The organism is Serratia silvae (genome assembly GCF_023282985.1).
GTDB lineage: Bacteria > Pseudomonadota > Gammaproteobacteria > Enterobacterales > Enterobacteriaceae > Chania > Chania silvae.
Genome location: NZ_JAGQDC010000019.1, coordinates 1 through 56,543 on the forward strand (window position 1 = coordinate 1; position 56,543 = coordinate 56,543).

The window sequence follows — 56,543 nt, forward strand, 5'->3', positions numbered from 1 at the left end:
GGATTCGTAGGCCAAAATGGCCGCAACCTCCGTGTTGCCCGATCGAATACGCAGCTCACAAAGTTTGCTGCGCGTTAGCCATACCAGCAAAATAACGGTGGTACAGATAACGACCAGTTTGACGATGTTTCCTTTATTCAACATTGCGTTTCCTTCTCCTTGCCTCTCGGCAGGTAAGAAGCTAACCTAACGTTGTGTGGCGTTAGAGTTGGCCTCGGGTTGATGTTATCGACTCGGGGCTTTTCTCTTTGTATCCATCACCTTGGCTTTGGGCTCCAGATACAAAGATCCAGAGCACCCACGCGTAGTATATTCATCACACCCGTCTGTCTAGTGTCTGTTTTATTCCCAAATACCAACTCTGCGCAGCGTTACGCAATGCTCTGCAACGGCCTGAAAAACCAACTCTTCACCGTTGCAGATTTTAGCCAGGCAATTAGCAATGAACCATACAGCCCTGCTGGATTAGCGGTTCAAGCACCGCTGGATAATGATCGAAGTCATTCCAACGCAGGTCCAGTCGCCGTAGGTTTTTCATTTGCGCCATGCTTGTCGGTAATTCACTTAATCGGTTTGCACGCAAGTCTAATGAAACCAGTGAACTCAATGCCCCAAAGTCATCAGGCAGCCGGGATAACTGGTTGAAACGCAGATTGAGGGTGCTCAGCTTGGGCAATAGGCAGAATTGATCGGGTAAGTACGCAATGGCGTTGTTTTCCAAATCCATCACCTGTAACTCTGACAGTTGAGCGATCTCGCAGGGCAGGGTAGTGAGACGATTTTTCATCAGGTGCAATTCACGCAACTGGCCCAACAAACCGATTTCGGACGGTAATGCAGTGATGGCGTTATTGTAGAGACGCAACTCTTGTAATGCCGCTAGGGCGCATAACGCCGATGGGAGTTCCACTAGTTGATTATCGGTCAGATTCAGATAGCGCAATGCCTGCAATTGGCGGAGCGTATCGGGTAGCTGACTAAAGCCGTTATCACTCAAGTACAAATACTTTAATTCACACAATTCCCCGATTTCGGCGGGAATTGATGCTGCCTGGTTATGACCAAAATCGAACATTTGCAGTTGGTGTAATAAACCAATCTCAACAGGGAGTTGAGTAATCTGGTTGCATGAAATATTTAGCACCTTCAGGTTGCGATGGTTAAGGATACCTGTGGGGAAGGTGGCTAGACGGTTATTGTACAGGCTGATTTTTTGCAGTGAGGCGCCGCTCAGGCTTGCTTCGCTCAGGCTGTCCAGTTGTTGGTTATCAAGGTCCAGCGAATCCTGAGTATGTTGCTGTTGCTGTTGCTGTTGCTGTTGATGCAGCATGAATGATGCTCCAAAACATTGGGGATATCGACAGAGGGTACGCAAGTGGGGAAGGTAGGGGAATACAAATCTGGCGGAGCTGACCCCGAGAGCTAAATGCCCCCGAGGTTTTGGTGAAGCTTATGGTTTAAAAGTTTGAATGGAAACCAACTCCGGCACCCGTGGCATTGCCATCCCAGCTAACCTGAACGGTGACGGCACTGTCTTGTGACGTACGGAACTGCATACCGCCAGCGATGGAGGCTTCACTATCATATTCCCCGGCGGCAACGGCGTAGCCTGATTCATTGCGGTTGTAATGCAGCGAGCTTACCGCCTGAGCCATGGCACCTACACGCTTGATATCTTTGCTATTCTCATCAATATCTTTGCGGTTGGCCGCAATATCACGCGAGTTCTGATTGATCGCGGCACTGTTGCTGGCAATACGTGCGCGGTTAAGGGCAACGTTGGCGCTGTTTTGTTGAATGTAAGTACCCTGTGCGGCCTGTTCGTTACGTACACCGCGCAGAGCAACGACATTGGCGTTAACCAGCGTCATATCTGCATCTTTGCCGTTAGCCCCTTTCTTACCCGTGATGGATTGTCCGTCTTTACCATCGGCACCGTTCTTACCGTCAATACCGTTATGGGGAGCGGTATTAGCTTCGGCATATTTCTCTGCGGTCAATACGCGCTGCTCGCTTTGGCGGGGACCGGCCGAAGTTAACGTTTGAGCGACATTGTGCTGTCCATCTAGATGGGTGGCAGGGTCAGTCTGGTGAGTCGGATTACCTTCTGGATTGTTGTGCTGGTAGGCAGCATAGCGAGCGGCATTACGCTCGGCATCGGTGACGTTGCTGTCGAGATGAGCAGTGCGATCAATCACCGGTGCATCGAGATGTGGGGTGGCTGCGTCCTGATGAGTGCCATCCAGATGGGTAGCCGGACCGGTCTGATGCGTTGGCGTGCCTTCTGGATTGTTGTGCTGGTAGGCAGCATAGCGAGCGGCATTACGCTCGGCATCGGTGACGTTGCTGTCGAGATGAGCAGTGCGATCAATCACCGGTGCATCAAGGTGCGGGGTTGTCGTGGCCTGATGAGTGCCATCCAGATGGGTAGCCGGACCGGTCTGGTGAGTCGGATTACCTTCTGGATTATTGTGCTGGTAGGCAACCAATTCGTTAGCCGCCTGTTCCTGGAACTCTTCTTTCTTGACGCGCAGATCGTGTTTTTTGGCTAGGTTAGCGTAATGTTGTTCAGCCGCCTGTTGGCGCAACGTGGTCGCATCACCGTGAGTACCATCAAGATGTGGTGTGATTTGAGGCGTCTCAGGAACGTAGTGGGCCAATGGGAAGTCTGATAACGCGTTTTCAATACTGGTTCCTTCAGGAGCCCGCTCAATGAAACGCTCAATCTTTTGGTTTATTTCAGCCTGGCTCATGCCTGCCGTGATCGCTCTGAGCTCCGAGATCGCTCCGTCCAGACTATCGGCGTGGGCCATACCACTCAGTGTGGCCAGAGTGATTAAAGAAGCAAGCAGTGTTTTCTTGATGGTCATTTTACTACCTATATTAAGTCATTAAGGTTTGAGTGTTGACTGATGCGACCATCCGTAGTCTTTCTTGCTTCTTTAGACTTTTGCGAGATAATAAAAGTCATAATCCATTGTCTGTTAATAGTCTTTAATTTGGCTATTCTATGTATTTTAAAAGACTGATTTTTGACTTTGATCAACTATGACTTATTTATTACTTAATGTAGTGATAGGTATCAAGGTGCGACTTTCAATTGAAGGTTGAAATCATTGCAGGTGATGACGTAGTTAGTTGATAGGGGGCGAAAATTAGATTTTGGGGGACGGCGAATGGTAACAGGTCACGGAATTAGTGATTAAGTGACTGGTAGGAGCGGTCGTTGCGCTGCTATGGGCCGTTACAAATCGACACGCAGCGCAACTAACTATTTTATGAGTTATTGGTAATGAAAATCAAAGTCTGCGATGGTGCAGTCGCCGGCCTGTGCGATCGCCGTTGATAATTCGGCATAGTAGGCATCAAGTCCAATAGCTTCAACCGCGTCAATCGCCGGTTTGATCCGCAGGCAGTAGAGCTCTGGGTAACCTTTTTCTATGACCTTGTTGTTGGGGATCTGTTCGCTACACACCGCTTTATAGTAGGTTCTAACGGCCTGTTTGACACTGGTCGGGGCCTGATTGACCGAAACCTGCTCGCCAAGATCCATCAGTTTTTGCAGGGTGGGGAAGGTGTCTGTCGTTACGCATTCGTGCAGTCTGGCGAAGAAGTTAAGGAAATACTCCACCGAACCCAAGTCCGAAATCTTGGGTTTGGTGGATTTACCATTGCGGTTTCCTGCGGTTGATCTTGCACCCACTGAGGGTATCAGCTTGTCGAGGTCAAGATTAAATAGATTGTCGGCAATCACGCGCCGCTCTTTTAGCGGTATTTCCAGCATTTTGGCTATCAGTGCCTTAGCGGGTGCATCGAGCAGACCATGATTGGTGAGCCATTGTGTGCGAGAATATTCATTCTTGGTACGAGCCCAGTCCGGTGGGTTATCTGGGCCGTATTGTGTGGATTTGCCTTTGCTATCAAAGGCGATATAAGTGCCATCGGCAAACTGGAAACGGGTGTTTTTAAAGCTGCTAATGGTGTTGGTAATCACCATTGCGTCTTTGACGAATTTGGCGACCTCCGGGGTCATTACAAAACTGGTTGAGTTATCGCTATTGATGACTTCTTTCAGTTTACTGACGTCAGTTACCTTGGCTGGCAGCAAGGGAAACTCAAAAAATGCATGTATCATTTGTCTATTTTTCCTTTGATTAACCTTTGTCTAATCCAATACTTAATAAAGTTTACCACCTCTTTAAGCTGTCTGTTGCTACTAATTGTGACAGATAACCCAATTGCAGTATTAAATGAGGGTTAAATCTACTTGTTTAAGTCAGCTGTTACTCATGGTTAAAAGTCTTTTTTGAGTTTTATTTTAGTCTGTTGAGTGGGTGGAAGAACGGAAAATTAGGCATTAAAAAAGCCAGCCGGTAGAGTGGCCGGCTGGCTTTACTGCGGGTCGAAATGATTAAATCAGTCTACGCGCAGGATACGGTTGGTATTGGTGGTTCCAACGGTGCCCATAACGTCACCTTGGGTGACCAGCACCAGATCGCCAGATACCAGATAGCCTTTATCACGTAGGCGGGCTATCGCGTCATTAGCGGCGACTACACCATCACTGTGGCTACCGAAGTAGACCGGAGTGACACCGCGATACAGCGCCGTCAGGTTCAGCGTGTGCTCATGGCGTGACATGGCGAAGATCGGTAAACCTGAGCTGATACGCGACATCATCAGCGCGGTGCGGCCAGATTCGGTCATGGCGATGATGGCGGTAACCCCTTTAAGGTGGTTAGCGGCATACATGGTCGACATGGCGATGGCTTCTTCGATATTGTCGAACTGCACGTCCAGACGGTGCTTGGACACGTTGATGCTTGGGATTTTCTCTGCGCCGAGGCAAACACGCGCCATGGCGGCTACCGTTTCGGCAGGGTATTGGCCTGCAGCGGTTTCGGCAGACAGCATGACCGCATCGGTACCATCCAACACGGCGTTCGCCACGTCCATGACTTCGGCACGGGTCGGCATCGGGTTGGTGATCATCGATTCCATCATCTGCGTGGCGGTGATCACCGCACGGTTCAGCGTACGGGCGCGACGGATCAGTTTCTTCTGGATACCCACCAGTTCCGGATCGCCGATTTCGACGCCCAGATCGCCACGGGCAACCATGACTACATCGGAAGCCAGGATGATGTCATCCATCGCTTCGTCACTGCATACGGCTTCGGCACGTTCTACTTTTGACACGATTTTGGCGTTGCAGCCTGCATCACGCGCCAAGCGGCGAGCATAGTTCAGGTCTTCGCCGGTGCGTGGGAAGGAGACGGCCAGATAGTCGACGCCAATTTTGGCGGCGATCAGAATATCGGCTTTGTCTTTCTCGGTCAGGGCTTCGGCAGAGAGGCCACCGCCCAGTTTGTTGATGCCTTTATTGTTCGACAGCGGGCCACCCACGGTGACTTCGGTGAACACTTTCATGCCCTGAACTTCCAGCACTTTCAGTTGTACGCGGCCATCGTCCAACAGTAGTACATCACCAGGAACCACGTCCGCAGGCAGGCCTTTATAGTCGATACCGACTTTTTCTTTATCGCCTTCACCCTTGGTCAGGTTGGCATCCAGCAGGAATTTATCGCCGATGTTAAGGAAAATCTTGCCTTCCTTAAAGGTGGAAACGCGGATTTTTGGCCCTTGAAGATCGCCCAGGATAGCGACATGACGCCCCAGTTTGGCCGCAATCTCACGCACTTTATCTGCCCGTGCCTGATGGTCTTCTGCATTGCCGTGGGAAAAGTTAAGCCGAACTACGTTCGCACCAGCAGCAATAATCTTTTCCAGATTATTGTCGCGGTCGGTAGCCGGACCCAGTGTGGTAACGATTTTGGTTCTTCTGAGCCGTCTGGTCATGTATTACTCCGTTGACTTGTGACGCAAGTATTGGTGTTGCTGAACGTCAGATAACGAAACCGGATGAGGGGGCCGACGCTTTTCGCCTACCCAATTTTCATCCGGTTTATCTGTGTGAACGAACTATCAGGGTACAACTATAATCCCGTGGGTCAACTTGTGATCTGACCGGCGGTTTTTAAATCCGTTTTCAGTCGAAATTGTTAGGGACGATCCCTTTATCAAAGCGCGATTCTTTCAACGCTTCCTTGACCCGCTTCAAGTTATCTCTGAATTTAGCCCCTCGGCGCAAGGTAAATCCAGTGGCTAGCACGTCAATGAGGGTTAACTGCGCAATTCGGGACACCATCGGCATATAAACGTCAGTATCTTCCGGCACGTCCAGCAGTAGGGAGAGGGTCGCAACCTGGGCCAGCGGCGTATCTTTCGAGGTGATGGCGATGACCGTTGCATCATTTTCCCGTGCCAGATGTGCCATCTCTACCAGATTCTTGGTGCGCCCGGTATGGGAGATCAGTACCACAACATCGCCCTCGGTGGAGTTCATGCAGCTCATGCGCTGCATGACGATATCGTCAAAATAGACCACCGGAATATTAAAGCGGAAAAATTTATTCATAGCGTCATGCGCCACGGCGGCAGAGGCCCCCAGGCCAAAGAACGAGATTTTTTTCGCCTGGGTAAGCAGATCGACCGCACGATTGATTGCGGTAATGTCGAGATTTGCCTTTACTGTATCCAGGTTGGCCATCACCGATTCAAAGATTTTGCTGGTATATGCGGCAACGGTGTCGTTTTCTTCAACATTACGGTTTACATAGGGCGTGCCGTTGGCCAGACTTTGTGCCAGATGCAGTTTGAAATCGGGGAACCCTTTGGTTTCAAGGCGGCGGCAAAAGCGGTTAACGGTCGGCTCACTGACATCGGCCAATTTGGCCAACCGGGCGATGCTGGAGTGAATAGCGGTTTGTGGGGAGGCCAGGATCACCTCGGCGACTTTCCTTTCCGACTTGCTCAGGAGCTCCAGATGGCTCTGGATTTTTTCCAGCGTATTCATATAACGAGAGTCACTCATGGTTTATACCTGCCGGGCACCGGCTATCGCTGGTGATCCATCGGGTATGTCGATTTCAATCAAAGGAGAAATCAATCCGGTTTAATGAAAATATACTACGTGCTGGTAAGCGTTGGCAGTGTCGACAAGGGATAACCTGGCTTTTTTCACCAGAACATGACCTGTGTCTAACTTTCATAATGGTAAAAGAGCGTCAAAAAAGATAGAAAATTACAGTTTTCCCTGTTACCCGCTGCGTTAGCGCTACGTCAGGGATAACGCCGTAGTTTTTGGGGCTTTTTTTTCTGCTTTTGATCTGGGTTTACTGGCCGTAGCGAAAGAGAGTACATTAGTAATGTAAGAAAATTACAAATATCCTGCATCGAGGAGATGAACATGGCGGTAACCTCTACAGCCCAGGCCTGTGACCTGGTTATTTTCGGCGCAAAAGGCGATCTGGCGCGTCGTAAACTGCTGCCTTCCCTGTACCAGTTAGAGAAAGCCGGTCACATCCACCCGGATACCCGTATCATCGGGGTAGGCCGTGCCGAGTGGGATAAAGAAGCTTATACCAAGGTAGTCAAGGAAGCCCTGGGCACCTTTATGAAAGAAAAGCTGGACGATGAGCTTTGGGCCACGCTGAGCGCACGCCTGGACTTCTGCAATCTGGACGTCAACGACAGCAAGCATTTCGCCGAACTGGGCAAGATGCTGGACCAGAAACATCGTACCACCATCAACTATTTCGCCATGCCGCCAAGCACCTTTGGCGCCATCTGCAAAGGTCTGGGCGAGGCCAAGCTGAATAAAGAACCAGCGCGCGTGGTGATGGAAAAACCACTTGGCACTGACTTGGCATCCTCACGGGTGATCAACGATCAGGTTGCCGAGTACTTTAACGAATCCCAGGTTTACCGCATCGACCACTATCTGGGCAAAGAGACGGTACTGAACCTGCTGGCATTGCGCTTCGCCAACTCCCTGTTTGCTTCCAACTGGGATAACCGCACCATCGATCACGTGCAGATCACCGTGGCGGAAGAGGTGGGTATTGAAGGGCGCTGGGGTTACTTCGATCAGGCCGGGCAGATGCGTGACATGATCCAGAACCACCTGTTGCAGATCCTGACCATGATCGCCATGTCACCACCGGCAGATCTGACCACTGACCGTATCCGTGATGAGAAAGTGAAAGTGCTGCGCTCGCTGCGCCGTATCGATCAGACCAATGTCCGGGAAACCACCGTGCGTGGTCAGTACACCGCAGGCTTCGTGCAGGGTAAAAAAGTGCCGGGTTACCTGGAAGAGGAAGGGGCAAACAAAAGCAGCAACACCGAGACTTTTGTGTCCATCCGCGTCGATATCGACAACTGGCAATGGGCCGGCGTGCCGTTCTATCTGCGTACCGGTAAGCGTTTACCGACCAAATGTTCAGAAGTGGTGGTGTACTTTAAAAACCCACCGCTGAACCTGTTCAGTGACTCCTATCAACAACTGCCACAGAACAAACTGACCATTCGCCTGCAGCCGGATGAAGGGATCGAAATCCAGGTACTGAACAAGGTGCCGGGGTTGGATCACAAACATCGTCTGCAAACCACCAAACTGGATCTGAGCTTCTCGGAAACCTTCAATCAGGAACACGTGGCCGACGCCTATGAGCGCCTGCTGCTGGAAACCATGCGTGGCATCCAGGCGCTGTTCGTGCGCCGTGACGAAGTGGAGGAAGCCTGGAAGTGGGTTGACTCAATCATGGATGCCTGGAAAGCGGACAACGAAGCGCCTAAGCCATATCAGTCTGGGACTTGGGGGCCGGTGGCTTCGGTCGCGATGATCACTCGCGATGGCCGTTCGTGGAACGAATTTGAATAAGCAGTATTAACCTGTTACCTAACCCTCCCAAAGGGAGAGGGTTAGGGTGAGGGGGATCATATTTAGCGGTACGATCGGAATCTGCAGCATTGCGGAGCCCTGTGGCAGGGGCGTGCCATACACCAACCGAAAGTAATGGAGAGAATGACGATGAAAAACTGGAAAACCAGTGCAGAACAGATCCTGACGGCAGGCCCCGTAGTTCCGGTTATTGTGATTAACAAACTGGAACACGCCGTGCCGTTGGCGAAAGCACTGGTTGCGGGTGGCGTGCGCGTGCTGGAAGTGACGCTGCGTACCGCCTGTGCGATGGACGCGATTCGTGCGATCGCCAAAGAAGTTCCTGATGCCATCATTGGTGCTGGCACGGTGATCAATCCACAACAACTGCAGGAAGTGACCGAGGCTGGCGCTCAGTTTGCCATCAGCCCTGGCTTGACCGCCGATCTGCTGAAAGCCGCCACCGCAAGCAGCATTCCGTTGATCCCAGGTATCAGCACCGTTTCCGAGTTGATGTTGGGGATGGATTATGGCCTGCGCGAGTTTAAATTCTTCCCTGCGGAAGCCAACGGCGGCGTCAAGGCGTTGCAAGCCATTGCCGGGCCGTTCTCACAGGTACGCTTCTGCCCAACCGGTGGCATCACGCCGAACAACTACCGTGACTATCTGGCACTGAAAAGCGTGCTGTGCATCGGCGGTTCATGGTTAGTGCCTGCGGATGCGCTGGAAAGCGGCGACTATGCTCGTATCACCGAATTGGCGCGTGAAGCCGTCAAGGGTGCTACCGCCTAAACCCGCGTTCGCTCCTGCTGATGCCAATCCTCTGTGATTGGCATTTTTTTGCCTGCAAATGCCACAAATCCCATTTTGCGGTGGTTGCTATCTACTTACCGGATGGATTTCCTAAGAAGACGGGATCTGCGGGCTTGGGTAAGATCACAGTTCCATCATCGATCCACAAAGCGGAGAGACCCATGCCGAAGAGGTCGTGTCGCTGCTGGAAGGCATCAAACAGATCCTGCACTAAGGCGCGCGGCGCTTGAATCTGCCGCACTTACAGGTTGCCGAAATTCTCGCAAGGCTCAGGTGAAAATCCGTGCCTTTTTTAATTTTTAAAAACATTAACGTTCTTATTTATAACCCATTTTTTTTCGCTAAATGTGAAAACGGTGGTTTGCTTTCTGATTTTTGCTGTGGTAAAACTAATGCAGTTGAAAATTTTACATTCATGAGGATATTGGGCAAATCGCACGGTGTGCGGCTGAAGATAGAGAATAATTATGATGAAACTTAATGGAATGCCTCTCAGAACATCTTGTTGCCAACTTTTCCTTTCTGCCATCCTTGCCAGTGAGCATCACTGGTGCAGCGAGCTATAGCGTCTTTCTCCTTTAACCGGTGCTGATGACAGGGTTCACTTCTCGTCGTTTGGCGTTGCCGGGCAAACTTCTTTAATACGTTTGGGTAGGTTTATCCCCAGAGATTTCTATATCTCAAGCGCCGCTGTGCGCCTGTTTGATGAGATAGATTGGGATAAATACGCCTTAGCGTGCGTGATTCGCCGTTTGGGAGAAAAATTATGATTTACTGGATCTTTTTAGGCTTTGCCATCACCGCCGAAATTATTGGCACCTTGTCCATGAAATACGCTAGCGTCAGCGGTGGTATGACCGGACACATCGTGATGTACGTGATGATCACCTTGTCTTATATCATGTTGTCATTAGCGGTAAAACGCGTGGCCTTGGGTGTTGCTTACGCCTTATGGGAAGGGATCGGCATCCTGTTTATTACCCTGTTCAGCGTGATGCTGTTTGATGAGCCAATCTCTGCGCTGAAAGTGCTGGGTCTGGCGGCGTTGATTGCCGGGATCCTGCTGGTGAAATCCGGCACCCGCAAGCCACGAAAACAGGTCAGCCCGCGAGGTAACAACCATGCAACAGCTTGAGTTGTACCACATTGGGTTTCTGGCCTTGGCCATCGTACTGGAGATTGTGGCCAACATCTTTCTGAAGATGTCTAACGGTTTTAGCCGAGTTTGGCTGGGGCTGTTGTCTCTGGTATCGGTATTAGGGGCGTTCAGCGCGCTGGCGCAGGCGGTGAAGGGGATCGATCTTTCGGTGGCTTATGCGCTGTGGGGCGGTTTCGGTATTGCGGCCACCATCGCTGCCGGTTGGATTTTGTTCGGTCAACGGCTCAATGCCAAAGGCTGGATGGGGCTGGCCCTGTTGCTGACGGGGATGGTCATTATCAAACTGGCGTAACGGCCAGCCAAATAAAAGCCGCAGGTATGTACTCTTGAATTAAGAGTATGGCCTGCGGTTTTTTGTTTTATAGCGCCGCGATGATCTTGATTTCAACTTTGAATTTCGGATTCATCAGGCGAGCCTCTACGGTACAACGCACCGGCGCACTGCCAGCAACAACCCAGGCATCCCAGGCGGCATTCATGGCGGCAAAATCGTCGCCATTGGCCAGGAAAATGGTGGCGTCTAAAATCCGGCTCTTGTCCGAACCCACGCGGGCCAACAGTACATCGATAGCAGCCAGGGTATTGGCGGTTTGCGCCGTAGCGTCATCGTCCAGATTTTCCGGGACACTGGTGTAATAAACGGTGTCATTGTGGATCACCGCTTCAGACCAGCGCTGTGCCGGATCAATTCGTTCGATATTCATGCAATTATCTCCTTATCATCAACGTCATAAGCGTATCACAGCCGCGAGCGGATGTGTGCGCGGATAAAGTCGGTGGTAGCGGCGTGGCAGGCTTGGCATAATCACCGCTGAATGATACCGGCAGAGAGATAGCGTGGCAGACGATTTCGCACCAGAAGGCGCACTAGCGCAGGCAATTAAAGGGTTCAAACCCCGTGAACCGCAAAGATTGATGGCAGAGGCGGTAACGGAAGCCATCAATTTCAAACAGGAGCTGGTCGTCGAGGCTGGAACCGGCACCGGTAAAACCTACGCCTATCTGGCACCGGCGCTGCGTTCAAAGCGCAAGGTGATTATTTCCACCGGCTCCAAGGCCTTGCAGGATCAGCTTTACGCCCGCGATCTGCCCACCGTGGCCAAGGCATTAAAATATAAAGGCAAATTGGCGCTGCTGAAGGGGCGTTCCAACTACCTGTGTCTGGAACGTCTGGAGCAGCAGTCTATGGCCGGTGGCGAACTGGCTGGCCAGACGCTGATCGATCTGGTGCGGTTGCGTAGCTGGTCTACCCTGACGGAAGAAGGGGATATCAGCTCCTGTAGCGATGTGGCGGAAGACAGTTTTGTCTGGCCGCTAGTGACCAGCACCAACGATAACTGCCTGGGCAGCGACTGCCCGCTGTATAAAGAGTGTTTCGTGGTCAAGGCACGACGCCGGGCGATGGACGCCGACGTGGTGGTGGTTAACCATCATCTGTTTCTAGCGGATATGGTGGTCAAGGAGGGCGGCTTTGCCGAACTGATCCCGGAAGCGGACGTGATGATCTTCGACGAAGCGCATCAGATCCCTGATATCGCCAGCCAATATTTCGGCAAGCAGCTCACCAGCCGCCAACTGATGGATCTGGCCAAAGACATCACCATTGCCTACCGCACCGAAGTGCGCGACAGCGCACAGTTGCAAAAGAGCGCCGATCGCCTCAGCCAGAGCACGCAGGATTTCCGTTTAGCGCTGGGGGAACCGGGTTTTCGCGGTAACCTTCGTGAGGTGCTAACTCAGCCTAACGTCCAGCGCGCCTTGCTGTTGCTCGATGATGCTTTGGAACTGTGTTACGACGTGGTCAAGCTTTCCCTGGGCCGTTCGGCGTTGCTGGATGCTGCCTTTGAACGAGCGACGCAGTTCCGCGCTCGCCTTAAACGGCTCAAAGAGGTCAACGAACCCGGTTTCAGCTATTGGTATGAATGCAACTCACGCAGTTTTGTATTGGCGCTCACGCCATTGACGGTATCAGACCGCTTCCGCGAGATGCTGGATGAAAAACCGGGCAGTTGGATTTTCACCTCGGCAACGCTGTCGGTGAATGAGCAAATGGGTCATTTTACCGATCGATTGGGGCTGAATAAGGCCAAAACTCTACTGCTACCCAGCCCGTTTGACTATGCCAATCAGGCGCTGCTCTGCGTGCCACGTTTCCTGCCTTCGCCGAATCAACCCGGTGGGGCACGACAACTGGCCCGAATGCTGCGGCCAATGATTGAGGCTAACCAGGGCCGCTGTTTCTTCCTGTGCACCTCGCATCAGATGATGCGTGAGCTGGCCGAAGAGTTCCGCGCCACCTTGACGCTGCCGGTGCTGTTGCAAGGGGAAACCAGCAAGGGCCAACTGCTGGCGCAGTTTGTCGAAGCGGGCAATGCGTTACTGGTGGCAACCAGCAGCTTCTGGGAAGGGGTTGACGTGCGCGGTGATGCGCTCTCTTGCGTGATTATCGATAAGCTGCCGTTTACCTCGCCGGACGATCCGTTGCTGAAGGCGCGCATTGAAGATTGCCGTTTACGCGGCGGTGACCCGTTCAAGGATGTGCAACTGCCCGATGCTGTGATTACGCTCAAGCAGGGGGTTGGTCGTCTGATCCGCGATACCGATGATCGGGGCGTGCTGGTGATTTGTGATAACCGCCTGGTGATGCGCCCTTATGGTGAAGTGTTCCTCAACAGCCTGCCGCCGACGCCGCGTACCCGCGATCTGGCACAGGCTATTGCCTTCCTCAAGGGCGAATAGGCGCGACTTCCGGGGTGTGCTACAATGCGCGCCCTGTATGAAACCACTGATATTTCCTGCCTGAGGTTTGGCATGTCCACGCGAATTTTAGCGATCGATACGGCGACGGAAGCATGTTCTGTCGCTATCTGGAATCAAGGCGAAGTCCACGCCCTGTTTGAACTGTGCCCGCGCGAGCACACTCAACGCATTTTGCCGCTGGTGCAGCAGGTGTTGGCCGAATCCGGATTATCCCTTTCACAACTCGATGCCTTGGCCTTTGGCCGTGGCCCAGGGAGCTTTACCGGCGTGCGTATCGGCATTGGTATTGCCCAAGGGCTGGCGCTCGGCGCCGAACTGCCGATGATCGGGATCTCCACGCTGCAAACCATGGCGCAAGGTGCCTGGCGCATGACCGGCGCACAACGGGTATTGGCGGCAATCGATGCCCGGATGGGCGAGGTCTATTGGGGCCAGTTTGAACGCCAGCTTGATGGCCAGTGGCTGGAAAGCGCAGGTGAAGCGGTGCTGTCTCCACAGCAGGCTCTGGAGCGTGCGCAGCATTTGCAAGGCGACTGGGCCCATGTGGGTACGGGTTGGCAAACCTATCCAGATTTGGTTGCTGGTTCCTCACTGAACGTTACCGACGGGCAAATGCTGTTGCCGCAGGCTGAAGATATGCTGCCTCTGGCACTACAGGCCTGGCAACAAGGTCTGGCTGTCAGCGTGGAAAATGCTGAGCCGACCTATTTGCGTAACGAAGTCACCTGGAAGAAGCTACCGGGACGCGAATAGTTTCCTATAGTTAATCTAAAGTTGCCGCCGATAGAAAACAGCTCCGCCTGCAACTTGCACTGATGAACGTTGTCGAAGTTACAGCTAATTCAGGAGATTGCGATGATGTTAACCTGTACTGTGAGTAAAAAGCTGTTAACGCTGGCAATCGCAAGCAGCGTGTTGGCGCTCTCTGGCTGTGTGACCATTCCGGATGCCATCCAAGGCACCAGCCCCACGCCGGTCGCTCAACTGTCGATGGTGCAAAACGCGCCGAAACAGTTTACCGGTGCGGAGGCGCGCTTTGGCGGTACCGTGGTCGCGGTTGCTAATGAACGTGGGCGTACCATTCTGGAGATTGCGGCGGTGCCGCTGGATTCTGGCGCTCGCCCGATATTGGGGGAACCTTCGCAAGGCCGTTTGCTGGCTTCGGTTAACGGTTTCCTCGACCCGGTCGACTTCAGAGGGCAACTGGTCACCGTGGTTGGGCCGATCACTGGCCTACGGGATGGTAAGATTGGCATGACGCCTTACCGCTTTGTCACCATGGATGCGACCGGCTTCAAGCGTTGGCGCATCGCTCAGCAGATTGTGATGCCGCCACAGCCGATGGGGCCGTGGGGCTGGCATAATGGCCCATGGGGCCCAGGTTGGGGCGGGGGTTATGGCTGGTATAATCCAGGTCCGGCGCAGGTGCAAACTTTCGTTACGGAGTAAGGACGCAGATCTGAGGCTTCGGCAAGTAGGATAGTTTTTATACTTTAGGGCGGCTTAATGGCCGCCTTAACTTTTTTTGTTGTGCGGTTGCGTCGGCAATTAGTGACGCACATCGCAACCTGAATATTGTTTAAAACCCAAACTGGTACGCTGAGTTAAAATATTGTTAAAGTTTGGCTGCAATTTTGGGGGCTACGATGATAATTAGTAATGATTTCAGGAGTAATAGCTTGGAAAAGGTCTGGTTAAAACGTTACCCGGCGGATGTTCCGGCAGAAATCGATGCCGATCAATACTCATCCCTGATCGAAATGTTTGAGAATGCGGTTGCCCGTTACGCGGATCAACCCGCCTTTATCAACATGGGTGAGGTGATGACCTTCCGCAAGCTGGAAGAGCGCAGCCGAGCGTTTGCCGCCTACCTGCAAAACGAGTTGGGGCTGAAAAAAGGCGACCGTGTGGCGCTGATGATGCCTAACCTGTTGCAATACCCGATCGCCCTGTTCGGTATTTTGCGGGCGGGGATGGTGGTGGTTAACGTCAACCCGCTGTATACCCCTCGTGAGTTGGAACATCAACTGAACGACAGCGGTGCCAGCGCGATTGTCATCGTTTCCAATTTTGCCCACACCTTGGAAAAGGTGGTGTTCAAAACCCAGGTTAAACACGTTATCCTGACCCGCATGGGCGACCAGCTCTCCGCAGCCAAAGGCACGTTGGTCAACTTTGTGGTGAAGTACATCAAGCGGCTGGTGCCCAAGTACGACCTGCCGGACGCTATCTCGTTTCGCAGCGCGTTGCAGCGTGGACGCCGCCTGCAATACGTGAAGCCAGATATTATCAATACCGATCTGGCGTTCCTGCAATATACCGGTGGCACCACCGGTGTGGCAAAAGGGGCGATGCTGACCCACCGCAACATGCAGGCCAACCTGGTACAAGCCAAGGCGGCCTATGCTCCGTTGCTGCGTGATGGGCAAGAGCTGGTGGTCACTGCCTTGCCGCTGTATCACATCTTTGCGTTGACGGTGAACTGCCTACTATTTATCGAGTTGGGCGGCCGTAGCCTGCTGATCACCAACCCACGTGATATTCCGGGCTTGGTGAAGGAGCTGGCAAAATACCCGTTCAGTGCCATGACCGGGGTAAATACCCTGTTTAATGCGCTATTGAACAATGAAGATTTCCAGAAGCTCGACTTCTCCACGCTGCGGCTTTCGGTTGGCGGTGGGATGTCGGTACAGAGATCGGTGGCGGAAAAGTGGGAAAAGCTGACCGGCCATCATTTGCTGGAAGGCTACGGGCTGACGGAGTGCTCTCCGCTGGTCTCTGGCAACCCGCATGATTTGAAACACTACAGCGGCAGCATCGGCCTGCCGGTGCCCTCTACCGATATCCGGCTGGTGGATGATGACGGCAAAGATGTGCCGGTCGGTCAACCCGGTGAACTTTGGGTTAAAGGGCCGCAAGTTATGTTAGGCTATTGGCAACGCCCTGAGGCAACGGACGAAGTGTTGCGCGATGGCTGGCTGGCGACCGGGGATGTCGTTACCGTGGATGAGGAGGGCTTTATCCGCATCGTTGACCGTAAGAAAGATATGATCCTGGTTTCTGGTTTTAACGTCTATCCAAACGAGATCGAAGAGGTTGTCAGCCAGCATCCGAAAGTGCTGGAATGTGCGGCCATCGGGGTACCCAGCGATGCTTCGGGTGAAGCGGTGAAGATTTGTGTGGTGAAGAAAGATCAGACACTCACCAAAGAAGAGTTGCTAACCCATTGCCGTCGGCACCTGACAGGGTATAAAGTGCCAAAAATTGTTGAGTTCCGTGACGAGTTGCCGAAGTCGAACGTCGGCAAGATCTTACGACGGGAACTGCGTGACGAACAGAAAAAGCCCAAGGCTGACGATGCCGCCTAGGCCAATCGTTGCTCCCCTTTTCAACAGCGCCGGTGAATAGCCGGCGTTGTTGTGTTTGAATCCTAAAAATGACCAAGAGAATGATGTTTTGAATTATCAGTTGATCACTACCGACGCCGGATTGCAGCAGGTCTGCGAGCAGGCAAGAAGCTACGCCCAGGTGGCGCTGGATACCGAGTTCGTCCGCACGCGCACCTATTATCCGCAGTTAGGCCTGATCCAGTTATATGATGGTGAACAACTTTCCCTGATCGATCCGCTCCCCATCAAGCAGTGGCAACCTTTTATCGACCTGCTGGCCGATACCGCCGTCGTGAAATTCCTGCACGCTGGTAGCGAAGATCTGGAGGTGTTTCTGAACGCCTTCAAGACACTGCCGACACCGATGGTCGACACCCAAATCCTGGCGGCCTTCAGCGGCCATACGCTGTCCTGTGGCTTTGCCAAGCTGGTGACGGAGTATATGCAGGTCGATCTCGATAAGAGTGAATCGCGTACCGACTGGCTGGCGCGGCCATTGACCGAGCGCCAATGCGTTTATGCCGCGGCTGATGTGTTCTATCTGTTGCCGATGGCCAAGCAACTGGTGCAGGAGACTGAGGAAGCGGGTTGGACCGCTGCAGCCGATAACGAGTGCCGCTTGCTCTGCCAACGGCGCAGTGAGGCGCTGGCGCCGGAATTGGCCTATCGCGAAATCACTAATGCCTGGCAACTACGTCCGCGCCAGTTGGGTTGCCTGCAAATACTGGCCGAATGGCGTTTACGTCAGGCGCGCGAACGCGATCTGGCGGTGAACTTTGTGGTGCGTGAAGAGAACCTGTGGGCCGTGGCGCGCTATATGCCGGGATCGCTTGGTGAACTGGAGGCGCTAGGGCTTAGTGGTCCGGAGATCCGCTATCATGGCAAAACCCTTGTGGCGCTGGTGGCGCAAGCGAATGCCTTGGACGAATCAGCCTTGCCAGCGCCATTGAGCAACCTGGTCGATCATCCTGGTTACAAGAAAGTGTTCAAGGATATTAAGGCCACCATTACGCTGGTGAGTGAGCAGAGTGGCCTTAGTGCCGAACTGCTGGCTTCGCGGCGGCAGATTAACCAGTTGCTGAATTGGCACTGGAAATTGAAAGAAAGCGAGTCGTTGCCCGAGTTAATCAGTGGCTGGCGTGGTGAGCTATTGGCCGCGCCGTTGCAGGCGATCCTACAGGATTATTAATCGTTAAAGATCGGGCGGGGCAGTTTAAATCAAACTGTTCCGTTTTATCGCTAAAAATAAGGCGAAGAAAATCTTAACCGCCAGCATTCACCATAAAGAAAGTGGTGTCAAAAAGAACTGAGAGTAGTCTCAATAGCGCGGAGTTTTTATTTTTGCGCGCGCGTTTATAACTGGACGAATATACAGCTTCCCCCTGTATATAAATATACAGGGGGCACTCATTGCATCGCAATCATTTAGGTGTTTCTTCCGATTCCGGTAGCGTCACGTTAAGTTCAAGTACCGAAATATCGTCCCCTTTCTGCTCGAATTGCACGTGCAGCATTTCGGGGTCGATCTGAATGTATTTACAAATTACCGCTAGAATATCGCGCTTTAAATCAGGCAGATAGTGGGGTTCGCTGTCCCCACGACGACGTTCTGCGACGATAATCTGCAGCCGTTCCTTGGCTACACTGGCTGTTGATTTTTTGCGGGACAGAAAGAAGTCTAACAGAGCCATGGTTTATCCCCCAAAAAGGCGTTTCAGGAAGCCCTTTTTCTCTTCTTCGATGAAGCGGAACGGGCGTTCTTCCCCTAACAGGCGGTGAACGGTATCGTCATAGGCCTTACCGGCATCGGACTCATTATCAAGAATAACAGGTTCACCCTGGTTAGAGGCACGTAATACCGACTGATCTTCCGGGATCACGCCAAGTAGCGGGATACGCAGGATTTCCAGTACGTCTTCCATGCTCAACATGTCGCCACGGCTGACGCGGCCCGGGTTGTAACGGGTTAGCAGCAGATGTTCCTTGATCGGGGATTCCCCTCTCTCGGCACGGCGCGATTTGGAAGCCAGAATGCCCAGGATACGGTCGGAGTCACGTACTGAAGACACTTCTGGGTTGGTGGTGATGATGGCTTCATCGGCAAAATACAGCGCCATCAAGGCACCGGATTCGATCCCTGCGGGGGAGTCACAAACCACAAATTCGAAGGCCATCTCGTCAAGATCGCCGAGGATTTTTTCCACGCCTTCACGGGTCAGCGCGTCTTTGTCACGGGTTTGCGAAGCGGGCAGAATGTAGAGGTTGTCGGTGCGCTTGTCTTTGATTAACGCCTGGTTCAGCGTGGCGTCACCTTGGATAACGTTCACGAAATCGTAAACTACCCGGCGCTCACACCCCATGATGAGGTCAAGATTACGCAGACCGATATCAAAGTCGATCACCACGGTTTTCTTGCCTTTCTGGGCCAAGCCGGTCGCAATGGCCGCACTTGATGTGGTCTTGCCAACGCCCCCTTTACCCGATGTAACAACAATAATGCGTGCCATGAAATGGATTCCTTGTCAAAAGGGCTTAATTTAAAGGTTGTATGGTTAAAGCATTATCCAACAGGCTGAGCCTTGCTGCCTGCCCGAGATACTCGGACGGGATCTGATCGCTCAACCAGTACTGCCCTGCGATAGAGACTAGCTCAGCACCCAGGTGCGTGCAAAAAATCTGACACTGGGTATCGCCAGAGGCGCCAGCCAGTGCGCGGCCACGCATGCTACCGTAAATATGAATATTGCCGTCGGCAATCAGTTCGGCACCGGCACTGACGCTGCTGGTGACGATCAAATCGCTGTTACGGGCGTAAATCTGTTGACCTGAACGGACAGGGGTACTGATGATGCGCGTTTTGGCTGGGGCATTATCAGGTGCTGGCGCGATCACCGGAGCCTGCGGGGTCGCCTTCTGGCCTTTGCCTTCATTGAGCAGCGGCAAACCGGCGCGGGCGATCAACCGCTTCTGCCGCTCATCTTTGCAACCGCTGATGCCGACCACGCGCAGCCCAGCCGCAGTGACAGCCCGTTGAATTTCTTTCCAGTCTGCGTCGCCGTTCAGCGTAGCAACATTAATAACAACAGGGGCATTTTTGAGAAAAGCTGGCGCTTGTTCCACCTTTTCTTGCAGTGCCTGGCGTATTACCTCGGGGTCGCAATTATGTAAATGAACCACCGATAGGGTAAAACTGCTGCCTTTTAGCTCAATTGGCGATTGTGACATCTATCCTGACTCAGTCTCAGCAACTTAAATCCCCGGAATACCACTCGGGGTGCGATATTCCGAAGTACTATAAGCATGTTATAGTCAGAGTTATATCCAGGCAAGACGCTGCCTCAATTAAATAGAGTTTTAATAATGTTTTGTGTCATCTATAGAAGTGCCAAGCGCGATCAGACTTATCTTTATGTCGAAAAAAAAGACGATTTTTCTCGGGTGCCGGAAGATCTGATGAAAAGTTTTGGTACTCCGCAGTATGCCATGATGCTGTCGCTAGACGGACGTAAGAAATTGGCCTCAGCGGATATCGAAAAGGTGAAAGAAGCCCTAAAACAGGAAGGGTTTTATCTGCAGTTCCCACCGCCGGTGGAAAACCTATTAAACCTTCATTTGTCTGACGCCAAAAAATAACCGGGTGTCGATTTTCAACCCTGTGTTAACGCCAGCGGTGTAGCGTCGTTTGCAACTGGCGGCAGGTTGTCACAGGTAGGGAAAATCATGAAGAAAATGTCGATGATGCTAACGCTGCTGCTTTTGGCTGGCAGCGTTAAACCGGTGGGGGCGGCTCCAGCGCCAACGGTACAGCCTGCCGGGAGTACGCTGGCGGAAACCGGGCGCGATCCGGTGGAATTTCCGGCTTATGTGGAACAACTGAAGCGGCGGGCCATCAAGCAAGGTATCCCAGCGGCTACCGTTGAGAACGCTTTTGCTAACGCTCATTTTGTCGATCGGGTGATTAATGCCGATCGCAACCAGTTGGAAAAGAAAATCACGCTGGATGACTATCTTGGCCGCGTGTTGCCTGCGTGGAAGATCCAGCGGGGCCGCGAGATGCGCCAGCAATATCAACCAAGGCTGGCGCGAGTGACGGCGCGTTATGGCGTTCCGGAACAATACATTGTCGCGCTATGGGGTATGGAAAGCGCCTTTGGCAAGATACAGGGTAAGGAAGATGTTGTTTCTGCGTTGGCGACGCTGGCGTTCGAAGGCCGGCGCGAAGCGTTCTTTACCAAACAGTTGATGGCGGCCTTACAGATTATTGAGCAGGGTCATGTTGATGCGGGCAACCTGAAAGGGTCTTGGGCGGGGGCGATGGGGCAGAGCCAGTTTATGCCAACCTCGTTTTTGACCTATGCCGCAGATGGGGATGGCGACGGTAAAATCGATATCTGGAATAATCTCGACGATGTGTTTGCCTCTACGGCCAACTATTTGGCTACCGAGGGCTGGCAATCTGGGGTTGGCTGGGGCCGTGAGGTCAAACTGCCCGCGCAATTCAATGTTGACCAACTGGGGCTGAAAGACGCCCAGGGGCATCGCGAGGAACGATGGGCGGCCAAAGGAGTGGTGTTAGCGGATGGTTCACCCTTACCGGCCTCTGGCTTGCGTAGTTGGGTGATCGCTCCAGATGATATGCAAGGACGCACATTCTTGGTTTATGATAACTTCCGTACTCTCATGCACTGGAATCGTTCGTATTATTTCGCGATCAGCGTGGGAATGATGGCCGACGGTATCGGTCAATAGGTCGGTAACTACCCGGTGCCTGGAATGGCACCCCGTACGTATCATGGGCTGAGGTTATCTGGCCCCTACACTGTGGTTGGGAGAGGCGGTATGTATCAACATAGAGACTGGCAAGGAGCGTTGCTTGATTTCCCGGTAAGCAAAGTGGTTTGCGTAGGCAGTAACTACAGCGATCACATCAAGGAGATGGGGAGTGTCACCCCGCCTGAGCCGGTGTTGTTTATCAAACCTGAAACAGCATTGTGTGATATTCGTCAACCGGTAGCGATCCCCAAGGGGCTGGGGTCGATTCATCATGAAGTCGAGTTGGCGGTGCTGATTGGTACCCCGTTAAAGCAGGCCAATGAAGATCGCGTGGCCCGTGCCATTGCGGGTTATGGTGTGGCACTGGATTTGACCTTGCGCGATCTGCAGGCCGGGTTCAAGAAGGCGGGGCAACCTTGGGAAAAAGCCAAGGCATTTGATGGCTCTTGCCCGATCTCCGGCTTTATTCCGGTGGCTGAATTTGGCGATCCGCAAAATGCCGAGCTGTCTTTGTCGATCAATGACGAACTGCGCCAGCAAGGCAATACCCGCGATATGATCAACCCCATTTTGCCGCTGATTGCCTATATGAGCCGTTTCTTTACGCTGCGTGCGGGCGACATCATTCTGACCGGTACTCCTCAAGGGGTCGGGCCAATGGTTTCCGGCGATATGCTGAAAATCTCGCTTAACGGTAAGACCCTCAGTACCCGAGTGATTTAATCCCGCTCTGTCTTTCTGCCTGCCGGGCCTTCCGGGTGTTGCAGGCAGAAACCTCTTTGGTAACTTACACTGTTATTATCCACGTTGGATGTCGTTGCGGCAGGCACGGGCAGCCGGGGAAACGTTTCCTTTTGCGCTGAGTGTCTATATAGTGTGCCCCCTTGAACCTGCTTGCAGGTGGTTTGTTCATTTACCTATTTTCGGAAGTCGATATGTCACAACTCCCTTTTTGGCAACAGAAGACGCTGGACGAAATGTCTGAGGCAGAGTGGGAATCGCTGTGCGACGGATGTGGGCAATGCTGTCTGAACAAGCTGATCGATGAAGATACCGATGAGATTTACTTCACCAACGTGGCCTGCGATCAGCTCAATATCAAATCTTGCCAGTGCCGCAACTACGAGCGCCGCTTTGAGTTGGAAGAAGACTGCATCAAGCTGACGCGCGAAAACCTCACCACGTTCGACTGGCTGCCGCCAACTTGCGCCTATCGCCTGATCGGTGAGGGTAAACCACTATTCGACTGGCACCCGTTGGTCAGCGGCTCAAAAGCGGCGATGCATGGTGAGCGCATTACCGTACGCCATATCGCGGTGCGCGAAAGCGAAGTCGTAGATTGGCAGGATCACATTTTAAACAAACCTAGTTGGGCTAGATGAGTGGCTGGTTTTCCACTGTAAATAATAAAAGCAGTGCCTAAGTAGCTGTACGTCAAAGTACTACAGGCGGAAGTCATGCAGAACGCCGACACGCCGTAAACCCGTCCATGGGGGCTCGCACATCCATGCGCTCAACGGTCGGCTAACCTGCAATGACTCCCACCTGCCTCAAGCTTAAGGTGTCGCGGTATTAAAGGCAGCCGCCGATAGCAGGCTTAGCGCACCACCAAGACCGAGGTTTTGGCATACCTGACGACCTTGATGTTTCTTTCCGACATAGTGATCCCTTGCTCAAAATACTCTGTCTATCTTATTGGCTGCGACTGTTCATTGGTTGAGAGCAAGAGCCGAAATAGCGTGCTAGCCGGGCGGTCAGGTTAAACAAAAGTTAAACGAGGGGGTAAATAAATCAGGGCGGATAAGGGGAGTGGCTTATATACGTCATCATTTTATTAATGTTCCTCCCTGAAGTATTAATACTGTGAATGAATAACGACCGAACTGTGATTAAGTATAGCCAACATATCTATGCTTGGGAGAGGGAGGATGCCAAAGATGAGGCGATATATCGGCTAGGGGACGCAACAAAACTTAATGTTATGTAAATTACGCCGTAATCGCCTGGTGGTCGCTTCTTTTTAAACAAAATCTTAGGTAGCTTGTCGGCACCTCCGCCTGTGATGAGAATGTGATGATGAAGATGGTGCGCCTGTTTGCCGTGGCCGGAGTACTGATCGTGCTCGTGTATTACTTTACCCATACTTGACGTCGTTCAACTGAACCCGATGCAATAAAAACGGCGCCCTCAGGCGCCGTTTTTGCAATGTATACCGTTAGCGGCCAAACAGATCGCGTTTACGTTGGCGAACAAATTGGCTGAGCAGAACCACAATTCCGATCAGCAAATAGGCAGCAAAAATCCCCACCAACCACTGTGGCATTTCCAACGACAGGAACTCCCATTGACGTACCGAGCAGTCACCTGAAGCGTGGAACACCGCAGGCATCCATTTGTCTAGCGGCAGCCAGGAAGGGAAGCTGACAAAGAAATCACAGGTATTAAACGGCGATGGATGCAGCTGGATCATCGTGTGTTTCCAGGCTAACTGCAGGCCTTCCCAGGCGCTGTAAATCCACAGCAGGATCGCCACATAGCGTAGCGGTGACGTCGGTGCCAATGCACCAAGCAGCGACGCTCCCAAGATCCCGAACAGCGCGACGCGTTCGTAGATACACATTACGCAAGGCTGTAGCAGCATCACGTGCTGAAAATAGAGGGCCGTCAACTCCAATAACAACACAGTCAGAGCCATCAACAGCCAAGCACCGCGCCCCTGCGAGCAGCGGTTAAAGAATTGCAACATATCTATATTCTTCCATGCAGTAAGCAATTGAACCGGCAGTGTAAACCAATTCATCCCCGCTGCCAGCTATCTAACGACGATTCAGTGAAAAATATCGTCGTTTGCAGGGACGGTTATGGCGGCTAATGTGCAGCGATTGGGGCCGTTGCGTCAAGTGGTAGCGGCATTAACCACTGCCATTGGGTAAACAGGTCCGTTACCGGTGCCAGAGTATGCTGCACACACAGCAGGCCAACCAAGGTCAGCACCACCGTGTAAGGCAATGCCATCCAGACCATACGGCCATAAGACAGGCGTACCAACGGTGCCAGGGCAGAGGTCAGCAGGAACAGGAAAGCAGCCTGCCCGTTGGGTGTAGCCACCGAAGGCAGATTGGTACCGGTGTTAATCGCTACCGCCAACAGTTCGAACTGTTGCAGTGAAATTGCTCCGTCCGCCAGTGCCGCCCGCGCTTCGTTAATGTAAACCGTACCGACAAAAACGTTATCTGAAACGGAAGAGAGCAGACCGTTGAACAGATAAAACAGGGAAAGTTGTGAGCTTGGCGGTGCCTGTAACACATAGTGGATCACCGGAGAAAACAGCTGCTGTTCAATGATCACCGCCACGACGGTGAAGAATACCGTCAACAATGCAGTAAAGGGTAGTGCCTCCTGGAAAGCTTTGCCGATCGCGTGCTCATCGGTAATGCCGCATAGCGAGGTCGCCAAAATGATCACTGAGAGGCCAATCAGGCCAACTTCCGCCAGGTGGAAGGCCAGCGCGATCACCAGCCAGAGGCCGATTAACGCCTGTATCACCAGTTTCATCTTTTCCTGGCGGCTACGCTTGGCGGTGGCCTGGCGATCGAACTCTTTTAGTACGCTACGCACCTGTTCCGGCAATTTGGTGCCGTAGCCAAATACCGCAAAACGTTCAACCAGCAGGCAAACCAACAAACCGCAAACGAACACCGGCAGCGTGACGGGAGTCATGCGCAGGAAAAATTCGCCAAAGCCCCACCCGGCGCTTTTGGCGATGATCAGATTCTGCGGCTCTCCCACCATGGTCATTACTCCGCCAAGAGCCGTACCGACACCTGCATGCATCAGCAGGCTGCGCAGAAAGCCGCGGAACTGTTCCAGCGTCTGCTTATGGTCGCTATTATCCAGGTGGCTGTCATCATTGATATCGCTCGCTTGATTAGAGGCGACGTTATGATAGATCGAGTAAAAACCGGTGCCGACGCTGATCACCACCGCCACCACGGTCAGGGCATCCAGGAATGCCGAGAGCAGTGCCGCAGCAACGCAGAAGGACAGCGACAACAGCATCTTTGAGCGGATGTTCAGCAGCAGTTTGGTAAACACAAACAGCAGCAACTGCTTCATAAAGTAGATGCCTGCCACCATAAACACCAGCAGCAATAACACCTCAAGGTTACTGGCAATTTCAGCACTGACGTGTGCGGGGCTGGTCATGCCGATCAATACTGCTTCAATGGCGAGTAGCCCGCCGGGCTGCAACGGGTAGCATTTCAGCGCCATCGCCAGCGTAAAGATAAACTCGATAACCAGTAACCAGCCGGCCACGAAAGGGCTGACCAGGAAAAACACCAAGGGATTGATCACCAGAAAGCTGATGATGGCCAGTTTGTACCAGTCGGGGGATGCCCCGAGAAAGTTCTTTACCAATGCCGAGCGTATTGTCATATCCATGCTTGTTTTGCGAAACCTTAAAGTGAGTTGGCTCGTCATACCCTAACAACGGCAGTGGGCCTGATGCAAATGACGAAGCTCTAATAGTTTGAAATTTCGGCGAAGTGGTTTTTTTTACCTTTTTGCCAGCTTATGCACACTTTCGTTTATTGTTTTTTGCTCACGCTATGTGATGCTCCGGCGATCTGGTATGATCTGCCGATTACAATTACTGATTATCGTCGTTACGGAACATCAAACACATGGTTATAAAGGCGCAGAGTCCTGCCGGTTTCGCGGAAGAGTATATTATTGAAAGTATTTGGAATAACCGCTTCCCTCCCGGCTCTATTTTGCCCGCGGAACGTGAGCTTTCAGAACTGATTGGCGTCACGCGCACCACATTACGTGAGGTTCTACAGCGATTGGCCCGTGATGGCTGGCTGACTATTCAGCACGGCAAGCCGACCAAGGTGAATGATTTTTGGGAAACCTCTGGTCTTAATATCCTGGAAACCCTGGCTCGACTCGATCATAACAGCGTACCGCAGCTGATCGATAATCTGCTGTCGGTGCGTACCAATATTGCCTCGATCTTTATCCGTGCGGCGGTGCGTAACCACCCGGAGCAGGCGCAGGAAGTGCTGGCGAAAGCGGCACTGGTTGACGATCAGGCGGATGCCTTCAACCAACTCGACTATGAAATTTTCCGTGGCTTGGCTTTTGCCTCGGGCAACCCGATTTATGGCCTGATCCTCAATGGCTTGAAAGGGCTGTATACCCGCGTTGGCCGTTATTACTTCTCCAACCCGGAAGCGCGCAAACTCGCACTGACCTTCTATAACAAGCTGTCTAGCCTGTGCCATGAGAAGATGTACGATCAGGTGATGGATTGCGTGCGTAACTACGGTAAAGAAAGCGGGGCCATTTGGCAGAGCATGCAGGGCACTATGCCAAGCGATCTGACCGAAGCGCGTCGTTAATTCGCGTCATTGCTATAAATCAGCTAGTTGAAGGGGCGCTGCGTGCGCCCCTTTGTCATATTTCCGCTTTATATCGCGTTGGGTCTCGGTGGGCAGCGATCCAGCAATTCTACGCTGCCATCCTCGTTTTGCTGCTCCAGAATAATGTCGAATCCCCACAGGCGATGCAGGTGTTTCATCACCTCGCGGCGGCTTTTATCCAGAGGCGCCCGGTCTTGCGGAATGTAACGTAGCGTTAATGAGCGATCGCCACGCAGATCCACATTCCAGATCTGAATATTGGGCTCGTGGTTGCTCAGGTTGTACTGAGCCGACAACTCCTGTCGTATTGCCCGGTAGCCCGCTTCGTTGTGGATCGCTGAAATCTCCAGGTAATTGTTGTGGTCGTCATCCAGCACGGTAAACAATCGGAAGTCACGCATCACTTTCGGTGACAGGAACTGGCTGATAAAGCTCTCATCCTTGAAGTCACGCATAGCAAAGTGCAGGGTATCCAACCAGTCTTTGCCAGCGATATCCGGGAACCAGTAGCGATCTTCTTCGGTCGGCGATTGACAGATCCGTTTGATGTCCTGGAACATGGCAAAGCCTAGCGCGTACGGGTTGATGCCATTGTAGTATTGGCTGTTGTACGGTGGCTGGTAGACCACATTGGTATGGCTGTGCAAGAACTCGAGCATAAAGCGATCCGTCACGCGCCCTTCGTCATACAGATGGTTAAGGATGCTGTAGTGCCAAAAGGTGGCCCAGCCTTCGTTCATCACCTGCGTCTGCTTCTGCGGGTAGAAATATTGGCTCACCTTACGCACTATGCGCAACACTTCACGCTGCCAGGATTCCAGCAACGGGGCGTTTTTCTCCATAAAGTAGAGAATATTTTCCTGTGGCTCCCGTGGAAAACGCGCAGCCTGCTCCGGTAGGGCTTCGCGATCGACTCGCGGCAGGGTTTTCCACAGTGAGTTGACCTGGCTTTGCAGATACTCCTCACGGCTCTTTTGGCGGGCTTTTTCTTCCACCAGCGAGATTTTTTGTGGCCGTTTGTAGCGATCGACCCCGTAATTCATCAGCGCATGACAGGAGTCCAGTAACTTTTCTACTTCTTCCACGCCATAGCGTTCCTCACACTCACTGATGTAATGGCGGGCAAACAGCAAATAATCGACGATCGAACTGGCGTCGGTCCAACTGCGGAATAAATAGTTATTTTTGAAAAACGAGTTGTGCCCATAACAGGCATGGGCCATCACCAGCGCTTGCATGGTGATGGTGTTTTCTTCCATCAGATAGGCAATACACGGATTGGAGTTGATCACGATCTCATAGGCCAACCCCTGTTGGCCATGCTTGTAGCGCTGCTCGGTTTCGATGAACTTCTTGCCGAATGACCAGTGGGTATAGTTGATCGGCATCCCGACGCTGGAATAGGCATCCATCATCTGCTCGGAGGTAATGACCTCGATCTGATGCGGGTAGGTGTCGAGCCGGTAATGCTTGGCAACCCGATCGATCTGCTCCAGATAAACCTGCAACAGGTCGAATGTCCAATCCGGTCCATCGCTCAGACGTTTATCTTCCTTAACCTTTTTCTGTGTCGAAGTAGTCATCAGCGCACCCTCGTTATGAACGGCGTCGGCTCTTTTGGCAGACCCTTTAACAATGATAGTCCAAGTCGTAATAAATCGTTTGAAATCATCCGTGCTGCATATTGATAACCGCTTGCGGTAACCTCGCTCAAACTGGTTTTTCGGCCTGTGGTTGCATTCATTCAGGCATTTAACCGGTTCTGTAGAGGAAACTGATGCGTAATAGATGTCCCCGGAACTATTAGCCTAAAATTTTTAATTAAACAGATTTATATTCCAGGATTGGGAGGTCTTTATTCCATATGACACAGGTTGTTTTCGCTGATGAAGAGCCTGTTTTTTCGTCAAAATGCACTTTAACAGCATCTTATCGTTATTTTTTAACCACTATTGCCAAAGACTGGCGCATCAACGATAAAATAATTGTGAATATTGTCACGATTAACGAACGAGTTGTTGAGTAGTTTTTTCCACTGAGTTAATTTCCTGTTATTGGTGGATTGTGCTTTATCGATCTTTGGGTTGGAGTCAGCGATGAGAGTGGTTATTTTAGGTAGCGGAGTGGTAGGGGTTGCCAGTGCCTGGTACTTGGCAAAAGCGGGCCATGAGGTGACGGTGATCGATCGTCAACCCGGGCCAGCCTTGGAAACCAGTGCGGCCAATGCCGGGCAAATATCTCCGGGTTACGCTGCACCTTGGGCAGCACCTGGGGTACCGTTGAAGGCGATTAAATGGATGTTCCAGCGTCACGCGCCGTTGGCAGTTCGCCTAGACGGCAGTAGTTTCCAACTGCGCTGGATGTGGCAGATGCTGAAAAACTGCGATACCGCCCATTATATGACCAATAAAGGCCGTATGGTGCGTCTGGCGGAATACAGTCGCGACTGTATCAAAGCCCTGCGTCAGGAAACTGGCATCCAGTACGAAGGCCGTCAAGGTGGCACGCTGCAACTGTTCCGCACCCAGCAGCAGTTTGACAGCGCGGCCAAGGACATTGCCGTGCTGGAGGATGCTGGGGTGCCTTACAAACTGCTGGAAGCTAGCCAGTTGGCGACCGTCGAACCGGCGTTGTCGCAGGTTGCCCACAAGCTTACAGGTGGTTTACAGCTCCCGAATGATGAAACCGGGGATTGCCAACTGTTCACCCAGCAGTTGGCCAAGTTGGCGCAGCAGGCCGGAGTCAACTTCCTGTTTAACCGCAACGTAGAACGCTTGCTGGTAGAAGGAGACAAAATTACCGGCGTACAGTGTGATGGTGAAATCATTACCGCCGACAGCTATGTTGTGGCGTTCGGCGCCTATTCTACCGCGTTACTGCGCGATCTGGTGTCCATTCCGGTTTATCCGTTGAAAGGTTACTCATTAACCATTCCAATCGCCGATGAAGCGGCAGCGCCGTTTTCTACCGTGCTGGACGAAACCTATAAAATTGCCATCACTCGCTTCGATAAGCGTATCCGCGTGGGCGGTATGGCGGAGATTGTCGGTTTCAATACCCAGTTGGAGCAGAAGCGGCGTGAAACGCTGGAAATGGTGGTGCGCGATCTGTACCCGAACGGCGGGCGGGTTGAGGAGGCCACATTCTGGACGGGCCTGCGCCCGATGACGCCGGATGGTACGCCGATCGTGGGGCGCACTCCGCTGAAAAATCTCTATTTAAATACCGGCCATGGCACCTTGGGTTGGACGATGGCCTGCGGCTCCGGGCAGTTGCTGGCCGATCTGATCTCCGGGATCACCCCGGCTATTGCTTCTGACGATCTGGCGGTGGCACGTTACCGCGCCGATTTTCGGCAGGGGTCTGCTGTTCCCTTGAACGATGTGCACCCGGCACGCTGAAACCCAATGTGGTAGGAGATCCCATGCCTCGCCCGATTACCGCTACGCTGCATTTGGCCGCGTTGACCAATAACTTGCAGGTAGTTCGTCGTTTTGCTCCTTCGGCTAAGATCTGGGCCGTTGTTAAGGCCAACGCTTATGGCCATGGTTTGCAGCACGTCTGGCGCAGCCTGGGCGAGAATAGCGATGGTTTTGCCTTGCTCGATCTGGCCGAGGCAGTGTTACTACGCGAATCTGGCTGGCAGGGGCCGATTCTGCTGCTGGAGGGTTTTTTCCAGCCCGCAGACCTGATACTGATCGATCGTTACCGGTTAACCACGGCGGTGAACAGCGACTGGCAACTACAGGCGATTGCCGAAGCGCGTTTACAGGCCCCGCTTGATGTTTATCTCAAGTTGAACAGTGGTATGAATCGCCTAGGGTTTGCCCCGGAGCAGTTGCACAGCGCTTGGTTAACCGCAAAGGAGCTGCGTAATATTGGTTCGATAACGCTAATGAGCCACTTCGCCACCGCCGACGGTGCTGAAGGCGTAACGGAGCAGATGGCCGTGATTGAACGCGCTACTGCTGCGATTGATCTGCCTCGTTGTCTGGCCAACTCGGCGGCCACCTTGTGGCACCCGCAGACGCAGGGGGAATGGGTGAGGCCGGGGGTTATCCTTTATGGCGCATCACCCAGCGGCAACTGGCAGGACATTGCCGCTACTGGTTTGCAACCGGCGATGACGCTGAGCAGCAAGATCATTGGCATCCAACAGCTGCAAGCGGGAGACCGGGTAGGGTATGGTTGGCGTTATGCCGCTGGTGGGGCGCAGCGTATCGGCGTAGTAGCCTGTGGTTATGCGGATGGCTATCCTCGCCATGCGCCCACTGGCACCCCAGTCTGGGTGGACGGTGTTCTGACGCATACGGTAGGTTCGGTTTCCATGGATATGATGACGGTGGATTTGACGCCGTGCCCGCAGGCAACCATTGGTACTGACGTCGAACTGTGGGGGAGGAAACTGCCCGTCGATAATGTGGCTGCCGCAGCCGGAACTTTGGGCTACGAGCTGCTGACAGCCTTGGCGGCACGGGTGCCTATTGTTATTGAGAAATAGCGTCAGGCGATCTTCTTCAACTGCCCTTTGATTTGCTTGCTGCGCTGCCGTGCGTGTAGCGCCAGCAGGCAACCTGCCAGCATCACTAACGCCAGCGACAGTTTCGGCTGCAGCGGCAACGCCATCGCGATCAGGCCCAGCGCGGCACCTCCGGCCATCTGAATAAAGCCCACCAGTGCTGAAGCCACACCAGCTTCGTTAGAGTAAGGCTCCAACGCGTAGCTGGTTGACGGCCCCATGACAAAAGCCAATCCGGCGCAGGCACAGGCCACGGGCAGGATATACGCCAACCAATGGCTTTGTGCAGCTTCCCCCAGCAGTGCCACGCCCAACACTAAAGCGAGACAGCCTAACCCCATCAGTATGCTGCCGGTCGCCAGGCAGAAAGGGCGGCCAATCTTGTGAATGATGCGGTTGGCGACAAAACTGACCAGCATGATCCAGAAACCGTTGGCACCAAAAACCAAAGAGAACTGCAGCGGTGATAGCCCGGCGGTGCCCATCAGCACATTAGGTGCCAATGAGACATAGGTCAGCGCCATCCCCATCGCCCCGGCATTAACTATGGCGAAGGAAATAAAGCGGCGATCGCCAAGAATGCGCAGATACTGCCGTACCGGTAGCCCTTTGACGGCTAGGGTAGTCGCGGGGCGGGTTTCTGGCAGGAAGAAGATAACCAGCAATAACACCACCGTGGCATAACCGACCAGGAACCAGAATGGGGCACGCCAACCGAAGGCTTCTGCCAGCAAGCCACCAAGCAGCGGGGCCAGTGCAGGAATGATATTCAGCGTGCCATTGAGGAAACCGAAAGCGCGTGCGGCATCATCGCCATTCATGCGATCACGTACGCCACTGAATGCTACGACAGCGGTACAGCAAACGGCCACGCCTTGCATCAGGCGCGAAGCGACAAAGATTTCCGCCGTTGTTGCCAGCGCGGCCATGGCTGCGCCCACCATATAAATCAGGATCCCGGCGATAGCCACCGGCTTACGACCGTAATTATCCACCAGCGGACCGGCGATCACCTGGCCAAGACCCAACACCAGAATAAACAGCGAAATGGTGGATTGGATCAAGGCTTCGCTGCTGTTAAGGCCTAGGGCAATGGCAGGAATGGTGGGCAGGTAGAGATCGATTCCCAGAGGGCCGAGCAACACCAGGCTAAGCAGGAGAAAGAGAAATTTTTGCATAACAAAAATGGCACATCCGAATGACAAAGAGGACTAGAGTAGAGATCCCAACCGCAAATGGGAAGCGATAACGTATTGATGGCAGAAAGGAAACCGTTTGCGCCGGCTTTTCCCTGGTGTGATCATTTTGCCGAGGGCTGGCGGTAATAAAGTGCCGAAATGGTATCAGCAACGTAGCGTGCCTGGTGTTTGGCATCATCCAGCGCCCGGTGTGGTGTGCCTTCAAAGGGACGCTGTTTCTTGGGATTGAAACCATGCAACTCAGCCAGCGTAATGATAGTGCGGGCGTCTTGGGTATCCCAGAACTTCCAGGGGCAAGGCATTGCCAACTGGTGGTAGGCATGTTCTAGGATCGAGCAGTCAAACTCTTTGCCATTGCCCCAGACTTTTACCGTGTCGGTGCTGTGCATGTGAATAAAACGACTTAGATTGGTCAATACCCGCTTGAGACTTTCGCTGCCTCCGAAGGCCAGTTTACGAGCTTCGTCTGACTGTTTTGCCCACCAGGCCACGGTATCCAGACTGATTGTCCGGCCCGGTTGTTCCTGCTGGCTGTTCACTGCCGCTTCAAATTCTGCCCCTAACTCACCGGTTTTGGGGTTAAAAAACACGCCGGCAACCACCAGGATCACCGCGCTTGGGGTAATATCCAACGTTTCAATATCTAGCATCAAATGGTTCATGGGGTCTCCAGGCTGAACAAGCTCGTGATGGTACTGCATACAGTCTGGCAGAATATCCAGTTACTTTGAAATAGGCGAAAATGGTCTGTTCACGGTATGATGACTTTAGTCATGTTGCAGAGTTGGTAGCTAGCGTTGAGAACACTTATTTTTATTCTATGTATGATCGGCTATCTGCTGGTATTAGGTTATTTTGGCGTTTACGTTACCGATAAAATCTGCGAAAACGCCCAAAACTTAAGTAAAATCTGCCGCATGGTGGATATCTCTGAACCTCACATCCCGCAGTCACCCTTCACCCCTGATAGTCGCGGGTGAGTAATGGCGTCAATATTGCCGCTATCCCGATTAACACGGTCCATTGGCGCCAACCAAATCGCGTCAACCATCCCTGTTGCCCATTGGTACGGCGGCGGAGAACTCAGCGTGCAGAATATTGGCGTAATATAGGCGCATGATCATAAAGTAGATCAGCAATACCCAACTGAACCCTCTTCGTTTCTTCAGGATCTGGCTGAGCAGAAAAGCGATAAACAGGCTATGAGCGTAGAAAACTAACGGCGCTTCAAAGGGATGACTGTACACCGCCAGATAGAGATTAAATATCAGTAACGCATACACCGTATAAATATACCAGCCATAGACCACTTTCAGTCTTCTGGAGGGGGCTGAGATGGGATTTGATGTTTGAGTCATGCGCTCTCCTAGAGTTAACAAGACTTATAGCATTTAACGGCCAAATGAAAACCAAACAGCTCAGCAGCATAACATGCTGAGAAAAAGGTTTTTCTCCATGATGACGTACCGTTCACAAGCCAATAAACCCGCCTGAAACACCATTCACCAGAGTGCATTTTGCTACTTGAATTCATTGATGATAAAGATAATAATTATCATTGTCATTAGTATTTGTTATCTAACAACATCAGAGCACCGTGACCTCTGTACGCCAAACTGGCCAGCGTTGCCGGCGCGGTAAGTTTTCGGTGCAATTTCAATAGATCCCATGGGGAATACAGGTATGCCTGCGTTTTTTCCTGCCAGTCGTTCTTATCTTTACTGCTCGTTAGCGATTTTCCTGCCACTGACCTCTTTTGCTGAAGATACCCTCGTGGTAACGGCCAAACCCGCCGATACGGCGGAAACGGCGACGCATGGCTATGAGGCCAGCACCAGCCAGGGGGCCACTAAAACGGATCGGCCCCTGGTGCTCACCGCGCAATCCGTCTCCGTAGTAACACGCCAACAGATGAGCGACCAAGGGGCTTTGACAGTTAACGATGCGCTGAAATATACCCCAGGCGTATTCACTAACTTCTCTGGTGGTGCGACGCGTTACGATACTATCGCTCTGCGCGGTTTCCACGGTGGCGACGTCAATAACACCTTCCTGAACGGCCTGCGCCTGCTTAGCGACGGTGGCAGTTATAACGCTTTGCAGATCGACCCCTGGTTTCTTGAACGTATTGATGTGATTAAAGGCCCGTCTTCCGTGATGTACGGGCAAAGCATTCCTGGCGGATTGGTGGCGATGACTACCAAGCGGCCACAGTTTGCCAGTGAAAACCACGTGAATGTGATGGCCGGTAACAACAATACCAAAGGCGGCGCGTTTGATTTGACGGGGGCATTGAACGAGCAGTGGGCATACCGTTTGACCGGTATTACCCGCACCAGCGACACCATGTATGACCATCAGCGTGAAGAGCGCTATGCAATTGCGCCTTCGCTGCTGTGGCAACCGGACGAGAATACCTCTTTGCTGTTGCAGGCCAATCTGCAAAAAGACCCTTCCGGTGGCTACCACAGCGCGGTACCGGCAGACGGCAGCATTTACACCAGTAGTGGGGACAAGCTGGGCCGCGGATTCTTTGACGGAGAAAGCAGCCGCAATGTGTTCAAACGTTGGCAGCAAATCTACAGTTATGATTTCTCGCATAGTTTTAACGACGTCTGGTCGTTCCGCCAAAATGCCAGCTACACCCATTCCAACGTAGAATTGGAGCAGGCGTATCAGATTGGTTGGAATGCCGATCGTAGCGAGTTGAATCGCTGGTACAGCGGCTCCAATACGTCATTGGATGCTTATGCTGTAGATAACCAACTGGCGGCGGAGTTCGCTACTGGCGCGTTGGAACATAAGGTGATGCTGGGTCTGGACTACCAGCGCTTTACCAATAACCTGTGGGAAGAATCCGGTTCGGCCACGCCGTTGAACCCGTTCACCGGCGTTTCCGGTGGGCCAGATGTTACCATCCTCAGCCATACCGATTCTAAACGGCGTTATGAGCAGACTGGCGTCTATCTGCAGGATGAAGTCAGCCTCTACAACTGGTATCTCAATCTTTCCGGGCGTGTTGACCGCTTGGAAACCAAGAATACCGTACTGAATACCGACTCTACCGATGCTCGTACTGATGACCACTTCACGAGCCGAGCTTCGTTGCTGTATCACTTTGACAGCGGTTTTTCGCCGTACATGAGTTACAGCTCGGCAGTTACGCCAGCGGTCTTGGCCGATAAAGAGGGCCATCTGCTCAAGCCGACCACCAGTGAGCAATATGAGGCCGGGCTGAAATATCAGCCTCCTGGCAGCAGTTCGATCTACAGCATTGCCCTCTACGATTTGACGCAGAACGACGTAGCCAACCGCGTGGTGAAGGACAGCTATTATGTGCCTGCCGGTAAGGTTCATTCACAAGGGATTGAGTTAGAGGCCCGAAGCCAGGTCAGTGAGCGTCTGAACGTCATTGCCGGTTACAGTTATAACAAAGTGAAGTTCAAAGACGCCGTTGACGGTAACGATGGCAATACGCCATATCTGGCACCTAATCAGATGGCCTCTCTATGGGGACAGTACAGTGCAGGTCTGGGCGTCAACCTGGGAGCCGGCGTGCGTTATATTGGCAAACAGTGGGCGGATAATGAGAATACCCTGCGTATTCCTTCGGTAACGCTGTTGGATGCCTCGGTGCGCATGGATCTGGACAGCGTAAAACCGTCGTTAAAAGGGGCTTATGTACAGCTCAACGCCAATAACCTGACGGACCGGGAATATGTTGCTGGCTGTTACGGCACCGGCTATTGCTACTGGGGGGCAGGGCGTTCCGTTGTTGCTACCGTGGGGTATGATTTTTAACCGTTAACCTGTACTCATCCCGCTGAACGTTGGCGGGATGAGACGCTAAAACAGCGAAAATAACAGCACTACGGGCAGGCTGAGTGGCCAGGTCAGGCCGATGATCAACGCGCTAAGTAGGCGAATAGTGAGGGTGTCGCGGCTGACCAGAAAAGTGAAAATCATCGAAACCAACAGGCCAATAAAATAAACGTATTGCGTGACTACCCACAGCGATGACATGAAAACGATCCCGGTAATTTTTGCCGCTTATTCTAGGCGCCTCCCCGCAAGTAATCAATGTGTTAACGCGCCGTGAAAAGGTTGAAAGCGCGGTTTGTCGCAGTGGTGAAATAGCACCTTATCGAAATTAATTATAAATAGCCCTTGCTAATAACTCTGGGTTATGAGTAAATGGCGTCATCGGTTTGAAGTACAGACCTTATGAAAGCAGTTTTAGTAAAGTAGTTCTCAGTATTAGCGATATCCGACAGATACCTCTTCTTCCGCGAATTCCCTTCTAGTGCCCCCATAAGTTTCCACTGAATTACAGACCTCATTCGCCATTATGGCGGCCAAAAAAACAACGAAGGAAGTATCTATGTCTAATAAAATGACTGGTTTAGTAAAATGGTTTGACGCTGGTAAAGGTTTTGGTTTCATTTCTCCTGCAGATGGCAGCAAAGACGTGTTCGTGCACTTCTCTGCAATCCAGGGTAATGATTACAAAACGCTTGATGAAGGCCAGCAGGTTGAATTCAGCATCGAAAATGGCGCCAAAGGCCCATCAGCGGTTAACGTTACAGCAATGTAATGTGACTCGGTAGTGTGGTTGAAACTTGCAATAGCGATGATGGTGTAGACCGGAGCAGACAAGCGATAATTACACTACCACATCAATCCCGGCCTGGTGCCGGGGTTGAATATATCCTCTTTGCAACGAGGGTAGACAGAAAAGCCCATTTTCCCAAAATTTGCTTTTCTGTTGTGAAAGGGCCGTGCTTAGGCCGTGCAATGCTGGAGTGTTCGATGGACGCTTGCGCCGCACCATGACAGCCGGGAAAGCGACCGGCACTACTTTTAACCCTGGCGTTTACGCCGGGGTTTTTTACATCCATTTTCCCCGCTTGAAAAATATTTTCTGATTACTGCATCCAATATTCTCGTTCACTACGTATATGGCTATGTGAGGACATCTTCCCACATCACCCTTCGAGGATATGATCATGAAAAAGCTTCTCTGTACTGCCCTGTGTTCATCACTGTTGTTCAGTAGCGTCTCAATGGCTGCCATGATGTCCGATACGGTAATGGTAGGCGGTGCCGCCATGTACCCCAGCAAAAATATTGTCGAGAATGCCCTCAACTCCAAAGATCACACCACGCTGGTTGCTGCGGTGAAGGCCGCAGGTTTGGTTGATACTCTGCAAGGCGCTGGCCCGTTTACGGTGTTTGCTCCGACCAATGAAGCCTTTGCCAAACTGCCTGCCGGAACGGTCGATACTTTGCTCAAACCTGAGAATAAGGCGGCGTTGACCGGAGTGTTGACCTACCATGTGGTTGCCGGCCGCTATGATATGAAACAACTGGAGAAGAAAATCAAGGAAGGGCACGGCACAGCCGAGCTGCAAACGGTCAATGGTCAACCGTTGTGGATTATGAATAATGGCCCCCACAATATTCAGCTCAAAGATGGCCAAGGTCATATTGCCAACATCAGCACCTATGATGTTTATCAGAAAAATGGCGTGATCAACGTTATCGATAGCGTCCTGTTGCCAAAATAAATCCCGTCTATACTAGGTGCAGGCTGCCAAAAGGCCGCCCGCACCTTGATAGGACAGGACATGACCAAAGCACTTCCCGAACAGCATGTCGAATTGATGCAGGCCGTTGCGCTTGGCGACCGCAACGCGTTTGAACAACTCTATCGACAGACCTCGCCCCGATTGTTTGCCGTTGCTCTGCGTTTACTGCGTCGCCAATCCTGGGCTGAAGAGGTGCTGCATGAAAGCTTTATCAGCGTGTGGAATCGCGCTGCCAGCTATGATGCCAACCTCAGTGCACCGCTGACCTGGTTAACGCACATTGTACGCAACAAGGCAATTGATTGGTTGCGCGGTGCTGGTGGCCGGGCTGGGCAAACGGAAGAGGAGTGGCAGGATGACCTGGGGGAAAGCACGGAAGAACCTGTCAGTCAGTTGCTGTTGGGGGAAGAGGCTGGAAAGCTGGCCGAGTGCCTGAATCATCTGAATGTTGAACAACGTCAGAGCATTGTGTTGGCTTACTACCAAGGCATGTCTCATGGCGAGGTTTCGGTACATCTGCAACAACCGCTTGGCACGATCAAAAGCTGGATCCGCCGGGCGCTGGATCATCTGAAAAACTGTGTGGGCTTATGAAAAGCAAAGGTGAGTATGACTCGGCGTTAGCCGCCGAATATGCCTTGGGCACCTTGCGCGGCCCAGCGCGGTTGAACTTTGAACAGCGTGTCCAGCGGGAACCAACGCTGGCCGCCTTGGTAGCACGCTGGCAAACGCTGTTGGCTCCATTGGATCTGGCATTGGCCCCGGTATTGCCACCGGAACGCGTGTGGAAAAAGATCCAGCTCAGTTTGCCCATTGAGGCAGTGCCACGGCGTAAACGCTGGGACTACCTTGGCTGGGCGCTAGCTGCTGGTTTGGCCGCGTTGTTGCTGGTGCCGCGCTTTATCACCCAGCCGCAGGATTTTGCTCCGGCAGTGGTGCTCAATGCGGGTCAGCAGGGTAGTGGGCAATGGATTGTCAGTATGGACAGTGGCAAACGCCATCTGAGGCTGACCCCGCTTAATCCGCAAACGCTAGCCGTAGCCAATAGCCTGCAACTGTGGGCGATCCCGCCGGGTGACAAACCTCGTTCCTTAGGACTGGTTGCTGCTGAGAAACCGACCGAACTGGCATTGAACTCACTAACGTTAGCGCAGGGCATGACCATCGCCATCAGTCTGGAGCCAGCGGGTGGCTCCCCTACAGGGCTTCCTACCGGCCCGGTGCTTTACAGCGGCCAGTTAACAACGCTGTGATCTGATTGATATCCTTGCCGATGATTTTTCCGTTGGCAGGGTTGATAATCGTTTTTACAACCATAATGAAGTTATCCGTGATTGTTACAGGTGACTTTATGATATGGATCGAGCAGGGGTTGTACTTGAGAGTAGTGCAGATGGAAAATGCACCCAAGCCTTATCCGTTGGAGAGCGGATTCAGTCAGCATACGGCCTATCGTGCGCTGGGAATGTACAACCCTTCGGAAACCGCCGATGCTTATTTCATCCTCTCGAACGACCGGGATGAGATCTGGTTTATCTGCAACCGGCATCTTAGGACGGTAGGCATGTTCCCCGATATCCGCGATTTTAGATATTTGTTGTGACCTGGCATCATCCTCGCAAACACCTACCCATTGAGTGAAACGCCACATCAGCCAGCAATAAGTTGGGTTATCTAATGCAAAAATCTCGCTTTGGTCGGATTTTTTTATTGCTAATGCCAACTATCGGCAGAGGGTGAGTTGTGGCATGGCTAGTACAACCCCTACGAATATCCCCAATCCTTCTTCCTTGAGATACTGTTCATCTGAACAGGTGTTTGGATTCGTCGGGGGTAACTCAAATGCAGACAAGACTACAAGGTGTTGGCGATCGACTTGCCAAGAATAAAGAACCACGGGGCTTAGTGAAACGCTGCGAGGTATTTCTATCATGAGCCTGGCAGGGTTGATCCAGTTTTCCAAAGGCCATTGGCAGCTACTGTTGATCTTAGGCTTCGCTGCCCTGTTGTTTGGCATGAGTCAGCGTATTGATGCGTTGAATGCCGACATAGGCCTGTACCAGAAAGATAACGAGGAGTTGGGCAGGGCATTGAATGGAAGAGATGAAACCATCACTGTGCTGAAAGGTGCCGCGGATGCCGACCGTCGTGCTACTGAACAACAGCTCAAGATTGAACAGCAAAAGAGAGTAAAGGCCGATGCTGAAAATAGAACGCTACGCAAAGCGCTGGAGGATAACGACTGCGGTCATCAGCGGTTGCCTGCTGATGCTCTCGATATCCTGCGCGGAGCAACCAAAACCGGTGCCACCGGCTCCGCAACTGATCTACGTGTATCCGCCAGCGGTATTGCTACAGAAGTGTGAGAAGACACCATTTATCGGGGAGACTTTCGGGGATGCCGTTATAGCTTTACAGGTGAGCCAGAGTGAGCTTGATATCTGCGCTTCACGGATCGAAGCGTTGATCGAATGGCAGTGTTGTTGAATTTATAGCGGTTGCGGCTGGCTGGCGAGTATGTAGCGCCCCTATGAGCTAAAACGGCCAGCTAACTCTCGTTGCTGGCCGTTTTCTATTATGCATACCAATCACGCGGTCTGCTTATGAAACAGTTCTCTGAACACCGGATAGATATCATCCGGCTCGCGGATATGCTGCATAGCAAAGTTTTCAAACGTCGCCTGCAGATGTTCATACTCACGCCACAGCGTCTGGTGAGCACGGCGGGTAATTTCAATATAGCTGTAATAACGCACCATCGGCAGAATGTTTTTGGACAACAGTTCATGGCACAGTGGCGAATCATCAGCCCAGTTATCACCGTCCGAAGCCTGGGCAGCATAGATATTCCACTGTGCAGGATCGTAACGCTCTTCGACCACTTCGTTCATCAGCTTCAGAGCGCTGGAAACGATGGTGCCGCCGGTTTCCTGTGAGTAGAAGAACTCCTGCTCATCCACTTCTTTAGCTTGGGTATGGTGACGAATATAGACCACCTCAACGTTTTTATAGGTTCGGCTGAGGAACAGATACAGCAGAATATAAAAGCGTTTGGCCATGTCTTTGGTTGCCTGATCCATCGAGCCAGAGACGTCCATCAGGCAGAACATAACCGCCTGGCTGGAGGGTTCAGGCCGACGTTCGTAGTTTTTGTAGCGCAGGTCGAAGGTGTCGATAAACGGCACGCTGTCGATTTTCTTGCGCAGCTCGGCGATCTCCTTACGCATACGCTCTTCTTCCAGCAGTTGCACCGGTTCGGTGTTTTCCAACTGGGCAAGGCTATCTTCAAGCTCATGCAAAGTCCGGCGCTTACCGGCGGTCATGGCGGTTCGACGCGCCAGCGAATTTTGTAGCGAACGCACCACGCTGATATTGGCCGGTACGCCGTTAGCGGTGTAGCCAGCACGGTGAGTTTTGTATTCTGTCAGCTGTTTGTACTGATTTTTCTTCAGGTTAGGCAGCGCCAGATCTTCGAACAACAGGTCGAGATACTCATCTTTGGAGATCTGGAAGACAAACTCATCCTGGCCATCTCCATCCTGGCTGGCATTGCCCTGGCCGCCACCCCCTCCGCCGCCGCCTTGCGGGCGCTCAACGCGGTCATTTTGGACGAAGTGGTCATTACCGGGATGAACACGATGGCGTCTGCCACCGCGCCCTTGGTGAAACATTGGCTCGTTGATATCGCCACCGGGGATCGACACCGATTCCCCGCTTTCCACGTCGGTGACCGAACGCTTGTTGATGGCTTCGGCAATCGACTGTTTGATTTGCGACTTATAGCGACGCAAGAAGCGCTGGCGGTTCACCATGCTCTTGTTTTTGCCATTCAGCCGTCGGTCAATGAAATACGCCATACATCCCCCAAACAACGTTGCCAACTTTCTCTACTTTGGGTCTTTCAGGTTGTAGCCGCTAGACTACAACCCGAAATCCCTAGGTATAGGCTATCTATGACGTCAGCGGTCGTCGGTTTATGAAGATTTTCTCACCCGCAGATACCATTCGCACAGAAGGCGAACCTGCTTACGGGTGTAGCCTTTCTCCATCATCCGGTCGACGAAGTCATCGTGTTTTTTCTGCTCATCCGTTGAGGTTTTAGCATTAAAGGAAATGACTGGCAGCAGCTCTTCGGTGTTCGAGAACATTTTCTTCTCGATGACCGTACGCAGCTTCTCGTAACTGGTCCAATTCGGGTTCCGACCGCTGTTATTGGCTCGGGCACGCAGGACAAAGTTGACGATTTCGTTGCGGAAATCTTTCGGGTTGCTGATACCCGCGGGCTTCTCGATTTTCTCCAGTTCAGCGTTTAATGACTCACGGTCAAACAACTGGCCTGTATCTGGATCACGGTACTCCTGATCCTGGATCCAGAAGTCTGCATAGGTCACGTAGCGGTCAAAAATGTTCTGACCGTATTCAGAGTAAGATTCCAGATAGGCGGTCTGGATCTCTTTGCCAATAAACTCGGCGTATTTCGGGATCAGGTAGCCTTTCAGGTGCTCCAGGTATTTTTCCGCCAGATCCTGCGGGAACTGCTCACGCTCGATCTGCTGTTCCAGGATATAGAACAAGTGTACCGGGTTAGCCGCGACTTCGGCATGGTCAAAGTTGAACACCCGAGACAGAATTTTGAAGGCGAAACGGGTCGAAAGGCCGTTCATACCTTCATCCACCCCGGCATAGTCGCGATATTCCTGATACGACTTGGCTTTCGGATCGGTGTCTTTCAGGCTCTCACCATCGTAGACACGCATCTTCGAATAGATGCTGGAGTTGTCTGGCTCTTTCATACGTGACAGCACGGTAAAGCGGGCCAGCGTTTCCAACGTGCCAGGGGCACAAGGCGCATGGGTCAGTTCGCTGTTATCCAGCAGTTTGTCGTAGATTTTAATCTCTTCCGACACCCGCAGGCAGTAAGGCACCTTGACGATGTAAACACGGTCGAGGAAGGCCTCGTTATTTTTGTTGTTGCGGAAGGTCACCCATTCCGATTCGTTAGAGTGCGCCAGGATAATACCGCTGAACGGCAGGGCAGAAATCCCCTCGGTACCGTTGTAGTTACCTTCCTGGGTGGCGGTCAACAGAGGATGTAGCACCTTTATTGGCGCTTTGAACATCTCCACGAACTCCATGATCCCTTGGTTGGCGCGGCACAGTGCGCCGGAGTAGCCATAGGCATCCGGATCGTTCTGCGCATGGTTTTCCAACTTACGGATATCCACTTTACCGACCAGCGCAGAAATATCCTGGTTGTTCTCATCGCCCGGTTCGGTTTTGGCGATGGCAATTTGTTCAAGTATCGAAGGTCGAACCTTCACTACTTTGAATTTGGTGATGTCACCGCCGAACTCATGCAGGCGTTTGGCGGCCCACGGCGACATAATGGTGCCAAGATAACGCGTTGGGATGTTGTATTCTTTTTCCAGAATAGTGGCATCCTCCTGCGGGTTGAACAGGCACAGCGGATGGTCATTGACCGGGCTGCGCTCGCCGTTGGCGCTCAGGGTGTAAATCGGCACGCGCTGCATCAAGGCTTTCAGCCGTTCTGCCAGCGAGGATTTACCGCCACCCACCGGGCCCAACAGATAAAGGATTTGTTTCTTCTCTTCGAGGCCCTGGGCAGCGTGTTTCAGGTAAGAAACTATCTGTTCGATAGCTTCTTCCATGCCGTAGAACTCCTCGAATGCCGGATAGCGTGCGATCACGCGGTTGGAGAACAGGCGAGACATACGCGACTCAAGCGCGGTATCGACCATGACTGGTTCACCGATGGCCATGAGTAGACGTTCTGCCGCATTGGCATAGGCACTGCGATCTTGCCGGCAGATGGTAAGAAATTCCTGCAGTGTGAACTCTTCGTCCTTGGCAGCTTCGTAGCGCTGGCGATAGTGGTCAAATATGTTCATGGCGATGCCCGTCCTTTCGTTATTAGCACAGGTTAAAAAAGGAGCTGGTGTTGGTATTCTGGCTCCCGAAAGTGTGAAGCTATGACTGAGTACAGCAACCCGTATGCCAACTTGGTGCGCTTATTCTCGCGAGTTGCGCTGTATTGCCACTGGGCTCAGCCTAAATTCACCTTCTGATTTTAAGCTTAGTTGCATACTGGAAAATTTCCTGCAAGAGAAACGGTCTTTTTTAAGTCATTTCAATGACTCAGTTATGGCGAGGGGCGGCAAATGCCTTGTCTGGCGCGGGTTGCGGCAAAAAACGTCATCTTTTTGCCATCAATAATTCATCTTTAAGTTCTAAGTTATTCGATCTTGGTTGTTTTCTATTGTAAAGATCCGGCAGGCTCGTCGGTTTTCACATAAACTATAGTGGTTAATTACATCTTTTTATCTATGGAAAAAGCCAGTGAAGATATCTAAACTCAAAACGCTAGCAATTATCGCTTCCGCAATGGTTTGTGCGCACAGTGCTCAGGCAGGAAACTGGTCACTCGGTGCTTCAGCGCTGGTCAGCCCCGATCCTTATCGTGGTTATCAGGATCGTGTCTATCCTGTTCCTATCATCAATTATGATGGTGATGATTTTTACTTCCATACGCTGTTGGCCGGTTACAACCTGTGGAAAGATCAGCAAAATCAGCTGAGCCTGATCGCCTATTACGCGCCGTTGCACTATAAGCCAGGCGACAGTGATGATGACCGCATGAAGCAGTTGGACAAGCGCCGTAGCACCATGATGGCCGGTGTGGCTTTTACACATAATGCCGAGTGGGGAACGATCCGTACGGCCTTCTCTGGCGATATGCTGGACAACAGTAACGGCCTGGTGGGCGATATTGCCTATCTCTATAAGTTCCAAGTGGACTCCTGGAGCTTTGCTCCTGGGATCGGGCTAAACTGGAACAGCTCAAACCAAAACCAATACTACTATGGCATTAATGGCGATGAGTCACGCCGTAGCACCTTCGATACCTACAAGCCGAGCGATAGCTGGTCACCATACGTGGAGTTGACCACCAACTATAATATCAACGCCAACTGGAATGCCTTCCTCACGGGCCGCTATACGCGCCTGGACAGCGAAGTTAAAGACAGCCCAATGGTTGATAAATCTTATACCGGCATGCTGTGGACGGGTGTGACTTACACCTTCTAAACGTACGGCGTATTATCTTGGTGCAGTGAGTGCATCGAAAAGGGGCGGAAACGCTCCTTTTGCACATCTGTGGTGCGGTGGATGATCAAGAGAAGAGGGGCGAAGTGACTCGCCCCAGTTTGATCAGCTATTTTTAATGCTGCGGATTTTCATTGCCAGGCGGGCAGGCTGCTCCCCGGAGGCGATCAGTGGCTTGCTTACGCGCCCGGTTTCCACACAGACCATGGTTTTGTAACCGTCGTTTGGCATATCGGCCATGCTGCATGAAAGCTCGACGCCTGGGTTCCAGGCAATCACATCACTCATATGGTGATGGTTGACCTCGATGGTCCGTTGCAATACCGGGTCTTTGATCAGGCTGCAAGGCGTTGCCTGGGTATAGACACGATCGGTTTGCCCGGCAAACTCCAGCTCGCCAATCTGACGTGCCTCGATCCCCTTAGCCACCTTATCGATATAATGCTCGCCCAAACCGGCAATTTTTACCTTGTCGATGTCGCCGATCTGGAAATAGGTGTGCAGCGCGGCGGTAGCCTGGTAGTCACCGTGTGATTCCAGCTCCATCACGCACTCTTCACCCAGCTTGAAGCGGGCGATCAGGGTGAAAGCATGTGGCCACAATTTGCGGGTTTGTTCGTTGTCTTGCAGCGTGAAGGTCAGGATCACGCCGTTTTCGTCTTCATCGTGCGCGGTGAACTGCCACGGCTGATTACGGGCAAAGCCGTGGGAAGGGCTGCCCGCCGGGCCAAACCACGGCCAGCAGATCGGAACACCACCGCGGATCGCCACGCCGTTTTTGAATGGCGTATTGTTGCTCAGCCAAAGTACCGGCTTATCACCGCTTGGCTGCCAGGCCAGCAGATGGGCCCCTTGCAGGGTAATAGCCGCACGGACTTTCGGGTGAGAAACCACCACCACCGGCAGTTCATCCAGTTGGCGTTGGCTGATAAAAGGGGTGATTTGTTCGCTAACGGGTAGGGTGAAGATTTTTTCGTTCATGTTGTTGCCTTCTTTTCGCCGTAAAAAACAAATATACCCTATGGATTTCAAGTCATAGTCAGCTGTTGATAACCATGCTGTGGCTTGAAAGACGACGGGTACAAAAAGGGCGACACTAGTGTCGCCCTTGATAATCAACTTCGCATCATGCCATTACTTGGAGATGTGAGCGATCAGGTCCAGTACTTTGTTTGAGTAGCCAGTTTCGTTATCGTACCAGGAAACCAGTTTCACAAAGGTGTCGCTCAGCGCAATACCGGCTTTAGCATCGAATACAGAAGTCAGTTTCTCGCCGTTGAAATCGGTAGAAACCACTTCGTCTTCGGTGTAGCCCAGCACGCCTTTCAGCTCGCCTTCTGAAGCGGCTTTGATAGCAGCACAGATTTCTTTGTAAGAAGCTGGTTTTGCCAGACGGGCAGTCAGGTCAACAACAGACACGTTCGGAGTAGGAACGCGGAACGCCATACCGGTCAGTTTGCCGTTCAGTTCTGGGATAACTTTACCTACTGCTTTAGCAGCACCGGTAGAAGAAGGAATGATGTTCTGGGATGCGCCGCGGCCGCCGCGCCAGTCTTTGTGAGACGGGCCATCAACGGTTTTCTGAGTTGCGGTAGTTGCATGCACAGTGGTCATCAGAGCTTCAACGATGCCGAACTTGTCGTTGATCACTTTAGCCAGTGGTGCCAGGCAGTTGGTGGTACAAGAAGCGTTGGAAACGATTTCTTGGCCAGCGTAAGACTTGTGGTTCACGCCCATAACGAACATAGGGGTGTCATCTTTAGATGGGCCAGTCAGAACAACTTTCTTAGCACCTGCAGCGATGTGTTTACGTGCAGTTTCGTCAGTCAGGAACAGGCCAGTTGCTTCAGCAACGATGTCAACGTTGACTTCGTTCCACTTCAGGTTAGCCGGATCTCTTTCTGAGGTACAACGGATGGTTTTGCCGTTAACAACCAGGTGGCCGTCTTTAACTTCTACAGTACCGTCGAAACGGCCGTGAGTAGAGTCATACTTCAGCATGTAAGCCATGTACTCTGCATCTAACAGATCGTTGATTGCAACGATTTCGATGTCAGAACGTTCCTGGGCAGCACGGAAAACAATGCGGCCGATACGGCCAAAACCGTTGATACCTACTTTGATAGTCATATATTCCACCAGCTATTTGTTAGTGAATAAAAGGTTGGTTGTAAAATTACAAAAACCTTACCAAGCGTCAAGCGGAATCGTGTCAATTCTTGCTGTAAGTCAAACCAGAACCCCGGTTTTGCCCACAAATCGCACATTCCATTTACGTTTGTCCTCCCATCCATATGGGGGCAAACCGCTAAGTATAAAGTCAGTACGTGCAAGATATGTGATCAACATCACATATGGCGGCAGCGTAACCTTTATGCCGTACAGTTTAGGCTAAAAAGCCCTGCAGCGTTGTTAATTTTTTGTTATTATTAGTTATTGTTTTCGTTGACATTATCCACATTGCGGGAATAGCACAAATGGCTAAAGAGACAACCCCTAAGACACCGCTCACGGAACTGAATGAAATCCAACGTTATGTGACGCAAGAGCGTGGCACCGAAGCCCCCTATAGCGGTAAATTACTGCATAACCAGCGTGAGGGCGTGTACCATTGCCTGTGCTGTAACGCGCCACTGTTCTTCTCCGCCAGCAAGTTTGATTCTGGCTGCGGCTGGCCCAGCTTCTATCAGCCGGTTTCGGACGATGCTATTCGTTATCTTGATGATAATTCACATAATATGCATCGAGTCGAGATCCGCTGTGGCAGCTGCGACGCGCATTTGGGACATGTGTTTCCCGATGGCCCGCAGCCGACTGGCGAACGCTACTGTGTTAACTCTGCGTCACTGAGTTTCACCGACGATGAGAGTGGCGAGCAGACGGCAGGCTAAGCTGTAACTAAATCAACAAAATCGATTCAGCTAATTATTCATCCGTGGATGAGGACATGCTCTGATGGAAGTAAAAGATCTGATTGCGGCCATGACGCCGGAAATCTACCAACGGCTAGTGCTGGCTGTGGAACTGGGCAAATGGCCGGATGGTGTGGCACTGACGCCAGAGCAGAAAGAACACAGCTTGCAGGCGGTGATGCTGTGGCAGTCGATGAACAATGCGGACCCACAACATATGAGCATTGGCACCGACGGGCAAATCGTAATGAAAAGCAAACAGGAGCTGAAGCAACAGTTTATGGCCGAGCCGTTGGCCAAGCTGAAGCCGCAGTAACCTGTTGCTAGCAGGGCGATGTTGCCATCGCCCTGAAGGTTTTATTGCTTCAGCGGGCTTAAGCCCAAGCTTTCGGCTAGCTGATGGGCCAGGCGGTTGTTATCGTCCGCACCATACTCCCAGAACATCGCCCCTCCCAATCCTTTGCTCTTGATGTACTCAGCCTTGATGGCTACCGAGCGCGGGTTCTCATAGCTTATCGCGAACAGTGGTTTGCCTGCGGTTGACTTCATCATCAGATAGGGCACTTGGGCCTCGTTATCCCAATGTGCAGTGAAGCGCCGTTGTGGGTCTTTCAGCATCTTGTTAACGATATCGTTGTACTTGATGTAGCTGTCTTTATCCAAATCCACGCCCAGCGACTTGAAGACGTCTTTTTCACGTGTGGTGAAATAGGGCTGGGTGACGGGATGCTTGGCCGCATCTGCCACAGCCCAATCAATACCCGGCTCGGTGGCGCGTTTAGGTACCCGGCCATAGAAACCGATCCCCAGATTGAGCTGAGCAGGTTTCAGCCCGGCGGCCAGATAGTTGTTGACCACAAAGTCGGCGTTGTACTTGTCGGCAGCGGCCACGGTTGGCCATTGTTTGGAGTCATAGAGATTGGAGTTGAAATACTGGGTACCGTACGCCATGTCGTAGGTCATCAGATTGATGTAGTCCAGATAGGGCGCGATAGCCTTAACGTCTACCCATTCCTGCGGACTTTTGACGTTGGCCCCTACGGCGATGGTCAGCAGTTTTTCTTTACCCAGTGCCTGATGCAGTTCGCTCAGTAGGGCGGTGAAGTTGGCCCGGTCAGTTGGCTGGCTTTCCACCAATCCCCAGGCACCGTTAACCGGGTATTCCCAATCCAGATCGATACCATCGAGCTGATACTTGGCAATCACCTCCTGCACCGAACGGATAAACACCGCCCGGCTTTCCGGTGTGGCTGCCGCGCCGGAGAACCCACGAGCTCCCCAGCCGCCAACGGAGAGCAAAACCTTCAGCGCCGGATTTTGTTGGCGCAATACGGGTAAGCGCTTTAAGTCTGCTTCGACTTTTGGGGATAGATAGATTTGGTGCAGGCGGGAGGGATCTTTCAGTGCCGGGTTGGTTTCCTCTTTTTCAGCGTTATAAATCAGGCCGAAAGAGTAGTTGAGGTGAGTGATCTGGCTGACGTCCAGCTGGTTGATATCACCGCCCGGCCCGGCGGTCACGTCGCCACCGCCGTTAAAGTAGCCGACAGAAAGATAAGGTGCGGCGTGCGCGATGCCCGCGCCAGCAATACCGAGTTGCACCGCTACCAGCAACGGCAGCAGATTACGAGTTAAAACCATGTTCTCTCCTTTGGTCAGCAAGGCCGACCTGAACCGCCTGGGGCGGTATCAATAAAGCCGGGCTCAGCAGGCCCCGGATGCGTATAACTTATTGATGTCAATGCATCAGCAGCTATCACAGCAAAAGAGACAGGAGGGGACAAGGCAGCATCGCAGAAGAATGGTGAGAATGTGAACGGCGTCGAAAATAAAGGGGATATTGGGCGGCGCTATGATCAATCCGCCCTGGAAATCGTCAACGCTGAATAAACTGTGACAGTGTAACTAGCCGTGCGCCAGCCGACTGCATTTCTGCCAATGCCTGTTCGCTGTCGCCTGGTTGCAAATTCACACCGCGGCAGCCATCAATAATGACCTGAGTCTGATAACCCAAACGCAAGGCATCTATCACGCTGAACTTGACGCAATAATCGGTGGCCAGCCCCATCACGGCAAGATGAGTGATGCCTCGTTCCTTCAACCAACCATCGAGCGCCGTTTGCGCCCGGTGCCCGTTATCAAAGAAAGCACTATAGCTATCGATGTCCGGGTTCTCGCCCTTACGGAATATCGCTGCGATGGGCTGCTTATCAAGCTGAGGATGAAGCTCTGCGCCAGGGCTGCCCTGAACGCAGTGCACCGGCCACCAAACCTGAGGCAAGCCTTCCAGCTCCCCAAGCGTGCCAATCTGTGCGTTGGAGTTAATGGCGAAGCTGCGATGATCCGCCGGGTGCCAGTCCTGGCTGGCGACTACCGCTTCGTTACGGGCCAGGCTGGCTGCGATAGCCTGATTGGCGACGGCGATGGTGGCATCACCTTCTGTCACGCCTAAAGCGCCACTGGGGCAAAAGTCGTTTTGCAAATCAATCAACAACAGGGCTGTTTTCATCAAGGTTCCTACTTCGGTTAGCCCGCAGCGCTCAGTTCGCCACGTAGGTCTTGTTGCATCAGGCTACGGATCTCTTCTGGGGCCAATGGTTGGCTCAGCAGGTAATGCAGTTTGGTGAGTGCGGCTTCCACCGTCATATCAAAACCGCTGATGACGCCGGCATGAGCAAGGGCATTACCGGTCGCATAACCCTCCATATTGACCCGGCCAGAGATACATTGAGTCAGGTTAACCACTACGATGCCACGCTCGGAGGCATCACGCAATTCATCCACCAATTCGGCTTTTTGTGGCGCGTTACCGACGCCGTAAGAGCGCAGGATCAAGGCCTTGACCGGTTGCAATAGGAAGTTACGCACCACCGCACCGGAAATCCCCGGATAAATCGTCACGACGCCGATCGGCTGTGGCGTGATGTTATGCACGATCAACTCTCCGTTGCATACCGGAGAGGCGATGCCGGTCTGGCGGCGTATGTGGATACCCGCTTCCAGCAAAGGCGGCAGATTAGGGGAGGCGAAGGCATCAAAGCCGTCGGCATGTGCCTTGGTGGTTCGGTTGCCACGAAACAGCTTGTTGTTGAAAAACAGGCTCACCTCATTCACCGGATGATTGGCGGCCAGATAGAGGGCATTCAACAGATTGGTTTGGCCGTCGGAGCGCAATTCTGCCAGTGGGATTTGCGACCCGGTCACGATAACCGGCTTATCCAGGTTCTCCAGCATGAAGGACAGGGCTGAAGCGGTAAACGCCATGGTGTCGGTGCCGTGCAGAATCACAAAGCCGTCATAGAGGGAGTAATTCTGTTTGATGTCGTCGGCAATATGCTGCCAGTCTTCGGGGGTCATATCCGAAGAGTCGATCAAAGGGGCATATTCATGAATGGTGAAATCCGGCATTTCTGGCCGATGGAACTCGGGCATCAGCGCCAACTGGCGCTGTAGATGGCCGGAAACCGGGATGTAGCCCTGTTCTGAACGCTGCATACCGATAGTGCCTCCGGTATAGGCGACGTAAATGGATTTCTTTTGCATGGCTTCGATCTTGTGGCTGTCAGATAGGCTGAATTATAGGGAGATGGCAGCAGAAAAAAAGCCCGGCGAGTGCCGGGCTAGAGATTTATTTGCTAACGGACCTCTCCGCAAGTCAGGCATATGGCATAACGATGTTGCGGATCGTTCAGATTATTAAACAGGCTCGGTTGTTCTTTCAGCGCCTGTGCCACCGATGCCAGCGGGGCTGGCAGCATTGACTGGATCGCCGCAGGCAGCATGGCGTGGATCGAAACGCCAAACTGGCTCAGCAACATATCCGTCATACTAGGGGAATCGATAAACCAGTTGAGTTGCCACTGTTGCAGCTTGGCCAGCTCTGCCGCTTTCTTCACGGCGTCGTCAAAGTCACCCAGTTGGTCGATCAGGCCATTTTTCTTGGCGTCGCTACCGATCCAGACATGGCCCTGAGCAATTTGATCGACCTGCTCTGGCGTCATTTTCCGGGCGGTTGCCACCAGGTTGATGAAGTTCTTGTAACCGTTCTCGATGTTCAACTGCATCATCTGTGAGAACTCTGGCGGCAGGGCTTTGGTCACGGCCAGATCGGCCAGTGGCGACGTCGCGACGCCGTCGGTATGCACCCCAACGCTGTCCAGCGTGTTCTCATAGGTGTTGATCACGCCGAAGATACCGATGGAACCGGTGAGGGTGCTCGGGCTGGCAATAATGTAATCTGCCGGGGTCGACACCCAGTAACCGCCAGACGCGGCCATTCCGCCCATGGAAACCACCACCGGTTTACCTGCGGCGCGAACTGCTGCCAGCTCGGAGCGGATCACTTCCGAAGCGCTGACGCTACCACCAGGGCTATTGACGCGCAGGATAACGGCTTTGATTTTCGGATCCAGACGTGCCTGACGCAGTTGTGAGGCGGTGGTATCACCACCGACCGATCCTGGCGTCTGTGGGCCATCCATGATCGCGCCATTGACAAAAATAACGGCGATCTCACCCCCCTGATCCGGTGCCGGTTGCGGCTGGTAATCGTAGATGCTGACCGCATTGAAGTCATTGTTCTGCTTGTCCCAACCGAAGGTTTTCACCAACTGTGTTTCTATCGCGGTGCGAGATGCCAGTTCATCGACCAGTTTGCTGTTCAGGGCGAACTGCGCGGTGTCGCCTCCCGCTGCCTTTAAGCCACTGAGAATATCTGCTGCTCCTGGGAACAACTGATCTGGCGTGAGTTGACGGTTAGCCGCCACCGTATCCAGATAGTTTTGCCACAGCCCGCCGACCCAGCGGCTATCGGCTTCCCGCGCTGCCGGTGACATATCATCACGGATCAGCGGTTCTACGGCAGATTTGTAGGTGCCCACACGGAAAATATTGGTGGTGACCTTCAGCTTTTCCAACAACGATTTGTAGTAAAGGTTGTTGGTCGCGAAACCATGCAGATCAACGGCACCCTGTGGTGACAGGTAGATCTTGTTGGCATAGCTGGCCAGATAGTATTGCGTCTGGTTATAGCTGTCGCCGATAGCATAGATCGGTTTGCCGCTGTCGCGGAATTCACGCAGGGCTTTGCCGATATATTGCAAGGAAGGCTGATCGGCTCCGGCAAAGTCATTGAGCTGCAACACCATGCCGGTGATGTTTTTATCATCTTTGGCCTTGCGAATGGTATCCACCAGGTCAAACAGTGAGTTTTCCTGCAGACGGTTACTGGAGGCGCCCAACAGTTCGCGGCCCCACTGACGAACCCGGTTGTTCACCGAAGGTTGATCGACCACCACGCCGCTGAGATCGACCAGCAGTGCGCCTTTTGGTGTTTCTACCGAAGAATTGCCTTGGAGTGAGAGATAAATACCGACCCCGACCAGGATCAAGAAAATCAGGAACAAGTTCAGGATAAGTTCCCTGACAAAATTCAGCAGACGCCATGCCCATCTGAAAATGCCTGCAATAATTCGCCCCAATGTGCGCATGTGCTCTCCAACAAGAGTCTAGAATGTTCCGCTATCCTAATGAGCGGCCGAAGAAAAGTCAGCTTTAAATCACCTGCTATTTGTCCCTTTGCAGTTTGGAAGGCAACGGTTATAGACAGTATTACAGAGGCTGTAACTCTATGTTGAGCTATGTTAACGTGATTTAAATGAAAATTGTTATCAGGAGTTAATGATGGATGCACTGGATCTTTTATTGAATCGCCGTTCTGCGTCACGCCTGACCGCACCGGCCCCCGCAGGTGAAGTGCGTCAGAATATCATCAACGCCGGGCTGCGCGCGCCGGATCACGGGGCATTGCAACCGTGGCGTTTTGTGCTGATCGAAGATCAGGGTCTGGAACGTTTCAGTGAACTACTGCAAGCGGCTGCCAGACACGATGAACTGGAGGACAGCGCGGTGGAAAAGGCCAAACAGGCACCTTTTCGCGCGCCGCTGATTATCACGGTGGTAGCCCATTGCAGTGAAAATCCGAAGGTACCGCGCTGGGAGCAGGTTGTCTCTGCCGGTTGTGCAGTGCAGGCGATGCAAATGGCTGCTTTGGCGCAGGGCTTTAATGGCATCTGGCGCAGCGGTGCCTGGACAGAGCATCCGTTGGTGCGTGAAGCCTTTGCTTGCCGCGAGCAGGACGAGATCGTCGGTTTTCTCTATCTAGGCACGCCGCAGTTAAAAGGCTCCACTAAAGTGGTCGCTCCAGACAGTACGCCTTTCGTCCGCTACTTCTGATCCGCCATGCGGGAATTTGCCCTGGAATGGGTGATAACCCGCAGTTTTGTACTGTTTCTGAGCAGGTCGCACGCATAATGCCAACCTGCTCTTATCAATCCCCTCCGCAAGCGCTACCCTATATCCCATTGTGATATCCTTACGTTCGTTTGTTACCCAGAGGGAGTGGACTATGACATCGCCAGCCATTCGATTGACCCAGTACAGCCACGGCGCTGGCTGCGGCTGTAAAATCTCACCCAAAGTGCTTGAAACGATACTGCATAGCGAGCAGGAAAAGTTTGTCGATCCCCATCTGCTGGTGGGTAATGAAACGCGTGATGATGCCGCGGTGTATGACATCGGTAACGGCGTGGGCATTATCAGCACCACCGACTTCTTTATGCCGATCGTCGACGATCCGTTTGATTTTGGCCGTATTGCGGCTGCCAACGCCATCAGCGACGTGTATGCCATGGGCGGTAAGCCAATCATGGCGATTGCCATTCTCGGCTGGCCAATCGCCAAGTTACCCGCAGAAGTTGCCCAGCAGGTGATCGACGGTGGTCGCTATGCATGCCAGCAGGCGGGTATTGCGTTGGCGGGTGGCCATTCTATCGACGCCCCAGAGCCGATTTTTGGTTTGGCGGTAACCGGTATTGTCAGAACTGAGCTGGTGAAGAAAAACAGTGCGGCACAGGCGGGAACCAAGTTATTTCTGACCAAACCGCTGGGCATTGGCGTGCTTACCACGGCAGAGAAGAAAAGCAAACTGCTGGCGGAACACCAAGGCTTAGCTACGCAGGTCATGTGCCAGTTGAATAAGCCAGGGGCGGACTTTGCCGAAGTTGCTGGCGTCACGGCGATGACGGATGTCACCGGCTTTGGCCTGCTCGGCCATCTTAGTGAAATGTGCCAGGGTTCCGATCTACAGGCTACGGTGTGGTTTGATAGTGTGCCAAAACTGCCGGATGTCGAACGTTATATCAGCGAAGGCTGCGTGCCGGGCGGTACCGGGCGTAACTTTGAAAGCTATGGTCATCTGGTGGGGGCGATGAGCGATCTGCAACGTCAATTATTATGCGATCCGCAAACCTCCGGCGGTTTGCTGCTGGCGGTATTGCCAGAAGCCGAGGCGGAAGTGCAGGCGATAGCGGCCCGCCATGGCATCACGCTGAACGCGATTGGTGAATTGCAACCCGCACAGGCGGGTAATCCGCTGATCGAGGTTGTCTAGTGTCAACGGTGACTCGCCAGGATACGCAAGACTACCAGCGTCTTTTTCTACAGGATGTGCCACTGATTGACGTGCGCGCGCCGATAGAGTTTACGCAGGGGGCATTTCCCTGTTCAGCTAATCTGCCGCTGATGAACGACAGTGAACGTCAGGCGGTAGGAACCTGCTACAAGCAGCATGGTCAACAAGCTGCGATTGTCCTTGGGCACAACCTGGTCAATGGAAAACTGCGGGAACAGCGCACGCAAGCCTGGATCGAGCAATGTGCTCGGCAACCCGAAGGTTATATTTACTGTTTCCGTGGCGGGCTGCGTTCACAATTGGTTCAGCAATGGCTGCACGAGGCTGGCGTTGATTATCCGCGCGTGGTGGGTGGCTATAAGGCGTTACGCAATTTTCTGCTCGGCGCGCTTGAGGCAGCCGCTGCGTTGCCGATGCTGATTGTGGGCGGTAATACCGGCTGTGGCAAGACCTTGCTGATTAATGAATTGGCGGCGGGTATCGATCTGGAAGGACTCGCTCATCATCGCGGCTCCTCCTTTGGCCGTACGCTGGTGAAACAGCCTACCCAGATAGATTTCGAAAATCATCTGGCCATACGTATGCTGAAAAAGCAGCATGCTGGTTGCCGCCATTGGGTGTTGGAAG

At 52.5% G+C, this 56,543-nt stretch carries 55 protein-coding genes (1 of these 55 running past the window's edge); 30 read left to right on the forward strand and 25 right to left on the reverse strand.

Going from position 1 to position 56,543, the window contains the following annotated elements; genetic code table 11:
* The 6 genes from KAJ71_RS19375 to KAJ71_RS19400 all read right to left on the reverse strand — a co-directional run.
* The coding region (locus KAJ71_RS19375) for a Hok/Gef family protein (RefSeq protein WP_248947251.1) at window positions 1-144 on the reverse strand (144 nt) is incomplete at its 3' end.
* A 292-nt stretch (window positions 145-436) separates the two neighbouring features.
* Entirely contained in the window at window positions 437-1,330 is an 894-nt protein-coding gene (locus KAJ71_RS19380; protein WP_248947176.1) for a leucine-rich repeat domain-containing protein, read from the reverse strand.
* A gap of 127 nt (window positions 1,331-1,457) precedes the next feature.
* Window positions 1,458-2,870, reverse strand: coding sequence for a YadA-like family protein (locus tag KAJ71_RS19385; protein ID WP_248947177.1), 1,413 nt, complete (start codon window positions 2,868-2,870; stop codon window positions 1,458-1,460).
* Window positions 2,871-3,283: 413 nt separating this feature from the next.
* Window positions 3,284-4,135 (reverse strand): hypothetical protein, encoded by an 852-nt coding sequence (locus KAJ71_RS19390; RefSeq protein WP_248947178.1) that lies wholly within the window; start codon window positions 4,133-4,135, stop codon window positions 3,284-3,286.
* 281 nt (window positions 4,136-4,416) lie between these two features.
* On the reverse strand, window positions 4,417-5,859 hold the full coding sequence (pyk, locus tag KAJ71_RS19395) for a pyruvate kinase (protein WP_024486464.1): 1,443 nt from the start codon (window positions 5,857-5,859) through the stop codon (window positions 4,417-4,419).
* Window positions 5,860-6,049: 190 nt separating this feature from the next.
* Window positions 6,050-6,916, reverse strand: a complete 867-nt coding sequence (locus KAJ71_RS19400; RefSeq protein WP_248947252.1) for a MurR/RpiR family transcriptional regulator — start codon at window positions 6,914-6,916, stop codon at window positions 6,050-6,052.
* Between the two features lie 393 nt (window positions 6,917-7,309).
* On the opposite strand from KAJ71_RS19400, the gene zwf reads away from it, so the two are divergent.
* The 4 genes from zwf (at window position 7,310) to mdtI (ending at window position 11,049) form a co-directional block, all read left to right on the forward strand.
* On the forward strand, window positions 7,310-8,785 hold the full coding sequence (zwf, locus tag KAJ71_RS19405) for a glucose-6-phosphate dehydrogenase (RefSeq protein WP_248947179.1): 1,476 nt from the start codon (window positions 7,310-7,312) through the stop codon (window positions 8,783-8,785).
* 150 nt (window positions 8,786-8,935) lie between these two features.
* Window positions 8,936-9,577: a bifunctional 4-hydroxy-2-oxoglutarate aldolase/2-dehydro-3-deoxy-phosphogluconate aldolase gene (locus KAJ71_RS19410; RefSeq protein ID WP_248947180.1), complete on the forward strand. Its 642-nt coding sequence runs from the start codon at window positions 8,936-8,938 to the stop codon at window positions 9,575-9,577.
* Window positions 9,578-10,364: 787 nt separating this feature from the next.
* The gene (gene mdtJ, locus KAJ71_RS19415; protein WP_248947181.1) at window positions 10,365-10,733 is read left to right on the forward strand and encodes a multidrug/spermidine efflux SMR transporter subunit MdtJ; all 369 of its coding nucleotides are present in this window, start codon (window positions 10,365-10,367) and stop codon (window positions 10,731-10,733) included.
* Window positions 10,720-11,049 (forward strand): multidrug/spermidine efflux SMR transporter subunit MdtI, encoded by a 330-nt coding sequence (gene mdtI / locus KAJ71_RS19420; protein ID WP_021181166.1) that lies wholly within the window; start codon window positions 10,720-10,722, stop codon window positions 11,047-11,049. The genes mdtJ and mdtI overlap by 14 nt, the downstream gene beginning before the upstream one ends.
* A 67-nt stretch (window positions 11,050-11,116) precedes the next feature.
* On the opposite strand, the gene KAJ71_RS19425 is transcribed toward mdtI, so the two are convergent.
* Window positions 11,117-11,461, reverse strand: a complete 345-nt coding sequence (locus tag KAJ71_RS19425; protein ID WP_248947182.1) for a RidA family protein — start codon at window positions 11,459-11,461, stop codon at window positions 11,117-11,119.
* A gap of 133 nt (window positions 11,462-11,594) precedes the next feature.
* Between KAJ71_RS19425 and yoaA the strand changes: the two genes are divergently transcribed.
* The 5 genes from yoaA (at window position 11,595) to rnd (ending at window position 18,095) form a co-directional block, all read left to right on the forward strand.
* Window positions 11,595-13,496, forward strand: a complete 1,902-nt coding sequence (gene yoaA, locus KAJ71_RS19430; RefSeq protein WP_248947183.1) for a DNA repair helicase YoaA — start codon at window positions 11,595-11,597, stop codon at window positions 13,494-13,496.
* A 72-nt stretch (window positions 13,497-13,568) separates the two neighbouring features.
* Window positions 13,569-14,270, forward strand: coding sequence for a tRNA (adenosine(37)-N6)-threonylcarbamoyltransferase complex dimerization subunit type 1 TsaB (gene tsaB, locus KAJ71_RS19435; RefSeq protein WP_248947184.1), 702 nt, complete (start codon window positions 13,569-13,571; stop codon window positions 14,268-14,270).
* Between the two features lie 105 nt (window positions 14,271-14,375).
* Entirely contained in the window at window positions 14,376-14,966 is a 591-nt protein-coding gene (locus KAJ71_RS19440; protein ID WP_248947253.1) for a Slp family lipoprotein, read from the forward strand.
* Window positions 14,967-15,196: 230 nt separating this feature from the next.
* A complete protein-coding gene (fadD, locus tag KAJ71_RS19445; protein WP_248947185.1) occupies window positions 15,197-16,885 on the forward strand; it encodes a long-chain-fatty-acid--CoA ligase FadD in 1,689 nt (562 codons plus the stop codon).
* 88 nt (window positions 16,886-16,973) lie between these two features.
* On the forward strand, window positions 16,974-18,095 hold the full coding sequence (rnd, locus tag KAJ71_RS19450; RefSeq protein ID WP_248947186.1) for a ribonuclease D: 1,122 nt from the start codon (window positions 16,974-16,976) through the stop codon (window positions 18,093-18,095).
* Window positions 18,096-18,327: 232 nt separating this feature from the next.
* Here the strand turns inward: rnd and minE are convergent, their stop codons facing one another.
* From minE to minC, 3 genes are read right to left on the reverse strand one after another with little or no spacing between them, the layout of a single operon-like run.
* Window positions 18,328-18,597, reverse strand: coding sequence for a cell division topological specificity factor MinE (gene minE / locus KAJ71_RS19455; RefSeq protein ID WP_021181173.1), 270 nt, complete (start codon window positions 18,595-18,597; stop codon window positions 18,328-18,330).
* 3 nt (window positions 18,598-18,600) lie between these two features.
* Window positions 18,601-19,413 (reverse strand): septum site-determining protein MinD, encoded by an 813-nt coding sequence (minD, locus tag KAJ71_RS19460; RefSeq protein ID WP_248947187.1) that lies wholly within the window; start codon window positions 19,411-19,413, stop codon window positions 18,601-18,603.
* A 25-nt stretch (window positions 19,414-19,438) separates the two neighbouring features.
* Window positions 19,439-20,131: a septum site-determining protein MinC gene (gene minC, locus KAJ71_RS19465; protein ID WP_248947188.1), complete on the reverse strand. Its 693-nt coding sequence runs from the start codon at window positions 20,129-20,131 to the stop codon at window positions 19,439-19,441.
* A gap of 135 nt (window positions 20,132-20,266) precedes the next feature.
* Here minC and KAJ71_RS19470 point away from each other — a divergent pair, with 135 nt between their 5' ends.
* From KAJ71_RS19470 to ycgN, 4 genes are all read left to right on the forward strand, one after another.
* Complete coding sequence (locus tag KAJ71_RS19470) at window positions 20,267-20,539, forward strand: YcgL domain-containing protein (RefSeq protein ID WP_021181176.1); 273 nt, start codon at window positions 20,267-20,269, stop codon at window positions 20,537-20,539.
* Between the two features lie 96 nt (window positions 20,540-20,635).
* Window positions 20,636-21,655 carry a lytic murein transglycosylase gene (locus tag KAJ71_RS19475; RefSeq protein ID WP_248947254.1) on the forward strand — a complete coding sequence of 340 codons (1,020 nt, stop codon included), beginning with the start codon at window positions 20,636-20,638 and terminating at the stop codon, window positions 21,653-21,655.
* Between the two features lie 90 nt (window positions 21,656-21,745).
* Entirely contained in the window at window positions 21,746-22,402 is a 657-nt protein-coding gene (locus KAJ71_RS19480; protein ID WP_024486626.1) for a fumarylacetoacetate hydrolase family protein, read from the forward strand.
* 212 nt (window positions 22,403-22,614) lie between these two features.
* Window positions 22,615-23,061 (forward strand): cysteine cluster protein YcgN, encoded by a 447-nt coding sequence (ycgN, locus tag KAJ71_RS19485; RefSeq protein ID WP_021181179.1) that lies wholly within the window; start codon window positions 22,615-22,617, stop codon window positions 23,059-23,061.
* Between the two features lie 833 nt (window positions 23,062-23,894).
* On the opposite strand, the gene dsbB is transcribed toward ycgN, so the two are convergent.
* Window positions 23,895-24,425, reverse strand: a complete 531-nt coding sequence (gene dsbB, locus KAJ71_RS19490; protein ID WP_248947189.1) for a disulfide bond formation protein DsbB — start codon at window positions 24,423-24,425, stop codon at window positions 23,895-23,897.
* A 122-nt stretch (window positions 24,426-24,547) separates the two neighbouring features.
* Window positions 24,548-26,122, reverse strand: a complete 1,575-nt coding sequence (gene nhaB, locus KAJ71_RS19495; RefSeq protein ID WP_248947190.1) for a sodium/proton antiporter NhaB — start codon at window positions 26,120-26,122, stop codon at window positions 24,548-24,550.
* Between the two features lie 242 nt (window positions 26,123-26,364).
* Between nhaB and fadR the strand changes: the two genes are divergently transcribed.
* Complete coding sequence (gene fadR / locus KAJ71_RS19500; RefSeq protein WP_248947191.1) at window positions 26,365-27,084, forward strand: fatty acid metabolism transcriptional regulator FadR; 720 nt, start codon at window positions 26,365-26,367, stop codon at window positions 27,082-27,084.
* A gap of 68 nt (window positions 27,085-27,152) precedes the next feature.
* Here fadR and KAJ71_RS19505 read toward each other — a convergent pair whose 3' ends face one another.
* The gene (locus KAJ71_RS19505; RefSeq protein WP_248947192.1) at window positions 27,153-28,688 is read right to left on the reverse strand and encodes a SpoVR family protein; all 1,536 of its coding nucleotides are present in this window, start codon (window positions 28,686-28,688) and stop codon (window positions 27,153-27,155) included.
* A gap of 513 nt (window positions 28,689-29,201) precedes the next feature.
* On the opposite strand from KAJ71_RS19505, the gene KAJ71_RS19510 reads away from it, so the two are divergent.
* Together KAJ71_RS19510 and dadX are read left to right on the forward strand one after the other, a co-directional pair.
* Window positions 29,202-30,506: a D-amino acid dehydrogenase gene (locus KAJ71_RS19510; RefSeq protein ID WP_248947193.1), complete on the forward strand. Its 1,305-nt coding sequence runs from the start codon at window positions 29,202-29,204 to the stop codon at window positions 30,504-30,506.
* Between the two features lie 23 nt (window positions 30,507-30,529).
* On the forward strand, window positions 30,530-31,606 hold the full coding sequence (gene dadX / locus KAJ71_RS19515; RefSeq protein WP_248947194.1) for a catabolic alanine racemase DadX: 1,077 nt from the start codon (window positions 30,530-30,532) through the stop codon (window positions 31,604-31,606).
* A gap of 2 nt (window positions 31,607-31,608) precedes the next feature.
* On the opposite strand, the gene KAJ71_RS19520 is transcribed toward dadX, so the two are convergent.
* The 3 genes from KAJ71_RS19520 to KAJ71_RS19530 form a co-directional block, all read right to left on the reverse strand.
* Window positions 31,609-32,802, reverse strand: a complete 1,194-nt coding sequence (locus tag KAJ71_RS19520; protein ID WP_248947195.1) for a multidrug effflux MFS transporter — start codon at window positions 32,800-32,802, stop codon at window positions 31,609-31,611.
* Between the two features lie 122 nt (window positions 32,803-32,924).
* Window positions 32,925-33,485 carry a 3'-5' exonuclease gene (locus tag KAJ71_RS19525; RefSeq protein ID WP_248947196.1) on the reverse strand — a complete coding sequence of 187 codons (561 nt, stop codon included), beginning with the start codon at window positions 33,483-33,485 and terminating at the stop codon, window positions 32,925-32,927.
* A 381-nt stretch (window positions 33,486-33,866) separates the two neighbouring features.
* Window positions 33,867-34,181 (reverse strand): hypothetical protein, encoded by a 315-nt coding sequence (locus tag KAJ71_RS19530; RefSeq protein ID WP_248947197.1) that lies wholly within the window; start codon window positions 34,179-34,181, stop codon window positions 33,867-33,869.
* A 325-nt stretch (window positions 34,182-34,506) separates the two neighbouring features.
* Between KAJ71_RS19530 and KAJ71_RS19535 the strand changes: the two genes are divergently transcribed.
* Window positions 34,507-36,624, forward strand: a complete 2,118-nt coding sequence (locus KAJ71_RS19535; RefSeq protein WP_248947198.1) for a TonB-dependent siderophore receptor — start codon at window positions 34,507-34,509, stop codon at window positions 36,622-36,624.
* Window positions 36,625-36,669: 45 nt separating this feature from the next.
* Here the strand turns inward: KAJ71_RS19535 and KAJ71_RS19540 are convergent, their stop codons facing one another.
* The gene (locus tag KAJ71_RS19540; protein ID WP_248947199.1) at window positions 36,670-36,846 is read right to left on the reverse strand and encodes a GhoT/OrtT family toxin; all 177 of its coding nucleotides are present in this window, start codon (window positions 36,844-36,846) and stop codon (window positions 36,670-36,672) included.
* Between the two features lie 358 nt (window positions 36,847-37,204).
* Between KAJ71_RS19540 and cspE the strand changes: the two genes are divergently transcribed.
* The 7 genes from cspE to lysC all read left to right on the forward strand — a co-directional run bounded on the left by cspE (window position 37,205) and on the right by lysC (window position 40,898).
* On the forward strand, window positions 37,205-37,417 hold the full coding sequence (gene cspE, locus KAJ71_RS19545; protein ID WP_024485401.1) for a transcription antiterminator/RNA stability regulator CspE: 213 nt from the start codon (window positions 37,205-37,207) through the stop codon (window positions 37,415-37,417).
* A 412-nt stretch (window positions 37,418-37,829) separates the two neighbouring features.
* Window positions 37,830-38,390: a fasciclin domain-containing protein gene (locus tag KAJ71_RS19550; protein WP_248947200.1), complete on the forward strand. Its 561-nt coding sequence runs from the start codon at window positions 37,830-37,832 to the stop codon at window positions 38,388-38,390.
* Between the two features lie 60 nt (window positions 38,391-38,450).
* Complete coding sequence (locus KAJ71_RS19555) at window positions 38,451-39,005, forward strand: sigma-70 family RNA polymerase sigma factor (protein WP_248947201.1); 555 nt, start codon at window positions 38,451-38,453, stop codon at window positions 39,003-39,005.
* Window positions 39,002-39,664 (forward strand): anti-sigma factor, encoded by a 663-nt coding sequence (locus KAJ71_RS19560; RefSeq protein ID WP_248947202.1) that lies wholly within the window; start codon window positions 39,002-39,004, stop codon window positions 39,662-39,664. Before KAJ71_RS19555 ends, KAJ71_RS19560 begins: the two co-directional genes overlap by 4 nt.
* 98 nt (window positions 39,665-39,762) lie before the next feature.
* Complete coding sequence (locus tag KAJ71_RS19565) at window positions 39,763-40,014, forward strand: hypothetical protein (protein WP_248947203.1); 252 nt, start codon at window positions 39,763-39,765, stop codon at window positions 40,012-40,014.
* 328 nt (window positions 40,015-40,342) lie between these two features.
* Complete coding sequence (locus KAJ71_RS19570) at window positions 40,343-40,777, forward strand: DUF2570 family protein (RefSeq protein WP_248947204.1); 435 nt, start codon at window positions 40,343-40,345, stop codon at window positions 40,775-40,777.
* Complete coding sequence (gene lysC / locus KAJ71_RS23735; RefSeq protein ID WP_420493036.1) at window positions 40,680-40,898, forward strand: Rz1-like lysis system protein LysC; 219 nt, start codon at window positions 40,680-40,682, stop codon at window positions 40,896-40,898. Before KAJ71_RS19570 ends, lysC begins: the two co-directional genes overlap by 98 nt.
* A gap of 101 nt (window positions 40,899-40,999) precedes the next feature.
* On the opposite strand, the gene KAJ71_RS19575 is transcribed toward lysC, so the two are convergent.
* On the reverse strand, window positions 41,000-42,268 hold the full coding sequence (locus KAJ71_RS19575) for a YeaH/YhbH family protein (RefSeq protein ID WP_248947205.1): 1,269 nt from the start codon (window positions 42,266-42,268) through the stop codon (window positions 41,000-41,002).
* Window positions 42,269-42,385: 117 nt separating this feature from the next.
* Window positions 42,386-44,320, reverse strand: a complete 1,935-nt coding sequence (gene yeaG, locus KAJ71_RS19580) for a protein kinase YeaG (RefSeq protein ID WP_248947206.1) — start codon at window positions 44,318-44,320, stop codon at window positions 42,386-42,388.
* Between the two features lie 493 nt (window positions 44,321-44,813).
* On the opposite strand from yeaG, the gene KAJ71_RS19585 reads away from it, so the two are divergent.
* The gene (locus KAJ71_RS19585; RefSeq protein WP_283106836.1) at window positions 44,814-45,518 is read left to right on the forward strand and encodes a MipA/OmpV family protein; all 705 of its coding nucleotides are present in this window, start codon (window positions 44,814-44,816) and stop codon (window positions 45,516-45,518) included.
* 123 nt (window positions 45,519-45,641) lie between these two features.
* Here KAJ71_RS19585 and KAJ71_RS19590 read toward each other — a convergent pair whose 3' ends face one another.
* On the reverse strand, window positions 45,642-46,517 hold the full coding sequence (locus KAJ71_RS19590) for a D-hexose-6-phosphate mutarotase (RefSeq protein ID WP_248947207.1): 876 nt from the start codon (window positions 46,515-46,517) through the stop codon (window positions 45,642-45,644).
* A gap of 153 nt (window positions 46,518-46,670) precedes the next feature.
* Window positions 46,671-47,666, reverse strand: coding sequence for a glyceraldehyde-3-phosphate dehydrogenase (gene gapA, locus KAJ71_RS19595; protein WP_029987603.1), 996 nt, complete (start codon window positions 47,664-47,666; stop codon window positions 46,671-46,673).
* A gap of 347 nt (window positions 47,667-48,013) precedes the next feature.
* On the opposite strand from gapA, the gene msrB reads away from it, so the two are divergent.
* Together msrB and KAJ71_RS19605 are read left to right on the forward strand one after the other, a co-directional pair.
* Entirely contained in the window at window positions 48,014-48,427 is a 414-nt protein-coding gene (gene msrB, locus KAJ71_RS19600; protein WP_248947208.1) for a peptide-methionine (R)-S-oxide reductase MsrB, read from the forward strand.
* A gap of 64 nt (window positions 48,428-48,491) precedes the next feature.
* Window positions 48,492-48,764 carry a YeaC family protein gene (locus KAJ71_RS19605; protein ID WP_021181206.1) on the forward strand — a complete coding sequence of 91 codons (273 nt, stop codon included), beginning with the start codon at window positions 48,492-48,494 and terminating at the stop codon, window positions 48,762-48,764.
* A gap of 41 nt (window positions 48,765-48,805) precedes the next feature.
* Here KAJ71_RS19605 and chiD read toward each other — a convergent pair whose 3' ends face one another.
* The 4 genes from chiD to sppA form a co-directional block, all read right to left on the reverse strand.
* The gene (chiD, locus tag KAJ71_RS19610; protein WP_248947209.1) at window positions 48,806-50,086 is read right to left on the reverse strand and encodes a chitinase ChiD; all 1,281 of its coding nucleotides are present in this window, start codon (window positions 50,084-50,086) and stop codon (window positions 48,806-48,808) included.
* Window positions 50,087-50,321: 235 nt separating this feature from the next.
* On the reverse strand, window positions 50,322-50,954 hold the full coding sequence (pncA, locus tag KAJ71_RS19615; RefSeq protein ID WP_248947210.1) for a bifunctional nicotinamidase/pyrazinamidase: 633 nt from the start codon (window positions 50,952-50,954) through the stop codon (window positions 50,322-50,324).
* 17 nt (window positions 50,955-50,971) lie between these two features.
* Window positions 50,972-51,988, reverse strand: a complete 1,017-nt coding sequence (gene ansA / locus KAJ71_RS19620; RefSeq protein ID WP_248947211.1) for an asparaginase — start codon at window positions 51,986-51,988, stop codon at window positions 50,972-50,974.
* A gap of 92 nt (window positions 51,989-52,080) precedes the next feature.
* Window positions 52,081-53,934 (reverse strand): signal peptide peptidase SppA, encoded by a 1,854-nt coding sequence (gene sppA, locus KAJ71_RS19625; protein ID WP_248947212.1) that lies wholly within the window; start codon window positions 53,932-53,934, stop codon window positions 52,081-52,083.
* A gap of 193 nt (window positions 53,935-54,127) precedes the next feature.
* On the opposite strand from sppA, the gene KAJ71_RS19630 reads away from it, so the two are divergent.
* From KAJ71_RS19630 to mnmH, 3 genes are all read left to right on the forward strand, one after another.
* A complete protein-coding gene (locus KAJ71_RS19630; protein ID WP_248947256.1) occupies window positions 54,128-54,679 on the forward strand; it encodes an NAD(P)H nitroreductase in 552 nt (183 codons plus the stop codon).
* A gap of 172 nt (window positions 54,680-54,851) precedes the next feature.
* A complete protein-coding gene (gene selD / locus KAJ71_RS19635; RefSeq protein ID WP_248947213.1) occupies window positions 54,852-55,895 on the forward strand; it encodes a selenide, water dikinase SelD in 1,044 nt (347 codons plus the stop codon).
* A protein-coding gene (mnmH, locus tag KAJ71_RS19640) for a tRNA 2-selenouridine(34) synthase MnmH (RefSeq protein WP_248947214.1) crosses the window boundary here: on the forward strand, window positions 55,895-56,543 show its 5' portion. The gene runs 467 nt beyond the window's last position; 649 of the gene's 1,116 nt are visible here — the first part of the coding sequence; it begins with the start codon at window positions 55,895-55,897; its stop codon lies off the right edge, out of view. The genes selD and mnmH overlap by 1 nt, the downstream gene beginning before the upstream one ends.

What these genes read in the sequence shown, in the direction of transcription:
- KAJ71_RS19380 (WP_248947176.1), bottom strand. Translation starts at nt 1,330, where the DNA reads ATGCTGCATCAACAGCAACAGCAACAGCAACAGCAACATACTCAGGAT.
- KAJ71_RS19385 (WP_248947177.1), bottom strand. Translation starts at nt 2,870, where the DNA reads ATGACCATCAAGAAAACACTGCTTGCTTCTTTAATCACTCTGGCCACA.
- KAJ71_RS19390 (WP_248947178.1), bottom strand. Translation starts at nt 4,135, where the DNA reads ATGATACATGCATTTTTTGAGTTTCCCTTGCTGCCAGCCAAGGTAACT.
- pyk (WP_024486464.1), bottom strand. Translation starts at nt 5,859, where the DNA reads ATGACCAGACGGCTCAGAAGAACCAAAATCGTTACCACACTGGGTCCG.
- KAJ71_RS19400 (WP_248947252.1), bottom strand. Translation starts at nt 6,916, where the DNA reads ATGAATACGCTGGAAAAAATCCAGAGCCATCTGGAGCTCCTGAGCAAG.
- zwf (WP_248947179.1), top strand. Translation starts at nt 7,310, where the DNA reads ATGGCGGTAACCTCTACAGCCCAGGCCTGTGACCTGGTTATTTTCGGC.
- KAJ71_RS19410 (WP_248947180.1), top strand. Translation starts at nt 8,936, where the DNA reads ATGAAAAACTGGAAAACCAGTGCAGAACAGATCCTGACGGCAGGCCCC.
- mdtJ (WP_248947181.1), top strand. Translation starts at nt 10,365, where the DNA reads ATGATTTACTGGATCTTTTTAGGCTTTGCCATCACCGCCGAAATTATT.
- mdtI (WP_021181166.1), top strand. Translation starts at nt 10,720, where the DNA reads ATGCAACAGCTTGAGTTGTACCACATTGGGTTTCTGGCCTTGGCCATC.
- KAJ71_RS19425 (WP_248947182.1), bottom strand. Translation starts at nt 11,461, where the DNA reads ATGAATATCGAACGAATTGATCCGGCACAGCGCTGGTCTGAAGCGGTG.
- tsaB (WP_248947184.1), top strand. Translation starts at nt 13,569, where the DNA reads ATGTCCACGCGAATTTTAGCGATCGATACGGCGACGGAAGCATGTTCT.
- KAJ71_RS19440 (WP_248947253.1), top strand. Translation starts at nt 14,376, where the DNA reads ATGTTAACCTGTACTGTGAGTAAAAAGCTGTTAACGCTGGCAATCGCA.
- minE (WP_021181173.1), bottom strand. Translation starts at nt 18,597, where the DNA reads ATGGCTCTGTTAGACTTCTTTCTGTCCCGCAAAAAATCAACAGCCAGT.
- minD (WP_248947187.1), bottom strand. Translation starts at nt 19,413, where the DNA reads ATGGCACGCATTATTGTTGTTACATCGGGTAAAGGGGGCGTTGGCAAG.
- minC (WP_248947188.1), bottom strand. Translation starts at nt 20,131, where the DNA reads ATGTCACAATCGCCAATTGAGCTAAAAGGCAGCAGTTTTACCCTATCG.
- KAJ71_RS19470 (WP_021181176.1), top strand. Translation starts at nt 20,267, where the DNA reads ATGTTTTGTGTCATCTATAGAAGTGCCAAGCGCGATCAGACTTATCTT.
- KAJ71_RS19475 (WP_248947254.1), top strand. Translation starts at nt 20,636, where the DNA reads ATGTCGATGATGCTAACGCTGCTGCTTTTGGCTGGCAGCGTTAAACCG.
- KAJ71_RS19480 (WP_024486626.1), top strand. Translation starts at nt 21,746, where the DNA reads ATGTATCAACATAGAGACTGGCAAGGAGCGTTGCTTGATTTCCCGGTA.
- ycgN (WP_021181179.1), top strand. Translation starts at nt 22,615, where the DNA reads ATGTCACAACTCCCTTTTTGGCAACAGAAGACGCTGGACGAAATGTCT.
- dsbB (WP_248947189.1), bottom strand. Translation starts at nt 24,425, where the DNA reads ATGTTGCAATTCTTTAACCGCTGCTCGCAGGGGCGCGGTGCTTGGCTG.
- nhaB (WP_248947190.1), bottom strand. Translation starts at nt 26,122, where the DNA reads ATGGATATGACAATACGCTCGGCATTGGTAAAGAACTTTCTCGGGGCA.
- fadR (WP_248947191.1), top strand. Translation starts at nt 26,365, where the DNA reads ATGGTTATAAAGGCGCAGAGTCCTGCCGGTTTCGCGGAAGAGTATATT.
- KAJ71_RS19505 (WP_248947192.1), bottom strand. Translation starts at nt 28,688, where the DNA reads ATGACTACTTCGACACAGAAAAAGGTTAAGGAAGATAAACGTCTGAGC.
- KAJ71_RS19510 (WP_248947193.1), top strand. Translation starts at nt 29,202, where the DNA reads ATGAGAGTGGTTATTTTAGGTAGCGGAGTGGTAGGGGTTGCCAGTGCC.
- dadX (WP_248947194.1), top strand. Translation starts at nt 30,530, where the DNA reads ATGCCTCGCCCGATTACCGCTACGCTGCATTTGGCCGCGTTGACCAAT.
- KAJ71_RS19520 (WP_248947195.1), bottom strand. Translation starts at nt 32,802, where the DNA reads ATGCAAAAATTTCTCTTTCTCCTGCTTAGCCTGGTGTTGCTCGGCCCT.
- KAJ71_RS19525 (WP_248947196.1), bottom strand. Translation starts at nt 33,485, where the DNA reads ATGAACCATTTGATGCTAGATATTGAAACGTTGGATATTACCCCAAGC.
- KAJ71_RS19530 (WP_248947197.1), bottom strand. Translation starts at nt 34,181, where the DNA reads ATGACTCAAACATCAAATCCCATCTCAGCCCCCTCCAGAAGACTGAAA.
- KAJ71_RS19535 (WP_248947198.1), top strand. Translation starts at nt 34,507, where the DNA reads ATGCCTGCGTTTTTTCCTGCCAGTCGTTCTTATCTTTACTGCTCGTTA.
- KAJ71_RS19540 (WP_248947199.1), bottom strand. Translation starts at nt 36,846, where the DNA reads ATGTCATCGCTGTGGGTAGTCACGCAATACGTTTATTTTATTGGCCTG.
- cspE (WP_024485401.1), top strand. Translation starts at nt 37,205, where the DNA reads ATGTCTAATAAAATGACTGGTTTAGTAAAATGGTTTGACGCTGGTAAA.
- KAJ71_RS19550 (WP_248947200.1), top strand. Translation starts at nt 37,830, where the DNA reads ATGAAAAAGCTTCTCTGTACTGCCCTGTGTTCATCACTGTTGTTCAGT.
- KAJ71_RS19555 (WP_248947201.1), top strand. Translation starts at nt 38,451, where the DNA reads ATGACCAAAGCACTTCCCGAACAGCATGTCGAATTGATGCAGGCCGTT.
- KAJ71_RS19560 (WP_248947202.1), top strand. Translation starts at nt 39,002, where the DNA reads ATGAAAAGCAAAGGTGAGTATGACTCGGCGTTAGCCGCCGAATATGCC.
- KAJ71_RS19565 (WP_248947203.1), top strand. Translation starts at nt 39,763, where the DNA reads ATGATATGGATCGAGCAGGGGTTGTACTTGAGAGTAGTGCAGATGGAA.
- KAJ71_RS19570 (WP_248947204.1), top strand. Translation starts at nt 40,343, where the DNA reads ATGAGCCTGGCAGGGTTGATCCAGTTTTCCAAAGGCCATTGGCAGCTA.
- lysC (WP_420493036.1), top strand. Translation starts at nt 40,680, where the DNA reads ATGCTCTCGATATCCTGCGCGGAGCAACCAAAACCGGTGCCACCGGCT.
- KAJ71_RS19575 (WP_248947205.1), bottom strand. Translation starts at nt 42,268, where the DNA reads ATGGCGTATTTCATTGACCGACGGCTGAATGGCAAAAACAAGAGCATG.
- yeaG (WP_248947206.1), bottom strand. Translation starts at nt 44,320, where the DNA reads ATGAACATATTTGACCACTATCGCCAGCGCTACGAAGCTGCCAAGGAC.
- KAJ71_RS19585 (WP_283106836.1), top strand. Translation starts at nt 44,814, where the DNA reads ATGGTTTGTGCGCACAGTGCTCAGGCAGGAAACTGGTCACTCGGTGCT.
- KAJ71_RS19590 (WP_248947207.1), bottom strand. Translation starts at nt 46,517, where the DNA reads ATGAACGAAAAAATCTTCACCCTACCCGTTAGCGAACAAATCACCCCT.
- gapA (WP_029987603.1), bottom strand. Translation starts at nt 47,666, where the DNA reads ATGACTATCAAAGTAGGTATCAACGGTTTTGGCCGTATCGGCCGCATT.
- msrB (WP_248947208.1), top strand. Translation starts at nt 48,014, where the DNA reads ATGGCTAAAGAGACAACCCCTAAGACACCGCTCACGGAACTGAATGAA.
- KAJ71_RS19605 (WP_021181206.1), top strand. Translation starts at nt 48,492, where the DNA reads ATGGAAGTAAAAGATCTGATTGCGGCCATGACGCCGGAAATCTACCAA.
- chiD (WP_248947209.1), bottom strand. Translation starts at nt 50,086, where the DNA reads ATGGTTTTAACTCGTAATCTGCTGCCGTTGCTGGTAGCGGTGCAACTC.
- pncA (WP_248947210.1), bottom strand. Translation starts at nt 50,954, where the DNA reads ATGAAAACAGCCCTGTTGTTGATTGATTTGCAAAACGACTTTTGCCCC.
- ansA (WP_248947211.1), bottom strand. Translation starts at nt 51,988, where the DNA reads ATGCAAAAGAAATCCATTTACGTCGCCTATACCGGAGGCACTATCGGT.
- sppA (WP_248947212.1), bottom strand. Translation starts at nt 53,934, where the DNA reads ATGCGCACATTGGGGCGAATTATTGCAGGCATTTTCAGATGGGCATGG.
- KAJ71_RS19630 (WP_248947256.1), top strand. Translation starts at nt 54,128, where the DNA reads ATGGATGCACTGGATCTTTTATTGAATCGCCGTTCTGCGTCACGCCTG.
- selD (WP_248947213.1), top strand. Translation starts at nt 54,852, where the DNA reads ATGACATCGCCAGCCATTCGATTGACCCAGTACAGCCACGGCGCTGGC.